Here is a 57,671-nt window from a genome sequence, read left to right on the forward strand (position 1 = left end):
GGAGTAGGGATAGGTGTACCGGAGGTACTGCTCGGTGAGGTTCTCCGCCGGCCCCGGCATCGCGAATTGGCGCTGCACCTCGTTGAAGACGACCCTTGCCCCCGCCTTTTCGAAGAATGCATGGAGGCCGGTCACGATCGGGGGCACACCCACGAAGGCAAGCGGCAGCAGATCTTTCCGCGAAGGGCGGGACTTCGCTTTATGGAGAAACGCCCGGACGCGCCTCTCGTACCGGCCCGGGTCTCCCTCGAAATCGGAACAGTTGACCAGCCACAGGTGGTTCTCCTCCCCCGTCACCTTTCCCTCCTCCCAGGTGAGCCGGTCGATTTCGAAAGCGAGCCTGCGGATGCCGTCCAGCTTCTTTTTCCATTGTTCGGCGGCGCCGATGGTCGTGCCGAACCGCCCGGCCATCTTGTGCAGTTCCCGGGAGAGGAACTCGGAATCGCGGTCGAACGGGAAAGCGAAGGGGGTGACGCGCACGCCCCGGTAAGAGAGGACCTCCATCAGCGCCTGAGTGAAGCTGCAGTCCCCCTGCGTGACCGCGATGACGTCCTTGTGCCGGTGCTTCCGCACGATCCCGTAGATTCCCTTGATCCAGCTGCAGCTGTTCCGGGGGAATCCGTCGGATTCCGCGGCGCGGATGTACTCCTCCGGTTTGGGGGCGGTGATGAAGCGGTTGTTGAGGTCGATGGGGATGTGGCCCCCGGCGAACAGGATCTCCACCGGGATGGTGGTGGTGAACCCGACGCGCAGAGTCAATCCCCCTTGATGAAGAGGAAATAGATCAGGACGACGGCGACCGCCAGGACCCCGCCGATGAAAACCAACATTTGCTGGTCGCCGGGGCCTCCTCCCGCGCCCGGATTCGTGTAGCGCACGACCACAAGGATCGCCCCCAGGCCGAAGAGGAACAGGAGGACGAATTTCCAGCGCAGCAGGACCGCGATGACGAAAACCACCGCGGTTACGAAGAGCACCCGGGGATCGGTGGCCAGTTCCATGATTCTCGCGCTCGTCAGGAAGTCGATGATTTCCTTCATCGGGGCTCCTTTTTCGGGGTGCTTTTATTGACAAGAATACCATAGCGTCATAAGTTAGGAAAATCAAAGCGTTAGGAGAATGCGTGGATCAGCCCATCGGAGTGTTTGATTCGGGTGTCGGCGGACTGACCGTATTGAGGGAGCTCACGCGGACGCTTCCCGGGGAAAGATTCTTCTATCTCGGGGACACCGCCCGGGTGCCGTACGGCACCAAGTCGAGGGAGACCGTCACCCGCTACTCCATCGAAATCGCCAATTACCTCATCGCGCGGCACGACATCAAGATGCTGGTCGTGGCTTGCAACACGGCGTCCTCGCTGGCTCTCCCGGCGCTCCGGAAAATCTACAGGATCCCGGTCGTGGGAATGGTCGACCCTTGCGTGCGGCGCGTCGCCTCCCTTCCGAGGCGGGACGCGATCGGGGTGATCGGGACGTCGGGGACGATACGGTCGGGGGCCTACGAGCAGGCGCTGCGCGCGGCGCTGCCTGCGGCGCGTGTTTTTTGCCAGCCGTGCCCGCTGCTCGTCTCGCTGGCGGAGGAAGGGTGGATGGAGAAGCCGGTCACCCGCGCCGTGATTGCCGAGTACCTGGCGCCGTTTCGGGAGGCCCCGCCGGACGCCATGATCCTCGGATGCACGCATTATCCGGTTCTGAAGAAACCCATCCGGGAGATCCTGGGAGGCGGCACGGTCCTCGTCGACTCCGGGGAGGAAGCGGCGCGGGTCGTCGACACGCTGGTCTCCGAGAGCGGAATGAAGCGGGAAAGGGGCGAAGCGGAAGTGCGCTTCCTGGTCACCGACGATCCCGAGCGCTTCGCGCGCGTGGGGGAAGCGTTCTTCGGCCGTGCACTTACGAGCGTGGAAGGGGTGGCCCTGTGAGACAATATCGGGAGAAGGGCTAAGGGGAACCGACCATGACGACGCGGGTCCGGATGCTGTCCGGGTTCAATCACAACCTCAAACACAAGGGGAAAATCTATCACATCCAGACCGAGGACGGGGGGAAGGACAACCCGCAGATCATCACCCACGCGTTTCTGGGCGGGGTGATCCTCGACACCGTCCGCCAGCCCTATGGCGACCTTCTGTTGAAACCGAACTGGCAGGATGCCCTCCGCGACCGAATGAAAGCGCAGCACCTCGAGGAGATCCGCAAGCTCTTTTCGGGAGCGTTCGACGCGCAGACGGAGACGTCGTCGGAAGATGATTGAGGCGTTTCGCGTCGGGGCGGTTTCGCGCAACGGGACGCTCTGGGACGGGCTGGACCTGGCCGTAGGCGATGGCGAGGTTTGCGTCGTCACCGGCCCGCCCGCGAGCGGGAAAACCCTCCTTCTGCGGATCCTGCGGGGGGATCGCCGGCCGGACGCCGGCGATGTCGTGGTCGGGGGGGAATCGCTCTACCGAGGGAACCCGGGGGCCGTCAGGGCCTTCCAGGCCACGTCGGGCGTGATCCCCGAATCGTTTCCTGCCTGCGGAGGGCGCGCGATCGGTGATCTGTTCCGGATTTCCTCCGTGGCAGGGGCGGGGATCTCCGCGAGGGAACGAAAGGAGCGGGAGGAAGAGCTGCTCTCGTTGCTGGGCCTGCACGGCGCGCAGGACGCGGGGTTTTCGTCTCTGTCGGTCTCCGAAAGGGCACGGGTCTCGCTGGCCGTGGAGCTGTTCCGCGGCCCGAAGGTTCTCTTTGCGGACATGCTGCTCCACAACGCAGGAAGGGAATGGATGGAGATGCTGGGGGGGCTGTTCCGGGGGCTGGCGAGAGAAGGGAAGACGGTCCTCCTTGCGGAGAGGACGATTCCCGAGAAGTGGAAGGCCATGGAAAGCAGGGAAGGGATCGTCAAGGGACCGTTTCGCCTGTTCCGGTACACAGCAAAGGGGGAAGTCCCGTGATGACCGGCTCCTCCCTCCGGTGGATCGACTGGAAGCTCGCGCCAAAAGCGATGTTGCGGGAGACCGCGGGGCGGTTCTGCCTTCTCTTTCTGCTCGGTTCGTTCCTCTTGTCGATGCTGCTCTCCGGAGGAATGAACCGGTTTCTCTCCGAGCAGTGGGCCGTCACCGCGATCCTGCGCCTGTCGGTCTCGCCGGCGGAAGGACAGGGGATCGCGGGGAAGGCCGCGGGACTTCCGGCCGTGCGCTCGGCGGTCTACAAGGACGCGGAGGAGTCCTGGAAGGAGTTTCTTGCGGCGTATCCGGGGCTTTCGACCCTCCGGGGAGCGGGAGGGAATCCGCTTTCCGGCTATGTCGAAATCCGGATGCGTCCCCGCCGTTTCACGGAAGCGGACATCCAGGCGGTGGAGGCCGGCCTCCGCCCCCTCCCCCAGGTGGAAAGGATCCTGTCCGGGGGGGAAGTCCTGCCCCGCCTGCTCCGGGTCAGGGAGTGGGTGAACGCCTTCCTCTGGGCGGGGTTCGCCCTCCTTTGCACGGTGTCCTTCCTGGTTTTCCTCCTGCAGGAAAAGGCGCGATCCTCCTTTCTGGCGGCGGATTTCAATTTCCTGAGAGAGAGAGGGGTTTCGGTTCGAAGCATCATCGTCTCCCGGGCTTCGGGATCCCTGCTGACCGGCCTCCTCCTCTCTCTGGCGGCCACGGGAACCGCGGCTTTCCTGCTCTTCATTCTGGAAACCCGCCTGCCCCTTCTCGGCCGTGTGATCGGTCCCGCGCGGGAAATCCCGACACTGCCCATCCTCATCCCCGCCTTGCTGTTTCTTTTCGCATCTGCGCTTGTTTCCGGCGCGGCATCCTCGCTGGGGTGGCGCGCGGCGCAGTCCCGCCCGGAATGATGTTTCCCGGACGACTTGCGTGGATCGCGGCCTGCCTCGCGACGGGGTTGGCTCTCGCCTCCTTCGCCCCCGCCGCGGATTCCCTGGATAAGCTCCGGCAGGAAAAGGCGCGGTTGACGGAGATGAAGAAGGGAGCCGAGAGGGCGGCGGCGGAGCTCGCGGAAACCCTCCGGCGGGAGAAAATGACCCGAAGCCGGGTGGACGACCTCCAGACGCGCCTGGCGAAGCAGCGGCGGTTGATTGCCCGAATCGATCGGAGGCTTTCGGAGCTTGGCGGACAGATGGGCCAGGCGGAGCGGGAGGTCCGCTCGCTCGAGGAGGAACGGGGCAAGTCGCAGCGCGGCCTGTCGGCGGCGACGGCGGAGGTTTTTGCATTCGAGCGGGGAAGACCCGGTGCGCTGTTGGAACCCTCCGACGGGGAGCGCCAGCGCTACTTCGCCCGCCGGATCTTGGTTGAGGAGCTCTCCCGTTACGGCCGCCTGACGGCCGACCAGGCGGAAAAGGAGAGGATCCTTTCCGGCATCGAACGCAGGCTCGAGGACTCGGAGCGGCGGATGGCGACGCAGAGGAAGGTGGGGGAGAAGCTGGCCTCCCAGCAGGAGGCCGAGCGCCAGAGGCTGGCGGAGATCGAGAAGAAGAAAAAGGAGAAGGCCAGGGAGCTTCGGACCCTTCGCGCGCGCATCGCAAGGATGGAAGCGTTGGTTTCGAGGATCGAGCGGCAGGTGCGGCAGAGGGAACCGCGGAAGCAGGGTCCCAGGCAGTTTTCCGGCGTTCCCGGAGGGCTGGTCCTTCCGCTGGCGGGGAAGGTGGTAGGGCGATTCGGGAAGCAGCGGGACCCCGTTTTCGACGTGGACGTGGAGAACCGGGGAGTGGAGATCGAAGCTGCCTCCGGTGCGGTCATCCACGCAATGGGCGGCGGGGAGGTGGTTTTTGTGGGAAGCGTATCGGGTTTCGGCAAGGTGCTCATCCTTCAGCACGGGAGCGGGCTTTTCTCGGTTTACGGGAAGGCCGATACCTTTTCCGTGAAGCAGGGACAGGCGGTCGCCGCCGGGGAGGCCGTCGGAAAGCTGCCCGTGAACCCGGAAGGAAAATCGGTGCTATACTTGGAGCTCAGGGCCGCGGGGACTGCCTTGGATCCGACGACGGTGATCCCGCTTTCCCGTTGACGCATCACGCATGGATCAGAATCGCCCGAGGAGGCGTCCCATGAAAGGCAAAAAATGGTTGGGCCCCGCGATGGTCGTCGTTATCTTCTTCATGGGGTTCCTCTCCGGAGACATCACCGCCTCCCGGCACGCTGCCCAGGCCAACGTCGCATTCGGCAAGCTGAAGGCGTTCGGCGACGTCCTCTCCACGGTCCAGGCAAGCTATGTGGAAGAACCCAACGTCGATGAGCTGGTCAACGGGGCGATCCGGGGAATGCTCCAGACGCTGGACCCGCACAGCTCCTATCTCACGCAGGACATGCTGAAGCAGGTGGAAGTCGAGACCAAAGGCAGCTTCGGGGGACTGGGGATCGAGATCGGGGTCAAGGACAGCGTCCTGACGATCATCGCTCCGATCGAAGACACCCCTGCATACCGCGCCGGGCTCCAGGCGGGAGACAAGATCGTCCGGATCGAGAACGAGCCGACGCGGGATATGAACGTCATGGACGCGGTGAAACGCCTGCGCGGCGAGCCGGGAACGAAAGTGACGATCTGGATCGCGCGGGAAGGGCTGTCCGAGCCCCGGGCCTATACCATCACCCGGGACATCATCAAGATCCGGAGCGTCAAGTCGAAGCCCATGGGCGAAGGAATCGGGTATGTCAAGCTGACCCAGTTCCAGCAGGACACCGACAGCGAACTGGAGAAGGCTCTCCAGGTCCTGACCAAGGAGAAGGGCGGCCTGAAAGGGCTGGTGCTGGACCTTCGGAACAATCCGGGAGGGCTCCTCGACCAGGCGGTGAAGGTGTCCGACAAGTTCATCGATTCGGGTCTCGTCGTCTACACGGACGGCCGGATTGAAAACCAGAAGTTCAAGTACTTCGCACGGAAGGAAGGAACCTACTTGGGGTTCCCGATGGTGGTGCTGGTGAATGCCGGCTCCGCCTCCGCGTCGGAGATTGTCGCGGGAGCGCTTCAGGACCATGGACGGGCGATCCTGCTGGGGGCGCAGACGTTCGGCAAGGGCTCCGTTCAGACGATCATCCCGATGGAGGACGGGTCGGCGATCCGGCTGACCACGGCTCGCTATTTCACTCCGAACGGGAGGTCCATCCAGGCGAAGGGGATCGAGCCGGACCTCATCGTCAGCGACGGCAAGGAAAGCCCCGAGGGACACCCGGTACCGCTCCGGGAGAAAGACATCGAGCGGCACTTGAAGGGAGAAGGAGAAGGGAAGGAATCTCCCGCTCCGGGGAAGGCGATGCCGCCCTCTTCGAAGGAGAAGAAGGAGGAACCCTCGGGAAAGAGGAACGGGAAGAAGGATTCGGCCTCCCTGGAAGAGGGGCGGAAAGAGGAGGGGAAAGATCCCCAGCTCGAGCGGGCGGTGGAACTCCTGAAGGGGTGGGAGATCTTCAAATTGCGGTTCATCGACAAGGGCAAGACTTCCTAGGGGTTTCCCCGTTAGGGAAGGATGAGACGAGAGTCAACCGGGGGGCGCGAGGGCCGCGGACGTTCGCGGCAGCTGGGAATGCTGATGTTCGGAGCGTTCCTCGCCGGCCTTCTGGTCGTGGGCGTAGCGTTCCTCCTGTCGGGCCAGGGGAAGGCCCCCTCGCCCCTTGCCTCGTCGCCCGTAGCGCAGGCGCCGTCGGCCCGGCCGGCACAGGCACTCCCTCCTCCTCCATCTCCGCCTCTCCCCCGTCTGGCCATCGTCGTGGACGGCCTCGGCTACGATCCGTCCCGGGATGCCGAATGGCTGAAGTTCCCCGTGAGGATCACCGTGGCCGTACTTCCCTTCGGCCCCTCCTCCCGCAAGATCGCGGAGTCGGCCCGGGCACGGGGATGGGGGGTGATTCTGCACGTCCCCATGGAGCCGGAAACTGCGACCTCCGACCGCACGGAGCGTTTCCGGATCCGCCGGGGGATGACGGCCGATGAGATGGAATCCCTCCTGGCCCGCATGACCGAGGACCTTCCCCAGGCGTCTGGGGCCAGCAACCACATGGGCTCCGCCGTGACCGCCGACCCGGAGGCGATGGCGACGTACACCTCCGCCCTCGGGAAAAAGGGGTTCTTTCTTCTGGACAGCGTGACGACGTCGAAGTCCGTCGCGCTGGAGGCCGCGCAGCGGGCCGGCATCCCTGCTGCCAGGAGGGACGTCTTCCTCGACGCCGACATGAATTCCGAGGAGATGCGGCGCCAGTGGGATCGGGTGTTGTCGATCGCCAGGGAGAAAGGAGCGGCGGTCCTGATCTGCCACGGGAGAATGGAGGCCCTGCGGATGGTGATGGAGTTACTTCCCGGACTCGGGGACGAGAAAGTCCAGGCGGTGACCCTGGAGGAGCTTCTCCGGGGAAAAGGGACACAAGGATAAGGGATGGGCGGGGTTCTGACCGTAACCGAACTGACTGCGCGCATCAAGGCGTCCCTGGAAGGAGCCTTCCGCTCCGTTCGCGTGGAGGGGGAGATTTCCAACTACAAGCTTTATCCCTCCGGACACCGGTACTTCACGCTCAAGGATGAAGGAGCCCAGGTCAGGGTGGTGCTGTTCCGCGGGAGGGAGCGGTTCATCATCGGGGAGATCCGGGACGGGCAGACGGTCATCGTCTCGGGATCCCTTGGCGTGTACGAGAAGAAGGGGGAGTACCAGATCTACGCCCAGTCGGTGGAGGTTCGCGGCCTGGGCAGTCTCCTTCTGGAACTGGAAAAGCGAAAAGTGCGGCTTGCCGCGGAAGGTCTTTTCGATCCGGAGAGGAAGCGGCCGCTTCCCCCCTTCCCGGAGCGGATCGGCATCGTCACCTCCCGGCAGGGCGCGGCCCTCCGGGACATGATCCGGGTCGCGCGGAACCGGTGGCCGGCCATCGGCATCACGCTGGCTCCCGCGCAGGTACAGGGGGAGAGTGCCGCGGAGGACATCGCGGCGGCGCTCTCCGCAATGGTTTCGCAGGGCAAGGTCGACCTGATCATCGTGGGCCGCGGGGGGGGCTCGGTGGAGGATCTCTGGGCGTTCAACGAGGAGGTGGTGGTGCGGGCGATCGCTTCCTCGTCCGTCCCGACGATCAGCGCGGTGGGGCACGAGACCGACTTTACCCTTTCCGACCTCGCGGCGGACCACCGTGCCCCTACGCCGACCGCGGCTGCGCAGATGGCTGTTCCGGATCGCGCGGAGGTGGTCGAGCGCATCTCCGGGCTTGTCCTGCGGGCGCGGCGGGCGGAGCGGCACCACCGGGAAACGCTCCGAAGGGAATTCCGGATCCTCGCCGGCGCGCTCGTCGATCCCAGGCCCCTCCTCCAGGCCCGCCGGTATGCCCTGGCGAAGTCGACGGACGCCCTGGCGGAGAGGATGCAGGAGATCTCCCGGCGATCCCGGGAACGGGTGTCGGACCTCACGACGGCTCTCCGCCTCGGCGCGCCCGGAGCGTGGGTTTCCCGGAAGCGAGGGGAGATCGCGGTTCTCCTGGAGCGCGCGGTACGGCGGATGGACGCAGGGCGTGCGGGGTGTCGGGGGAGACTCGAGATCTGCGGCGGGAAGCTTGCGGCCCTCGACCCGACGGCCGTCCTGTCGAGGGGATACGCCATTGCGACGGTACGATCCTCCGGACGCGCCGTGCGGACCGTGTCGGAAGCCACGCCCGGCGCGGTCCTCGATGTCCGCGTGTCCGACGGGGTGTTCGGCGCGGTCGTGGAAGGGGAGCAAGGTTGAGAAAAGCCGTGTCCATGGCGTGGGGCCTCCTCCTGGTTCCGCTCTTTTTCGCGAGGGGGGAGACGATCTCCGTTTCGGTTTCCAGCCGCTTCCCCGATCAGGGAGACCCGGTTCTCGTGGAGGTTTCCGTCGCTCCCCCTCCCGACAACCTCGCGATGGTCTGGAAGGGGCGTACGTTTCCCTTGATGAAAGCCGGGAACGGCCGGTTCCTTGCGTTGATCGGGATCGACCTGATGGAGCCCCCCGGAAAGGCCCCGCTTTCGGTCGTGGCGGACCGGGACGGTACCACCGCGCGCCTTGACCTGGAGCTCGCGGTCAGGGAGAGGGCGTTTCCCGTCCAGGTGCTTTCCCTGCCGAAAAAAATGGCGGAGTTCGACGCCGGTACCCTCGAGCGGATCCGCAGGGAGGCGCAAGAGCTGGAGGTTCGGCTTGCCGCCGTCTCCGCGCCCGCCTGGGATCTTCCTTTCCTCCCGCCGGTCGAGGATTACCGGCCCGCTGGTTTCGGCGCCCGCAGGGTGATCAATCGAGAACCCCGCAGCCCCCACGCGGGGGTGGACCTCCACCTTCCGGCGGGGACGCCCGTGAGGGCGATCGCGGCGGGCGCCGTGGCGTTCTCCGGCGAGCAGTTTTTCGGGGGACGGTCCGTTGTGCTGGACCACGGGGGCGGCCTGTTCAGCATCTATTACCACCTCCAGGAAACCGTGGTATCGGAGGGACAGAGCGTGGGGAAAGGGGAGAGGATCGGCGCGGTGGGCTCGAGCGGGCGCGCCACGGGTCCGCACCTCCACTTCGGCATTCGTGCAGCCGGCGGCCGGGTCGATCCCTCCCTGCTCTTCGGGCCGTCATTTCATTGACCCTCGCTGTGCAGGGGAGATATATAATTATGGAAACCTCGGCTTGCAGAGGACGGCTCCGGCAATATTTCCCGGAAGGCCCGAATCTCTCGCCGAACGTTCCTGCAGGGATCGGGGGAGGGGTTGGCAAAGGGGAAAGAGCCTTCCTTTGAGGAAGCGCTGAAAGCACTCGAATCCATCGTGGCGAAGCTGGAATCCGGCGAGACGAAGCTGGAGGAGTCCATCCGCCTGTTCGAGGAGGGGATGCGGTTGTCGGCCATCTGCCAGAAGCGGCTGGACGAAGCCGACAGGAAAATCGAAGTTCTCCTTCGGAAGCCGGGAGGCGTGACGCAGGAGACCGAGGACGAAGAAGCCGTTCTCGGCAAAGAGGAGTGAAGTGGCCTCTCCCGCTTCGGAAGAGATCGACCGCCGCCGGGAGACGGTGGAGGACCATCTCCTCCGGTTCCTGGACAGGGACGTGTGCAGGATACCCGGGAGGCTCCGCGAAGCGATGGAGTATTCGTTGACCGCCGGCGGAAAGCGGATCCGGCCGGTGGTGCTGCTCTCCGCGGGAGGCGCCGTCGGCGGGGACGAGGAGGAGCTTCTCCCGTTTGCCTGCGCGGTGGAATATGTCCACACGTATTCCCTGATTCACGACGACCTGCCCGCGATGGACGACGACGATTACCGCAGGGGGAGGCCCTCCAATCACAAGGTGTTCGGCGAGGCCACGGCCATCCTGGCCGGAGATGCGCTCCTCACGGAGGCGTTCCGGGTGATGGGCGAGTCGCCGTTGGCGATGAAGGACCCCCGGCGCGCGCTTGCCGCGGTGGCCGTCCTGGCCCGCGCCGCGGGGGCGGAGGGGATGGTTGGCGGTCAGCAGTTGGACCTTTCCGCGGAAGGATTGCGGGGAGGGAGAACCGAAAAAGAGGAGATCGACCTCCGGAAGACGTCGGCGCTCCTGTCCGCCGCCGCCCGCATGGGGGGCATCCTCGGCTTCGGAACCGGCGCGCAGGTGGAGGACCTTGCGCGGTACGGCCGTGCGCTGGGCCTCCTGTTCCAGGCGACGGACGACATCCTGGATGAAACCGGCAGCTTCGAGGAGATGGGGAAAAATGTGGTGAAGGACAGGGTGCGCGGCAAGCTGACCTATCCCGGCGCGTTCGGCATGGAGGCGGCGGTCGCCCGCGCGGAGGCGTTGAACCGCGAGGCCCTGTCGGCCGTTTCCTCTTTCGGGAAGGAAGCGGAAGGTTTGCGGGGCATCGTCCACCTGGTTGCCGCGAGGAGATCGTAGCGTGCAGTCCACTCCTCTGCTTCCCGGCATCCGCTCCCCGGAAGACCTGAAAAAGATTCAACGGGAGAGACTCCCGCAGGTCGCAGCGGAGTTGCGCGAGCGGATCGTGCAGGGCGTCTCCAGGACCGGCGGGCACCTGGCCTCCAGCCTGGGCGTCGTGGAACTGACGATCGCGCTGCACTACGTTTTCTCCTGCCCCAGGGACCGGATCGTGTGGGACGTCGGGCACCAGGCCTATGCCCACAAGATCCTCACCGGGAGGCAGGAGCTCTTTCCCACCCTGCGCACCTTCGGAGGGATCTCGGGATTTCCGCGCATCTCGGAGAGTCCGTACGACGCCTTCGGGACCGGCCACTCCGGAACCTCGATCTCCGCCGCCCTGGGGATGGCGGTGGCCCGCGACATGCGGAAGGAGAGCCACAAGGTCATCGCGGTGATCGGGGACGGCTCGCTCTCCTCGGGGCTGGCCCTCGAGGGGCTGAACCAGGCGGGCCACCAGAAGCGTGACCTGATCGTGATCCTGAACGACAACGAGTGGTCCATTTCGCAGAACGTCGGCGCGCTCTCCGGATACCTGAACCGGATCATGACAGGAAAGTTCTACACGTCCTTCCGGAAACGCGTCGAGAACCTCCTCAGGTCGATGCCGAGGGGCGATTTCATGGCCCGGATCGGCAAGAAGGCGGAGGAGCTCACCAAGGGGTTCATCGTCCCCGGGCTGCTCTTCGAGGAGCTCGGCTTCACGTACGTCGGCCCCATCTCCGGCCACCACATCGAGGATCTCCTCGCCACCTTCCAGAACCTGTCCAACCTGGATGGGCCCCTGCTGATCCACGTGGTCACCGCGAAGGGGAAGGGGTACCCGCCCGCCGAGGCCAACCCGGAAGACTTCCACGGGGTGGGAGCCTTCGACCCGGTGACGGGGAAGGGAAAGGGGGGCGGATCCCCCCCCACCTATACCGACGTGTTCGCCGACGCGATCGTGGAGATCGGCCGGGAGAACCCCAAGGTGGTGGCGATCACGGCGGCGATGTGCAGCGGCACCGGACTCTCGAAGTTCCGGGACGTCTTCCCGGACCGGTTTTTCGACGTGGGGATCGCCGAGGCTCACGCCGTTACGTTCGCCGCGGGTCTGGCCCGGGAGGGGAAGATCCCGGTGGTCACCATCTATTCCACGTTTCTCCAGCGCGCCTACGACCAGATCATCCATGACGTCTGCCTTCAGAACCTGCCCGTCGTCTTTGCAGTGGACCGGGGGGGGATCGTGGGCGCCGACGGGGCGACCCACCAGGGGCTGTTCGATCTTTCGTTCCTGCGGCACATCCCGAACCTGTCGGTGATGGCTCCGGCGAACGAAGCCGAGCTTCCCGCGATGCTCCGGGCAGCCGTCGCCGCGGGGCGGCCCGCCGCGATCCGGTACCCCAGGGGAAGCGGGACGGGCGCGGGGAAGCAAGGATCGGCGGAGCCCCTGGAATGGGGAAGAGGAGAACTTCTTCTCGATGGGAAGGACCTGCTGATCCTCGCGGTCGGCGCTTCGGTGGCCCCTTCGCTCCGTGCCGCGGAGGAGCTCCGGAAGAGGGGAATCTCCGCCGCCGTCGTCAACGCGAGATTCGTGAAGCCCCTAGACGCCGAACTCATTCTCCCCCTGGCGCGCCGGATCGGCCGGGTCATTACGGTCGAGGAGAACGTGCTGGCGGGGGGATTCGGGAGCGCGGTGCTCGAGTTGTTCGAGGAGCACGGCGAGCATCCCCATCATTTCCGCCGTCTGGGCGTCCGGGACGCGTTCGTGGAGCACGGCTCCCAGGAAGAGCTCCGGGAAACGCACGGCTTGAGCGCCGACGCGATCGTCGCCGAGACGCTGCGGATGTTCGGCCATGCCAGGACCTTCCTCCCGTCGTTATTCAACGGCATCCGGTCCAGGCTCGAAAGGATTGTCTGATCCCTCCCCGAAAAAGGTTCCGCGCAGCCGCTTGGACGCCGCGGTGGTCGCCCGGGGGCTGGCGGAAACGCGTGCGAAGGCCCAGGGGCTGATCCTCTCCGGGCGCGTCCTGCTCGGCGGCACCATCGTCACCAAGTGCGGCGCGCAGGTCCGGGAAGACCAGTCGGTCGCTCTCTCGCCCGCCCCTCGTCCCTTCGTGTCCCGCGGCGGCATCAAGCTCGAGGGAGCGCTGGAAGATTTCGGGCTTTCCTGCGAGGGGAAAGCCGCGCTGGACGTCGGCGCGTCGACGGGGGGATTCACCGACTGCCTGCTCCGAAAGGGTGCAGCGCGGGTCTACGCCGTCGATGTGGGAGAGAAGCTGATCGACGACCGCCTCCGGAGGGACCCGCGGGTCGTTGTCCTCGAGAAGGTGAATTTCCGTTACGCCCCCGTGGAGCTGCTTCCGGAAAAGGTGGCGCTGGCCACCGTCGATGTTTCCTTTATCTCGCTCCGCCACATCCTGCCGCCGCTCCGCCGGTTCTTGCAGACTCGCGGGGATGTGCTCGCGCTCGTCAAGCCGCAGTTCGAGGTGGGGAAAGCGTGGGTCGGCAAGGGAGGCGTTGTCCGGGACGAGGCGAAACGGCGGGAGGCAGTCCGGGCGGTGGCCGATATCGCAGCGGGGCTGGGATTTTCCATTCTGGGTCAGTCGGACAGCCGCGTGAGGGGCCCCGGCGGAAACCGGGAGGTATTCCTGCATCTTCGATGGGAAGGGGGGTCCAGTCGCGCGGAATGGCCTTGACTTTCCCTAATATGAATAGTAGTTTTCTTCATAATGTGCGATATTTAGCATAAATTAGATATAATTAAATACCCCAATGCCGGGGTGGATGCGAGGTGTACAACATGAAAGGACGGGCAGCGGTTCTCATGGTCTTGACGATTATTGCCGTGTACCTTGCTCTTCCCGTAGGGGCATTTGCCCAGGCCAGTTCCCCCGAAGGGGCGGTTTCCTACCCCGAGGGCCTGGTCCACTCGGTCGTGGAGGGGGATACCCTTTGGGACCTCTCCGCGAAACACCTGGATTCCCCGTGGAAGTGGCCGGAGCTCTGGGAACGGAACCGGTTCCTGACCAACCCGCACTATATCTATCCCGGGATCAGGATCGTCATTTTCCCGCCTCCCCCGAAGGAATACGAACTTCCGGCCGCGGAACCTCCCACAGCGATTTCGGCCGCGCCGGCGGAGGCCCCCGCGCCTGCCGAGGCGGAGGTTGCGAAACCGTCGACGCCCCCCGCCGTTCCGAAAGTGCCGACGCTCGACATCCCACCGTCGGAAATGGTCCGGGCAGGCGAGTTTCTGAAAGAGAGGCCGAAAGGGATCGGCAGCATCCGCGCCGCCGAGGAGCCCAAGGTGGCGTTCTCGGAGGGGGACAAGGTATATCTCAAACTGGACAAGAAGATCCCGGCGGGCCAGCTCCTGGGTGTATACCGTGTCCGCGGTCCGATTACGGCCCCGGCCGGCCGGCCGGTTACCGGATACGCAAGGTACCTGGTGGGACTCGTGCAGGTGAAGGGGAGCGAGTCTGGCGAGGTCTTCGGGGTCGTCCGAAAATCTTTTGAAGACCTGAACAGGGAAGACCAGATCCTCGAGGAGATCCCTTCCTACACCCCGGTTCCGCTTTCTCCCGGAGCGGCGGGATTGGAGGCGACCGTCATCTCCGGCCAGGGAGAGAACAAGGAACTCGCCACGGGAAATTTCGTCTTCCTGAACCGGGGATCCGGCGCCGGGATCGCGATGGGCAACGTTTTCCGGCTGATTCAAGGCGGGGGCGATTCGGCCGCGCTTTCCGGATTGGAGCCCGGCATCCGGGTCGATGTCGGCCAGGCGGTCGTCGTCCGCGTGTCGCCCGAATTCTCTACGGCCTACATCGTGAAAAGCTTCCTGTCCTTCCCGGCCGGAGTGACCGCCATCCGGGGGGCGGAAGGGCCCAGGTAGAGGAAACAGGAGCGGGAGCCCGAAATCCCCGGCACGGATTTTGATCGGACAGGTCTCACGAAGGAAGGATTGCGAGACCTGGTCCGAATGACGAGCGAACCCGTACCGATCGATCTCCTGCTGCGGCTCAGCCAGGTGGAAAGGTTTACGGCCCGTCATCTTCACCTCCTGTGCCTGGCGGACCGCACCCCGTCCCTTCCGGGTGCACCGGGGGAGACCCGGCAGGGGATAATCCGGAAAGCCGTCGAAGTCCTGACGTCCAGGGAGGCCGGGGAAAAGGCTTCCCGCACCAGGGAGGCCTGCGGGAGGGCGGGCATTCGCATCCTCCCGCTGGGTTCCGAAGACTACCCGGGGGCGCTGCGCCCCGTCCCGGATGCGCCGCTGGTGCTCTACCTGGCGGGAGATTACGTCCCATGGGAAGATTCCGTCGCAGTCGTCGGAAGTCGCGCCCCCACGCCGCCGGGGAAGGAGTTTGCCGGCGAGCTTGCGTCCGACCTCGCGGCGGCGGGATGGACGGTGGTCAGCGGGATGGCGCGGGGGATCGACGCGGCAGCCCATGACGGGGCGATGCGAGGCGGTGGAAAAACGGTGGCGGTCCTGGGTTGCGGCGTGGACGTCGTGTATCCCCCCGAGGCGGGCCGGCTGCGGGGGCGGATCCTCGAGCAGGGGGCGCTTCTTTCCGAATATCCTCCCGGAAGCCTTCCGCTTCCGCGGCATTTTCCAGCGAGGAACCGCATTATCAGCGGGATCTCGCGGGGCGTCGTCGTCGTGGAAGCTCCTTCCCGCAGCGGCGCCCTGATCACCGCCCGGCTTGCCCTGGACCAGGGAAGGGAGGTAATGGCCGTCCCCGGGAACCCCCTCTTCCCCCACACGGCCGGCAGCAACCGGCTGATCCGGGAAGGCGCGGAACCGGTGACAGGCGCCGAGGACGTGATCGCCGCCCTGGGGTGGACCTGCCGCAGGACGCCGGAGGAGAGCAGGGAACGCCGGATCCTGGAATTCCTCTCGATGCCGCGCCACGTCGGCGAAATTGCGGATGCTCTCGACATCCCCCCGCAGGAGCTGCTTCCCGCCCTCCTGGAAATGGAGTTCAGGAAATTGCTTGAAAGAAGGGCGGGGGACTATTATAAAAAAATGTCCAAACCCTAGGGGGTCGGCCCCCGTTTGCGTTCCGGAGGAAGGATGGTCAAGTCGCTAGTCGTCGTCGAGTCTCCTGCCAAGGCGAAGACGATACAGAAGATTCTCGGGAAGGGGTACCAGGTTCTCTCTTCCATGGGGCACGTCAAGGATCTCCCCAAGAGCCGCCTGGGCGTGGACGTCGAAAACGGGTTTGCCCCCACCTACGTCGTCATCAAGGAACGGAAGAAGGTGCTCGGGGAGATCGTCGAGGCGGCGCGCGCCTCGAAAGCCGTATACCTCGCCCCCGACCCCGACCGCGAAGGGGAGGCGATCGCCTGGCACATTGCCGATGCGATTCAGGCCGACAACGGGAAAAAGAAGAAGGGAAAGGTAAAGGGGAAGGTAAAGGTAAAGGCGAAGGCGGAGCCGAAGCCGCATCCGGAAATCCGCCGCGTTCTCTTCCACGAAATCACCCGGAAAGGGATCACGCAAGGGATGGCGGATCCCCGTCCCCTCGACAGGAGCAAGTTCGATTCCCAGCAGGCCCGGCGCATCCTCGACCGGCTCGTGGGATACACGCTGAGCCCGCTTCTGTGGTCCAAGGTCCGGCGCGGCCTTTCGGCGGGAAGGGTGCAGTCGGTGGCCGTGAAGATCGTGTGTGTCCGGGAGCGGGGAATCGGGTCTTTTGTCCCGGAGGAGTACTGGTCGTTATCCGCCCGCCTGACGGGGAGCGTTCTGCCGTCCTTCCTTGCGAAACTGGTGGAAGCCGGCGGTGAAAAGGTGCGGCTCCGTACGGAGCAGGAGACGCTTGTCCTGCGGAAGGCCGTGGAAAGCGGACCCTTCGTGGTGCGGGAGATCCGGAAAAAACTGCGGCGCCGGTCGGCACCGGCCCCGTTCACCACCTCCAAGCTCCAGCAGGAGGCGGCAAGAGCCCTCCGGATGCCCCCGTACAAGACGATGATGGTGGCCCAGTCCCTTTACGAGGGGGTCGACCTACCGGGGGCCGGCCTCGTCGGTCTCATCACGTACATGCGGACCGACTCCGTGCGCGTGGCGGAAGAGGCTCTTGAAGCCGTGAGGGCCCATATCCGGGCAACCCACGGGGAGGCCTACCTTCCCGAGGCGCCCAACGCCTACCGGAACCGGAAGACCTCCCAGGACGCCCATGAGGCGATCCGGCCCACATCGGTGGAGCTTTCTCCCGGGAAGCTCAAGCCGATCCTGTCCCGGGACCAGTACCGGCTCTACTCCCTCATCTGGAACCGTTTCGTGGCCTCCCAGATGGCGCCGGCGGAATTCGAGCAGACGACGATCGATATCCTCTGCGATCCTTCCGGGGGACCTGCGGAAGGGTACCTGTTCCGCGCCACGGGATCGGTGCCCCGATTCCCGGGATACCTCGAGGTGTACCAGGATGGGGGCAACGGCAACGCACGGCAGAACGGTTCCGGGTCCACCGGGAGGGATGCCTCCGGCGACAAAGGAGGCGAGAACGGGGACGCGGCGGAAGCGAAGGAGGACGGGAACCTCCTTCCTCTCCTTGCGGAAGGGGAACGGCTGGAGCAAAACGAGCTGGTCGGGGCCCAGCACTTCACCCAGCCCCCCCCGCGCTTCTCGGAGAGCTCGCTGATCAAGGAGCTGGAGGAGCAGGGGATCGGACGGCCTTCCACGTACGCGGCGATCGTCAAGACGATCAAGGATCGCGGATATGTCCGGCTCGAAGAGGGAAAGTTTCAGCCGACGGAGCTCGGCCGGGTCGTGACCGGTCTCCTGGAGGAGAGCTTTCCCAAGGTCATGGATGTGGCATTCACCGCGCAGATGGAGGAGGAACTCGACCAGATCGAGGAAGGCGAGCGCGAGTTTTCCCTGGCGCTGGAGGGTTTCTACCAGCCGTTTTCGGAGGAACTCGAGCGCGCCAAGCTCTCGATGCCCAAGGTGAAGGACGAGCTGATCGCCACGGGAATCGCCTGTTCCGCGTGCGGCGGGGAGATGGTCATCCGGTTCGGGCGCGCGGGGAGGTTCCTTGCCTGCCGGAACTACCCGGAATGCCGCAACACCGCCAACTTCCGGGAGACCGCGGAGGGGAAGGTCGAGCTGCTCCCCGACGAGGAGGCGGGAGCCGCGTGCGACAAGTGCGGGAAGCCGATGGTGGTCCGGAAATGGAAGGGGGCCCGATACATCGCCTGCTCGGGGTATCCCGAGTGCCGGAACAGCCGGCCGTACGCCATCGGGATGACGTGCCCGGAGTGCCGGGAAGGAGAGATCGTCGAGCGGACATCCCGGATGGGGAAATTCTTCTACAGCTGCTCCCGCTTTCCCGAATGCCGGTTCGCCTCGTGGAGCCGTCTTCTCCCCGAGACGTGCCCGGCGTGCGGCTACACCGCGATGGCGGAGAAGGTGCGAAAGGGAGGAAAGACCGAAATCGTTTGCGCGCGCAAGGGGTGCAAGGGGAAGAAGCCGGAGGACGCATGGAACGCGGCGGGGTAAACGGTTGAAAGCCTGCATCCTCGTTGTCGATGACGAGCAGAGCCTCCGGCAATTCTTAAAGATCTTCCTGCAAAAGGAAGGATACAGGGTGGACGTGGCCGCCTCCCTTGCGGATGCCGAGAAGGCCATCGGCGAAAACGTCTTCGATCTCGTCCTCACGGACATGCGGATGACTGCGCCGGACGACGGCCTCAAGGTCATCCGCGCGGCGATCCAGAGGACACCTTCCACGCAAGTGATCGTGATGACCGCCTACGCCACGATCGAGGGGGCGGTCGAAGCCATCAAGCAGGGCGCCTACAACTACATCGTCAAGCCGTTCGGCAATCAGGACCTGCGCAACCTCATCCAGGGAGCGCTGGCCACCAAGGATGTTGCCGTGGAGCGGCGAAGGGCCCTTCGAGAGGAGGTCCAGGGGAAGTCCTCCTTCGAGGGGATCGTCGGCCGCAGCGAGGCGATGCTCAAGGTCTACGAGCTGGTCGACCGGGTCGCCCCCACCAACGCCAACGTGATGATCCTGGGGGAGAGCGGAACCGGGAAGGAGCTGATCGCCTCCGCGCTGCACTCCCGGAGCGAACGGAAGGACGCCCCGTTCGTCGCGATCAACTGCGCGGCGATACCCGAAACGCTGATGGAGAGCGAGCTGTTCGGGCACATGCGGGGGGCGTTCACCGGCGCGGTCCAGACGAAGCGGGGGCTTTTCGAGGCCGCTCACCGGGGGACGCTGTTCCTGGACGAAGTAGGCGAGATCCCGTCGAGCATGCAGAGCAAGCTGCTGCGCGCGATCCAGGAGCGGTCGTTCCGGAGGATCGGCGGAAACGAGGACCTCTCCATCGACGTGCGGATCGTGTGCGCCTCCAAGCGGGATCTCGAGGAGGAGATGAAGGCCGGGCGTTTCCGGGACGACCTCTACTTCCGGCTTCACGTCATCCAGATCGTCGTCCCCCCCCTGCGGGAGCGGAGGGAGGACATCCTCCCCCTGGCGATGCACTTCCTCGGAAAATTCGCAAAACAGATGGAGAAGACGATCTCGCGGATCGACGGCGAGGCGATGCGGGCGCTTCTGGCCTACGACTACCCGGGGAACGTGCGGGAGCTGGAAAACATTATGGAGCGGGCGACAATTATAGAGACAAAAGACGTCATATCCGTGGCATCCCTCCCCCCAAATGTGACAAAAATTGACAGTTCCCGCGAGGGGATCGTCCCCCTCTACCCGGAAATTTTCGACGTTGAAGGGACATCCCTGGATGCCCTGGTCGACCGGTTGGAAAAAGAGCTCCTCCTGAAAGCGCTTGAGCGCGCCGGGGGGAACAGGACCGAGGCCGCAAAACTCCTGAATATTTCCTTCCGTTCCATGCGTTACCGCCTCGACAAGCACGGAATCGAGTAAAGGCACGGATTCTGCTAGACTTTTTCCCCGTAAATCGCCGGAATCCCGAAGGGTCGGTAGAATCATGAAGGAAAACAGTGGGTTCACGCTGATCGAGTTGATGCTCGTCGTGGCCGTCGTTGCCCTCCTGGCGGCGATCGCGATCCCCAATTACCTGAAATTCGTCGGCAAGACCCGCCGTGCCGAGGTGAAATACAACCTTGAGGCAATCTTCAAGGCCGAGGTCTCATGGTGCGGCGAAAGGAACGTTTTCAATAGTGATTTCAATTCGATACGCTGGAAACCCGTTGGCGCGATTTATTACTATACCTTCTCGCTGGGGGCGGGGACCGAAGGCTTGTCCGTCGCCGCGAATCCGATGCCGGCCGCCGCGGTTCCGTTCGCAAATGACAACGCGTTCGCCGCCTACGGGTGGGGCAATATCGATTCCGACGCAACGGTCGACGTCTGGCACATCGACGAACGGAATAACCTGGTTAACGACGTCGACGACCTCGCTTCGTGAGTGTGGCACGAGAGTTGCTTTTGTTGAGGTTAGAAAAATTATAACCCGCAAGGGAAAGGAGAAAACCATGTTGAAAGGAAAAAAGGGATTCACCCTGATCGAGCTGATGATCGTCGTCGCGATCATCGGTATCCTCGCGGCTATCGCCATCCCGAACTTCCTCAAGTTCCAGGCGAAGTCGAAACAGTCGGAGGCCAAGACGAACCTCGGTGCGATCTTTACCGGAGAGCTGGCCTACTTCGGCGAGCAAAACATGTACGGCAATTTCCCACAGATCAATTGGTCGCCCTCGGGCACTCCCAGGTATCACTTTTCGGTGGGCACCTGGGTTCTCGCCGGAGACAACGTGAATGTGGGAGCCGCGACCGCGGGATACACGGAAGCTTCGTGGGCCGCAAACCTGAACAACGCAATGGACAACGGGGTGCTGATCAGTGGGACGCCAACTATAGGATATACAGTTACGTCTCCCTTCACCTTCACCGCCGGCGCCAGCGGGAAAATCAGTAACAGCGCGACAATGGATGGCTGGTATATCAACGAGAAGCGGATCCTTGTCTGGTCGGCTGACGGAACCTAATCGGAACACAGGAACGAATCCCCGGGTATGGGGAAACAGGGGGCGCTTCGGCGCCCCTTGGTGTTTTTCCGGGACGATCTTGCGAATCGCGGGAAGCCACTGTATCGTATCCCCGGGGCGGACGCCGCAGGGCGATTCCGCGAAAAGGACCGGGTGAGGATCGATGACAGGGCATGCCCGGGACACGGAGGGAGAGGTTTCTGAAGGATTGAGCGTGTCCACTAGGGGAGTGTGGGGCGGGGCGGCCGTTCTCGCCCTCCTGGTTTCCATGGGTTTCTCCTGGAGGTTGCTTCTGGAGCGTCCTTTGTCGGAGACCGGCAGGGAGGGGCGGGAGAGGCCGGGCCTGCTCGCGGCGGTCAGCAAACGACCGTCCTTCTCCTTCGGGTTCCAAAATTTTCTGGCCGACGTTGTCTGGCTGGAGGCGGTCCAGGTGTCGGGGAACCTGAAGATGACCCCGGCGGATTACGACCGGCTTTATCAACTTCTGAACGTCGTGGCGAACTTCGACCCGAAATTCGAAATTCCCTATCTCCTGGGCGGACTGGTCCTGGGGGAATCGCCGCTCCACGCGGGAGAGGCGTTGCGGGTTTTCGATCGCGGAAAGACGCACCACCCTGCCGACTGGCGTTTTCCCTTCTACATGGGGTTCACCCACTACTTTTCCGTTGGCGACCCGGAAAAGGCGGGAGCGGCAATGGCGGAGGCGGCGCGGTTGCCCGGGAGCCCGGCCTACCTGCCGGGACTCGCGTCCCGGATGCTGTCGGAGGCGAGGAAACCGGAGACTGCGATGGCCCTGCTGGAGACGATCGCCCGGCAGGAGAACGACCCCGCGCGGCGGTCGGTGCTGGAGCGAAGGATCCGGGAAGTCGCCGTCGAGCGGGATCTTCAGATCCTGGAGAGCGCCGTGGAACGATATCGCCGGAAGACGGGAACCGTACCGGAAAATCTGGCCGATCTCGTCCGGGAGGGAATCCTCGCGGCGGTCCCTGCGGAACCCAACGGCGGAAGATACCTGCTGGAGAGGGGAGGAAAGGTGCGCAGCGACCGGGTTGCGCAGCGGTTGCGGGTGTTTCGGACGCGATGAAGGGCGATCGCCGGATCCTCGCCATCGAGGGGCTCACGAAGTCCTACCCGACGGGCTTCTGGAGAAAGCCCGTCCGTGTGCTGTCGGACCTCTCCTGCGAAGTCCACGAGAACGAGATCGTGGGATTCCTGGGTCCCAACGGCGCCGGGAAGACCACCACGTTCAAGATCCTGAACCGGCTGGCCTTCCCGGACGCGGGGAAAGTGACCCTGTTCGGGGAGGACATCCAGGGTAGGAAAGAGTTCCGCCGCCGCATCGGCTTCATGCCGGAGCAGCCCTACTTCTACGAGTACCTCACGGGCGGAGAGTTCCTGCACCTGTGCGGGCAGCTGTGCGGGATGCCGCGCGGGGAGACGGAGTCCCGCTCTTCGGAGCTCCTCTCCCGGGTCGGGCTTTCGGGGGCCCGGGAAACCGCAATCCGGAAATACTCGAAGGGGATGATGCAGCGGCTGGGGCTGGCCCAGGCGCTGCTGCACGACCCGGAACTCGTGATCCTCGACGAGCCGATGTCCGGGCTGGACCCCATGGGCAGGATGGAAGTGCGCGGCCTCATCCGGGAGCTCAAGGCGGCGGGAAAAACCGTGTTCTTCAGCTCCCACATCCTTTCCGACGTGGAGGCGCTTTGCGACCGGGTCATCATGCTGCACAAGGGGAGGAAGGTGGCGGAGGGCCGGGTGGAGGAACTGATCGGGGCGGAGACTCTCTACATCGAGCTGGTCGTCTCGCCGGCCCTGGCAAAGGACCGTCTCGCGGCGGCGGGGATTCCCCCGGACGCCGGGTACGCGCAGGGGGATCTTCTCGTGCTGCGGGCGCCCGGCAGCGAGAAGGCCAACCTTTGGATGGGGAGCCTCCTCCGGGAGGGATGCGCGGTGCTCTCCTGCGTCCCCGTGAAGAAGGGACTCGAGGAGATTTTCCTGGAGCGGGTGGGGGATGCCGACGCGGAAGGGAAAGAGGCCTGACGTGGTCCGCAGGGTCCTCTCCATCGCCGCCAACACCTTCCGGGAGACGATCCGGAACAAGATCCTCTACGCGATCCTGGCCTTCGCTCTCTTCGTCATCGGCACGACCTTCTTCCTCGCCGACCTCTCCATCGGAGATTTCACCCGGATCATCGCCGACATGGGGCTGGCCAGCATCCACGTGTTCGGTGTCATCATGGCGGTCTTCCTCGGGATCACGCTGGTCAGCAACGAGGTGGACCGCAAGACCATCTACCTCATCCTCTCCAAGCCGGTGCGGCGCTTCGAGTTCATCTTGGGCAAGACGCTCGGCCTGAACTTCACGCTGGCCCTCACGACGCTTGCGATGGCGACGGTCCTGTTCCTCGTGCACCTGGCGTACCGGTACGGGGGGAGGGTGGAGCCCGGCATCTTCGTCGCCTCCGCGGGGATCTTCATGGAGCTGGTTCTGCTGACGTGCCTGGCCACTCTCTTTTCAACCTTCACCACCCCGGTCCTGAGCGCCATTTTCACCATCTCCCTGTTCCTCGTCGGGCACGTGACGAACTACCTCTATGTCCTGGGGGACCGGTCGCATGCGGCGGCGGTGCGGTGGGGCAGCCGGGCCCTGTTCTACCTCCTGCCGAACCTGGAGAATTTCAACTGGAAGAACGAGGTCGTCTACGGCGGGGCGCGATCGTTCGCCGTTCCGGGACTCGCCGCCGGCTACCTCGTCCTTTACAGCGCCGGGGTGCTCATCCTGGCGTGCCTTCTCTTTTCCCGCAAGGACTTCAAGTGATGTCGGGAAGCGGGATTCCCGGCGGGGCCACCCTACTCGCCGGGGCATTCCTTTTCGGGGCATGCATGGGCAGCTTCTTCAACGTGCTCATCCATCGCCTTCCCCGGGGTGAGTCGATCGTGCGCCCCGGTTCGCGCTGCCCTTCCTGCGGACGGCCCATCCCCCCGTGGGAGAACATCCCCCTCCTGAGTTTTTTCTTTCTTGGGGGAAGGTGCAACGGGTGCGGCGGCAGGATCTCGCTGCGGTATCCGGGTGTGGAGGCGTTGACCGGGGCCGGGTATGCGATCTTCACCGGGTTGGACGGTGTCGGGATTCCTCTCCTCCGGGACCTGGTTTTTTTTTCCTTCCTGGTCCCGATCACCTCCATCGACATCGATCACCGGATCATTCCCGATGAACTGTCCATCGTGGGTCTGGCGGCCGGGCTTCTTCTCTCGTTCCTCCCGGGGGGAGACTGGAAGGGGAGCCTCATTGGCGCCGTCTTGGGGGGAGGAGTGCTCTACGGGACTGCAGCCGCCTACGAAAAGATCACGGGGAGGGAGGGGATGGGGGGGGGCGACGTCAAGCTGATCGCCATGATCGGCGCCTTCCTCGGCTGGAAAGGCGCGCTGCTCACCATCTTCTGGGGATCGATCCTGGGGGTCGCGGGAGGCCTGTTCGCCATGCGGAAAGGCAAGGAAGGGTTGAAGACCGCGATTCCCTTCGGGCCCTATCTCTGCGCCGCCGCGTTGATCGCCCGCTTCCTCGGGGAGGCCTTCTGGAGCTTTTCTACATGAAAAAGGATATCTCGGTTCGTGCCGGAGTCGTCATCCAGCTGACGTTGATCGCCGTAGCCTCCCTTTCCCTCCTGGCGGTTTTTGCCCTGAAAGCCATCGGAATAAGTATGGAACGACGCCAGGCAGAGGCGGCCGTCTCGGTGGCATACGCCGTCCGCAGCGCGGTGGAGAGGGGAGAGGATCCACGCTCCTTCCCCTACATCCAGGGCGTGACGCTGCTCCCCGAGGCCCCCTCCGCGGATCAGCCGCTGGTGGAGCCCGCGGGGGAAAAATCGGGCGGCGTCCTGTCCTTCCATCCGGCCGTCGATGTGACGCTGCCGCTTTCCGGGAGCGTGGAAGGATCCAAGGGGATCCGGGTCCGGTTTTTCTCTCCCGGGATCGAGAAGGAAGCCCGGCATCTTGTCCAGGTGGCCGGCATTCTGGTGGGGACGGACGTCATCGTCATGGTCCTGTTCGGAGCTTTCCTGATGGACCGGTCGGTTGCACGCCCCATCCGGCGCCTGGCGGCCGTCTCCGAAAAAATCGCGGAGGGAGACTATCTCCTGCGGGCGGACGAGTCTCCCGGAAACGAGCTGGGACAGCTCGGCGCTTCGTTCAACCGGATGGTCGCCGCGATGCTATCGGCCCAGGAGAAGGTGCGGCAGGCCGAGCAGGATACGTTCCGGTCGGAAAAGCTTGCCACCGTCGGGCGCCTGGCTGCAGGAGTTGCGCACGAGGTGGGGAACCCGCTGATGGCCATCCGCGGGTACGCGGAGTACCTCCGGAAAACGGCTTCCTCCCGCGCGGAGCAGGACGAGTGCCTGGACAAGATCGTGGAGGAGACCCGGAAGATCGAGAACATCGTTCGCGGGCTGTTGTCCGTGGCGGCGCCGGCGGGCAGGGAGGGGGAAGACGCCGATGTCAACGCCGTCGTCCGCGAAACCGTGGAGCTGCTCTCCTTCCGGAGGATGTTCCGCGAGATCGAAGTTCTCGTCGAGTACGGGGAGGCAGGAAGAGCCCGCCTCGCGGGAGGCCGGCTCCAGCAGGTGCTGCTGAACCTGTTGATCAATTCCGTGGATGCCATGGAAACCAGCGGGTCGATCCGTGTCCGAACCTGCCTGGCGGATCCCTGGGTCCCGCCGCCGGCGCGGTTTGTCCGGAGGCGGGCGTCCGATCCGCCGTGGGTGGACGTCGTCCCGCTCCGTGGAGGAAAAGGAAAGATCCCGACGAGGGGGGTGGCGATTTCCATTTCGGACACGGGCCGCGGGATCCGGCCGGAGGACCTGAAGAACATCTTCGACCCCTTCTTCACAACCAAGGAGCCCGGGAAGGGGACCGGTCTCGGTCTGTCGGTTTCCCGGGCCATCGTGGAGGGAGCTGGCGGAGAGATCCTGGCCGAAAGCGAGGAGGGGAAGGGATCGATCTTCACGGTGATCCTTCCCGCCTGCCGGGAGATTCCGCAGGTCGACGCAGGGGAGGAGGGGCCGAATGGCTGAACGGATCCTGGTGGTCGATGACGAGGCAGGCATGCGCGACGTGCTCGGGAAGATCCTTTCCGCGGAAGGGTACATCGTGGCGCAGGCCGGGAACGGCAGGGAAGCGCTCAAGGCGCTCGATAAGGGTCGGTACGACTTCATCCTGTGCGACATCCGGATGCCGGAGATGGGCGGGCTCGATCTGCTCCGGGAGATGACGGCGCGGAAGATCCCGGGGACCGTCATCATGATGTCGGCCTTCGGCACGGTGGAGACCGCCGTCGAGGCGATGAAGCTGGGGGCGTACGACTACATCTCCAAACCGTTCATGAGCGACGAGATCCTGCTGACCCTCCGGAAAGGCCAGGAGCGCGAAACCCTCAGGAAGGAGAACGAGTACCTCCGCAGCGAGGTCGAGAAGGCGTTCCGGCCCGAGGACCTCCTGTTCGCGAGCCCCGCCATGGAAGGGGTCGTCCGGATGGTGGAAAAGGTGAAGGATTACGATTCGACGGTCCTGGTCACCGGTGAGAGCGGCACGGGCAAGGAGCTGGTGGCCCGCATGCTCCATTACGGAGGGCGGCGCAAGGGGAAGCCGTTCGTCGCCATCAACTGCGGTGCGATCCCCGAAACCCTGCTGGAGAGCGAGCTGTTCGGATACAAGAAGGGGGCGTTCACGGAGGCGAAGTCGGACCGGGCCGGGCTGCTCGAGGAGGCGGGAGGAGGCACGTTGTTTCTGGACGAGATCGGGGAACTTCCGGTTCTGGTGCAGACGAAGCTGCTCCGCTTCCTTCAGGAAGGGGAATTTCGCCGGCTGGGGGACACCGAGACCCGGCGCGTCATCGTCCGGATCGTCGCCGCCACGGCGAGGGAGCTGGAGGAGGAGGTGGCGGGCGGAAGGTTCCGCGAGGACCTGTTTTACCGGTTGAACGTCATCCGGATCCACGTGCCTCCCCTCCGGGATCGGCGGGAGGACATTCCCTTGCTTTCCCAGCATTTTCTGGACGGTTTCTGCAGGAAATTCCGGAAACCGGAGATGCGCCTGCCGCCTTCCGCGCAGGAGGTCCTCATGGCGCACGACTGGCGGGGGAACGTCCGGGAGCTGGAAAACTTGATCGAACGTTGCGTCCTCCTCGGGGAAGGGCGGGAGATATCCCGGGAAGAACTGCTTTCCGCATGGAAGCGGGGCACGGCGGGAGACGAGGGGAGAGGGGGGAGGGATGCCCCCCGGCTTCTGGTCCGGATCCCCGTTTCCCCGGACCGGCCGGACCTCAAGGAAGCCGTGAGGGAGGTGGAAAAGCAGATGATCCGGATCGCCTTGGAGCGGACCGGCGGGAGCCGGCCGAAGGCGGCGGAACTGCTCGGAATCAGTCATCCCGCACTCCTGTACAAGGCGAAAGCGTACGGCCTGAATTGATGATAATTTAGTATAATTATGTACCTTTAATGTTCAGTTAAAAATAGCTTGACATAAATTTATGGGACGGTATGATTTGCTCCAGGTACAGTATTGCGGGTGATATTACTTGGTGTTTCGGGTGGGGGATTCTGTGGTAATGACGAAGGAGCGGAAGACGACGAAGATTAAAGTCGAAGGCAATAATGTCCGAAAGATCCGGGAAGGGCTCTTGATGAGCAAAGCGGAACTGGCGCGGCGGGCGGGGCTGTCGGTCCTGACCATCGACCGCGTGGAGAAGGGGATGACGTGCCGGATGGACACGAAACGGAAAATCATCCTTTCTCTCGGGCTTCAACTTTCCGATCGGGACAAGGTGTTCCTCAAAGACGACTAAAAAGGCCGGGTGCGGCGATGGGACTCTTCGGATCGAAAGAGCTGATCGGCCTCGACATCGGGTCCAGTTCGATCAAGCTCGCGTATGTCAAGACATCGGGGGGCGAGTACGGCGTCAAGAAGTTCGGGGTCTTCCCCCTTCCGCCGGACGCCATCGTGGACGGGGCCATCATGGACCATGCCTCGGTGATCGATGGAATCAAGACGGCCCTCCGGGAGCTGAAAGTCCGGGAAAAGGAGGTGGCCACCTCCCTCTCCGGCCATTCGGTGATCATCAAGAAGGTCGTCCTCCCCACGACGACTCCGGAGGAGCTGGAAGAGTCGATCCAGTGGGAGGTCGAGCAGTACATCCCCTTCGACATCAAGGACGTGAAGATCGATTTCCAGGTGATCGGACCGCTCAAGGAAGATCCCGCAAAGATGGACGTCCTCCTGGTGGCGGTGAAGACCGACCTGGTGAACGACTACATCTCCGTCGTCAAGGATGCCGGCCTCTCGCCGGCGATCGTCGACATCGATTCCATCGCGGCGGGGAACGCCTTCGAGTTTTGCCATCCCGTTTCCGACGAGCAGGTTCCCATGGTGATCAACGTGGGGGCCTCCTTCATGAACGTCAATATCCTCCACACCGGGGTGCCGCTCTTCACCCGCGACGTGCCGATGGGAGGGGGGATGTACACCTCGGAGATCCAGAAGCAGCTTGCCGTCAGCTTCGAAACGGCGGAATCGCTCAAGGTGGGCGCGAAGGACGCCGGCGACCGCGCCGAGAAGCTCACCGAGGTCATGAAGACCGTTTCCAGCATTCTCGCCACGGAGGCCCAGCGCTCCTACAATTTCTTCTCGGCCACGTACCCGGACCGGCTCGTCACGAAGGTGTACCTCACTGGAGGCGCCGCAAAATCCATGTTCCTGAAGGAAATGATGGGAGAGAAGATTGGCGTCGAGGTGGAGCTCTTCAACCCCTTCGAGGGTCTTTCGGTGGATGAACACGCGGTGGACCCGACGGTGGTTTCCCAATACACCACGGCCGCGACGGTTGCCATCGGTCTCGCGCTGCGGAACCTGGAGGACCGCCGATGATCCGGATTAACCTGATCCGCGGCAAGAGAAAGAAGCGCAAGGAGCTGAACCTCAATTTTCTCTTTCTTCTCATCCCCCTGTTGGTCCTCGCGGTGGTGTTTGCGTATCACCGGATGCTCTCCAACCGGATCGAGACGCTCCAGTCGAACATCCAGAAGGCTACCACCGAAATCGCGCGGTTGAAAAAAGAGATCGGAGAAGTCGAGAAGTTCAAGCTGCGGAAGGCGGAGCTGCAGCAAAAAGTGGACATCATCTCGAACCTTCAGAACGGTCGGACGCTCCCCGTGAAGGTGTTCGAGGGAATTTCGGCCTCCATCCCCGATAAGTGCTGGATCGATCAGCTGGCCGTCAGGAGCGACAGGATCTCCCTCTCCGGGGTGGCCTTGAACAACCATACCATCGCCAATTTCATGACCGCGCTGGGCCAGAGCGGGCGCTTCCAGAGAGTGGAACTGGGATCGGCGGAGCAGACGACGGTGATGGGCGTCAAGCTGATGAAGTTCAACTTGACGTTCCAGACAATCCCCGACGGACGGGGCGCGTGAGCGAGGTGACGGGATGGCGCTGAAACTGGGAGATCTGGGCCGGGTCCCGCCGAAACAGAAGGCCTTCCTGGTGGTGCTGATGTGCCTCCTGGTGGTCGTCGGATATTACTATCTTTATTACAACGCAACCGCGGTGCAGATTGCCAGTCTGGAGAAGAAGCTTGGGGAACTGGAGCATGAGATCAAGACGCAGGCCGCGATCGCCCAGAACCTGCCCGCCTTCAAGGCGGAGGTCCGCCGGCTGGAGGAGCAGCTGAACCTCCTGCTCGAGCAGCTTCCCGATTCCGCGGAAATCCCCAGCCTGTTGAAGAACATCACGGAGCTGGGGAAGGAGTCCGGCCTGGAATTCCTGAAATTCGCCCCCGGGGCGGAGGGCCGGAAGGATTTCTACGCGCAGATTCCGGTTTCGATCGCCGTCAACGGGGATTATCACAGTTTCGTTCTCTTCGCCGACAAGGTCAGCCAACTCCCGCGCATCGTGAACCTCTCGGACATCGCGTTTTCCAACCCGAAGGCGGGAGGCGAAAACCGCATGCAGGTCAACGTCAGCTGCACCGCAACCACGTACCGGTTCCTGGAGCAAACGAAACAGGAAGCCGCCGGGGCCGAAAAAGGAAAGTCGAAATGACGCGGACGATCGAGCGGTACTTGCTGATCCTGCTCCTGGCGATTGCCCCGCTGGCGGGAGGGATCGCCGGCTGCTCGAAGGTGGAGCCCCCTCCCCAGCCGGTGGTGAAGAAAGTCGTACCGAAGGAACAGGCCAAAACCGCGGAAGGCATGAAACCGGGGGATGCCCAGGCGGCAAAGCCGTCGGCAACGGTTTTCTACAACCCGGCGGGGAAACGGGATCCCTTTGTTCCCTTCCTGAAGGTCGAGCAGAAATCGGTCGGCGTCGGGATCGACGGCGTTCCTCCCCTGCAGCGTTACGATCTCGGAGAGCTGAAGTTCGTCGGGGTGATCTGGGGGCCGAAGGGGGCCTACGCCCTCGTCGAGGACGCAGAGGGGAAGGGGTACACGGTGACCGTGGGGACGAAGATCGGGCGCGGTGGGGGCACCGTCACGCGTGTAACGGACGGTGAAATCCTCGTGAAGGAAGACTTCAATGACTACACGGGCGGGAAGGTCGTGCGGGAAAGTTCCATGAAGCTACAGAATGCGGGAGGAAAATGACGATGAACCTGTTCCGGGGGATGCGGGCACACAAGCGATACCCGGCCTGGCCGGCCGCCCTGCTCCTGCTGGTGATAGCGGCGGCGGCCCCGTCCTTGCTTCCGGCCGCCGAAAAGGAGGCACCGGTCATCCCCGGCGGGAGCGTCAAGGAGGTGACCGTCTCCAAGACGCCGTACTACACCAATATAGAAGCCAGCGTCGAGGGGAAGATCGAGAGTTACAATTCCTTCAAGCTCAACGACCCGTTCCGCATCGTCGTCGACGTGTGGGGGGTATCGCAGGGCGCGGTTGCGTCGGAGTTTCCCGTCAACACGCCCCAGGTGAAGACGGTGAAGCTGTCGCAGCAGGAAAACAAGCTCCGGATCCTGGTGGAAACCCCGGAGGACCGCCCGCTGCCGTTCCTCGTGACCGCGGAGGGTGGGAAGCTCGTGCTTTCCGTTGGAGGCGGGCAGGAAGAGAAAGTGACCAGCATGGACCGCGTTGAGGAGGGGAGGCCTGCCGCGAAGGGAGCGGCCGTCGTGGGGATCGACCTGGAGGATCTGCCCGACGTCTCCAACGTGGTGATTACGACCTCCGGCGGGGTGGTGAATCCCCAGGTCGAGAAGAAGACGGGAAGCGTTGCGCTGGTTTTCCCAGGGGCCTCGGCGGAGAAGGGGCTGCTGAGGGCGATCGACGCCCGGAAACTCGGCATCCCGGTGACCCGGATCGCTCCTGCGGCGGGCAAGAAAGGCGTAACCGTTGCCGTGGCGTTCGCGGCGGGTTCGCAATACACGATCGAAAATCGCGGGGATGCCGTCGTGGTCTCCTTCCCGAAGAAGGTGTCCGGTGAGGCGCAAGGCCAGGTAGTGGCCAAGATAACGGAGGCGAAGGCAGCTCCGGCGGCCGAGCCGGCGAGCGGCGAGAAGTTGAACGGCCCGTCCGGAAGCGCACAGCAGCTGGGGTTCCTGATGGGCAGCTCGGAGACCCAGCGGAAATATATCGGGCAGAGAATCTCCCTGGACTTCAAGGATGCGGATCTCCAGAATATTTTCCGCATCCTTGCGGAGGTGAGCAATCTCAACATCATCACCTCGGACGACGTCAAGGGGAAGGTCACCCTGCGACTGATCAACGTCCCCTGGGACCAGGCGCTGGATCTCGTCCTGCAGGCGAAGTCGCTCGGAGCCAAGCAGGAAGGCAACGTAATCCGGATCGCCCCCCTCGCCTCGTTGCGGTCGGAGGAGAGAGCCCGGCTGGACTCACAGAAAGAGGTGGAAAAGCTCAAGGCATCGCTGGAAGCGGTGACGGTAACCCTGCCTGTAAGCTATACCAAGGCCTCGGACCTTCAGTCGAAAATCAAGGACCTGCTGTCCGAGGGCGGAAAGGTCCAGATCGACGAACGGACCAACACGATCGTGATCCGGGACCTTCACCGGAATGTCGAGGAAGCCAGGGCGCTGATCGCCAAGCTCGATACCGCAACCCCGCAAGTCCTGATCGAGGCCAGGATCGTCGAAGTCGACACGTCGTTCTCCCGGGAACTGGGTGTGCAGTGGGGAGGGTCGTATAGCGGCACTTCCGGCAGATCGAAGCTCGGGGTTTCCGGGATCCAGGATTCCAGCGGTGCATCCCTGCCGGGGAATCCGGTGGCCAACACGGGCCTGGTACCGTTCACGTCCACGTCGCCTGTCCCCAACTTTGCCGTGAACCTTCCGGCCAAGGTCGGGCTGGGCGCCGGCGGAGGGATCAGTTTCGGCATCCTCAGGGATAACCTGCGGCTGGACCTGTCGCTATCGGCGTTGGAGGCGTCCAACAAGGGGAGGGTGATCTCCTCCCCCAAGGTGATCACCATCGACAACAAGGAAGCCACGATCGAGCAGGGGACCCAGATCCCCTACTCCACGGTTTCGGCCTCCGGCACGAACACCCAGTTCATCGACGCCACCCTGAGCCTGAAGGTGACGCCTCACATCACGCCCGACGGAGGCGTGATCATGAAACTGGAGGCGAAGAACGACTCGCAGGGCGACGTCGGGGCGTCCGGCCAGCCCGCGATCAACAAGAAGAAAGCCACCACGGAAGTGCTGGTCCGGGACGGCGAAACCGCAGTCATCGGCGGGATCCTCCAGATCAGCCGCAAGGAAACCGAGTCGGGCATCCCCTGGCTTTCCAAGATACCGATCCTGGGATATTTGTTCCGCAGCGACGCAAGCCAGTCGACCAACAGGGAGCTGCTGATCTTCATCACTCCGAAGATCCTGAGACAGGAGGCCGCGCAGGCCAAGGCATCCTGAACCGTTCATAACCGGATTTCCACCGGAGCACCTGGTCGCAGGGGACCGGGTGCTCCTTATTTTTGGAGGAGGGCGACCCCATCGGAAGGCTGAATTTCCATACCGCGGGCGAGACCCACGGGCCGGCGCTTCTGGTCATCGTGGAAGGGCTTCCCGCCGGCGTGAGCGTGTGCGCGGAGGACGTCAACAGGGAACTCGCGCGGCGCCAGTTGGGATACGGGCGCGGGGACCGGATGAAGATCGAGAGGGACGAGGCGGAGATCCTGTCCGGCGTGCGGTTCGGAAAAACGCTGGGGGGGCCCGTCGCCCTGCTGATCCGAAACCGGGACTGGGTGAACTGGCGGGAAAAAATGGCTCAGGAGGGGACGGGGGCAGGGGTTCCGCCGCTGACGACCACCCGGCCGGGGCACGCCGATCTCGCGGGCGTACTGAAATACGGACACAGGGACGTCCGCAACGTGCTGGAGCGGGCAAGCGCGAGGGAGACCGCGGCACGCGTTGCGGCGGCCGCTCTGGCGCGCCTTTTCCTGCGCGACGTGGGAATCGCCGTTGCGGGACACGTTCTCTCCATCGGGAAGGTCTGCGTCCCCGTGGATGTCGAGGGGAGCTGGGAATGCGCGGTTCGGGCCGAAAAGAGCGGACTTCGGATGGGCGATCCCTTTGCCTCGGCGCGCGCGGTGCGGCTGATCGACCGGGCAAGGAAGGCGGGGACCTCCGCCGGAGGGATCGTGGAGGCGATCGCGAAGGGGGTTCCTCCGGGGTTGGGATCGTTCGTTTCCTGGGACCGCAGGCTGGACGCCCGCCTGGCTTATGCCGTGATGAGCATCCCGGCGATCAAGGGGGTGGAAATCGGGGGGGGGATTGCGCTCTCCGCCCTTCCGGGCAACCGGGTCCACGACGAAATATTTCCCGGAAGAAGGCGCGGCAACCCCCTGCTGGGAAAGGTCTGCCTCCCGTTCCACCGGAGAACGAACCGGGCGGGAGGCGTGGAGGGGGGGATGAGCGACGGGGAGCTCGTCCTCGTGCGCGCCGCGATGAAGCCCATTCCGACACAGTCCCGGCCCTTGCGCACGGTTGCCATCGGGACCTGGAAGAAGGCGGTGGCTCATCGCGAGCGCAGCGACGTCTGCGCGGTTCCGGCGTGCTCGGTCGTTCTGGAGGCGATGGTGGGGATCGTCCTCGCGGACGCCTTCCTGGAGAAATTCAGTGGCGATTCGATGCGGGAAATCCAATATAATTATGTCCATTACCTGCGCAGCATCGGCGCCCGATGAAATGGGACGGCAAGCGTTTGCGACAGGCAGTGCTCGTGGGATTCATGGGGGCGGGAAAGAGTTCCGTCGGGAAGATCCTGGCGGAACGTCTCGGGGCGGAATTCGTCGACGTGGACGCGCGGATCGAGGAGACCGCCGGTAAGGGCATAGGGGAGATCTTCACTTCTTGCGGAGAGGGGAGGTTCCGCGAAATGGAGAGGGCGGCGATCCGGAATGCGGTATCCGCGCCGGGGCGTGTGGTGGCGGCCGGAGGGGGGGCTTTCGTCGATGAAGCGAACCGGCAGGCGCTCAAGGCGTACGCTCCGGTCGTTTTTCTCGACGTCTCCGTCGAATCGGTCTTGGAACGGCTCTCGGGGGACCGCTCCCGACCGTTGTTCCCCGTGGAGAAGGAAGCGGAGAAATTGCGGGAATTGATGGAAAGGCGCCGACCGGCGTACCAGGAGGCCGATTTCACCGTGTCAACGGACGGCCGCACCGTCCCGGAAATCGCGGATCGCATCCTTGCCCTGCTCGCACGGCGCCCCGTTCCGCGACGGGAAGGAGGGCGCGGATGACCTCCGACATGCTCACCGTCCCACTGGGCGAGCGGACGTACGACATCTTTTTCGGGGAAGACATCTATTCCCTGTTCCAGGAATGGATTTGCCGCTTCTTCCCGGACGGCTCGGTGTTCGTGATCACGGACCGGAACGTCGCCTCGATCTACGGGGAGGACATCCGCCGGTGGCTTACCGGGATCCCCCATTACGTCCACATGATCGAGCCGGGGGAGGAGTCGAAAGACTGGGAAACGGTGCGCGGGATCTACGCCTTTCTCGCGCGAGGGAAAGCGGACCGCGATGCATTGGTGGTTGCCTTCGGCGGCGGGGTGGTCGGGGACCTCGCCGGCTTCGCCGCCGCAACCTACCTGCGGGGCCTCCCCTACATTCAGATTCCGACCACGCTGATCTCCCAGGTGGACAGCAGCGTGGGGGGCAAGACCGGGTTCAACCTCCCGGAAGGGAAGAACCTCGTGGGGGCGTTCCATCAGCCGCGGGCGGTTTTCATCGACCACAACTTTCTCCGAACGCTGGACGACCGGAATCTGCGCGCCGGGATGGCCGAAGTGGTCAAGTGCGGTCTCGCGGGCGACGCGGTCCTCTGGAAGACGCTCTGCTCCAATGGCGCGGGGTGGAAGTCGGTGTCCGGGCGGGAGTGGCACGACGTTATCCGGCGGTCCGTTGCTTTCAAGGCGTCGATCGTGGCGAAGGACGAAAGGGAATCGTCCATCCGCCGCATCCTGAACCTGGGTCACACCATCGGGCACGCCCTGGAGCAGTCCTCCGGCTACGGCGCCCTTCTCCACGGGGAAGCGGTGGCGATGGGGCTCGCCTGGGAGGTGATGTTTTCCCGACGGCTGGGAATTACCCCTCCGGAAGTGGAGGAGCGTCTCTTTTCCCTGTTGCGGGAAATGGGGTTTGCCCTCGACGATCCCGGTCTCGCGCTTTCCTCGATCGCCTCGGCAGTCGGGTTGGACAAGAAACGGGTCGCGTCGGACGTGGACCTCCCGATGGTGACCGCTCCCGGCGCCTGTGCCCTGAAGCGGGTGCCTCTTGCGCTCCTGCGGAAGGAGCTGCCAGCGATTCGCGCCGAGATTCTGCGAAGGAGCCGCGAGGCGGGCATCGATCCGGCAGAGGGAAGGGAACTCCAGGAGCGGATCGAGCGAGGCAGCCACGAGGAGGCGGTAGCGATCCTCGAAAGGCGGGTGGAGTCCAATCCGAGCGATCTCAGGGCCATGGTGCTCCTTTCGGATGCCTATCGCCGCTCCGGGAAGCATACCGCCGCGTGGGAAATGATCAAGGAGGTCCTCCAGCAGTCCCCAGCGGATGCAGGGGTGCAACGCGTGGCCCGCGAAATCGAAGAGGAACTCCGCCGGTCCCCTCCCCGGGAAGTCGTTGCGCCTCCCGAACCGCTGGAGGATGTGATCCTCCTCCCGGAAGGGGCCTTCGAGATCCGTCCGGCCGACCTTTTGCCGGGCACTCCGGAGAGCCCCGTTCCCGTCGCGGGTGTCCCGCCGCCTGGCCCGCCGATACGAACGATCACGATGGCCAACGTCTACTGGGAGCAGGGAGAGAAGGAAACGGCCCTGCGGATCGTCGACGAGATCCTGATGCGCGACCCGGGGGATCACCGGGCACTGGAATGGAAGAAAGCGCACGAGGAGGAAAGGAGGGCCGTCGCGGCCCTCGCAGCTTTCCTCGACACGATCGCAAAGGAGTATGGATATGACCTTTCGAAACCTCATTGAAGGATTGCACCAGAAGGATGCCTCCGTTCACGGAGGTGCGCTGGCGGGGGTTGACGGGCTGGTCGTCGAGGAGTGGCAGATCTCCCCGGAAGGCCGCGATCTTGCCGCCCTATGCGCCGAAATGGCGCAGTTTTTCAAGGAGTCCGGCCGGATCGCAGGAGAATACGGTCTCGGCCCCGCCTCGGAGTTGCTCCTGGCCGGCGAGCAAGGGATCGTCCTGGTGCGCAAGGTGACGGAGGACTACATCCTCCTGCTGGTCGCGGACCCGGGGGCCGTCCCCGGGAAGTGCCGCTTCTACCTTCGCCTCGGGGCGCGGCGCGCAAAGGAGATGCTGTGAAGCGACAGGTCCGTCCCCGCATCCTGTTCATCGACGGCCCGAACCTCAACGTTCTGGGAAAGCGGGAGCCGGAGGTCTACGGGAAAAGGACCCTCGACGAGATCCGGCGCGAGGTTGCCCGGGCCGCCCGCCGGGAAAGGGCCGCCGTGGAGTTCTTCCAGTCGAACCACGAGGGGGAGATCATCGGCAGGCTTCAGGAAGTTCGGGGGAGTTTCGACGGCCTGGTGATCAATCCTGGCGGGTATACGCACACCAGCGTCGCGATCCGCGACGCCCTGGTCTACGCGGGAGTGCCCGCCGTCGAGCTCCATCTGAGCAACCCGGGGAAGCGCGAGCCGTTCCGTCGGACCTCCCTCATCGAGGACGTTGCCATGGGCCGGATCGCCGGCTTTGGAGGATACGGATACGTCCTCGCCCTTTCGGCTCTGGTAAACCATTTACGGGAAGCGGGCGGACTTGCCGGCAGGTGATCCTCGCATCCGGCGGCTGGTTTCCCTCCTGTCCCGCCGCAAGATCGACCTGTTCCTCAGCGTTCGGTTGACGAACATCCGCTACCTTTGCGGGTTCGGTGGCAGCGACGCCGTCCTCCTGGTATCGGCCGAAGGGGCGATGCTGGTGACCGACGGACGGTATGCCGAGCGGTCGCGGCAGGAGGTCCGCGGCGTGGACGTCACCATCACCGACCGCAAATGGAGGGAGGTGACTCGGCGGATCCGGCACGCACGCCCCGCACGGATCGGATTCGAGTCCCGCCACCTGTCCGTGGAGTTGTTCCGGCTCCTCTCCCGCGGCTCCGAGAGGAAGTGGGTGGCGCTCCCGGATCCCGTAGAGGGGCTCCGGATGCGAAAGGAAGAGGGGGAAGTCCGCGCGATGGAGGAAGCCGCGGTCGCCGCGTCGTGCGCTCTTCTTGCCGTGCTCTCCAGGGGCTACCGGGGACGCACCGAATCGGAGGTGGCCGCAGACCTCGAGCGGGAGATGAAAGTCCTGGGCGCGGAGGAGACCTCCTTCCGGCCCATCGTCGCCTCCGGCCCCCGTGCCGCGATGCCCCATGCCGTCCCCAGCTCCTGCAGGATCGGCGACGCGGATTCCGTGATCATCGATTTCGGAGCACGGAAGGGAGGCTACTGCTCGGACGAAACGGTGACGCTGCTCCCCGGGCGGCCTTCCGGGTCCTTTCGGAAGGCGTACGACGCCGTTCGTCGGGCGCAGGAGGCGGGCATCCGGGCGATACGGCCAGGGATCCTCTGCCGGGAGGTCGACGCCCGCGTACGGGAATCTCTGGACCGCTCGGGATATTTAAAGTATTTTGTTCACTCTACCGGCCATGGAGTAGGCCTGGACATCCACGAGCGCCCCTCGCTCTCTCACCGGTCGAAGGACCGGCTTTCCGAGGGGATGGTGGTCACCGTGGAGCCCGGGGTCTACCTTCCCGGAAGGGGAGGGGTGAGGCTCGAGGACATGGTACGGGTCGCCGGGACTCGGGGGGAGCGGATCACCTATCTCCCGAAAGCGGTTCCGCCGCTGGGCTGAGGGGGAAAGAGGTTCGTGTATACAACAGCGGATTTTCGCAACGGGCTGAAGATCGAGTTCGAAGGGGACCCGTACATCATCGTCTATTTCCAGCATGTCAAGCCCGGGAAGGGGGGAGCGTTCGTCCGGACGAAGCTGAAGAACCTCAAGACGGGCGCCGTGCTCGAGCACACCTTCCGGAGCGGGGACAAGGTCGACAAACCGGATCTTGAAGACCGGGACATGCAGTTCATGTACAGGATGGAGAATGCGTACCACTTCATGGACACGGCGACCTACGAGCAGATTTACCTCGACGGGGACCACGTCGGCGACGCCGGGAACTACCTGATCGAGAACCTGCCCGTCAAGATCCTCTTTTACCGGGGAGAACCGATCGGGATCGACCTTCCCATCTTCATCGAGCTCCGGATCGTCGAGTCGGAGCCGGGAGTGAGGGGAGATACCGTGAGCGGGGGCAGCAAGCCGGCGAAACTGGAGTCCGGCGCCGTCGTGCAGGTTCCCCTGTTCCTCAACGTTGGGGACAAGATCAAGGTGGACACCCGAACGGGAACCTACATCGAGCGAGCGTAGTAGGGACACTGGAGGGGAACGACATGAATCTCAAAGAGATAAAGGAAATCCTGGAACTTCTGAAGGGGTCCGACGTTTCGGAGCTCGAGGTGGCCCGGGGGGAAAATGTGTTGAAGGTGCGCCGCGGGCCGTCGGGGGGGGAATTCCGCCAGGCCGCGGCCGTTCCCGCCCCGCCTCCGCTGGCGCCTGCCGGGGAGCCTTCCCGTGCGGAGACGGCGCCTGCACCCAAGACCAACGTCAAGGAGATCGTCTCCCCGATCGTCGGTACGTTTTACCGGGCCCCCGCACCGGACGCCTCTCCGTTCGTCGAGGTCGGCACGCGCGTCACGAAGGGGCAGGTGCTCTGCATCGTCGAGGCGATGAAGATCATGAACCAGATCGAATCCGACGCCGGCGGCACGGTGGCGGCGGTCCTCGTCGAGAACGGGCAGCCGGTGGCCTACGGGCAGCCGCTGTTCCACATCACGCTGGACTGAAGGGGACGGCATGATCCACAAGGTGCTGATCGCCAACCGGGGAGAGATCGCCGTCCGCATCATCCGAAGCTGCCGCGAGATGGGGATCAAGACCGTCGCGATCTATTCCACGATCGACAAGGACGCCATGCACGTCCGGATGGCCGACCAGTCGGTCTGCGTCGGCCCGCCCGAAAGCTCGGAGAGCTACCTGAACGTCCCCTCCATCCTGAGCGCCATCGAGATCACCGACGCCGACTCGGTCCACCCGGGATACGGCTTCCTGGCCGAGAATCCGGCGTTCGCGGAAATCTGCGAAAACTACGGCGTGAAGTTCATCGGACCTTCCTCCGAGGCGATCCGCCTGATGGGGGACAAGATCGAGGCGCGGCGGGCGGTCCAGAAGGTGAGGGTTCCCGTCGTCCCGGGGAGCGACAGCGCGATCACGGAGGAGGAAGAGGGGCTCAAGATCTCCAAGGATATCGGGTTCCCCGTGATCATCAAGGCGGCGGCCGGAGGAGGCGGAAGGGGGATGAAGATTGTCCACAGCCCGGCCTCCTTCATCAACGCATTCCTCACGGCGCAGTCGGAGGCCCTTTCGGCGTTCGGCGTCCCGGACGTCTACATCGAGAAATACTTCGAGCAGTCCCGGCACGTCGAAGTCCAGATCATGGGGGACAGCTTCGGCAGCGTGATCCATCTGGGGGACCGCGACTGCTCGATCCAGCGGCGCCACCAGAAGCTGATCGAGGAGGCGCCCGCGCCGTTCATCCCCGCGCGGATCCGCAACCGTCTCTGGAAGGCGGCCGTGGACGCGGCGACGGCGGTGGGTTATAACAATGTTGGGACCATCGAATTCCTGTATGTGCCCGACGGGGAGTTCTACTTCCTGGAGATGAATACCCGCATCCAGGTGGAGCATCCCGTCACCGAAGCGATCACGGGGGTCGACATCGTGCGGGAGCAGTTCCGCATCGCGGACGGGAAGAAGCTCCGGTTCGAGCAGAAGGACATCCATTTCCGGGGGCACGGCATCGAGTGCCGCATCAACGCCGAGGACTCCGGGAACTTCGTCCCGTCCCCGGGAACGATCCGTTCCTGCCTCTTCCCGGGGGGATTCGGCGTGCGCGTGGACACCGCGATCTATCCCGGGTACGTCATCCCTCCCACTTACGATTCGCTCCTCGGGAAGCTGATCGTTCACGGAGAGGACCGGAACGAGGCGATCAGCCGGATGCGTCGGGCGCTCGACGAGCTCCAGATCGAAGGCGTGAAGACCACGACGGATTTCCACAAGAAAATGATGAACAATACCGATTTCACCGAGGGACGGCTCTGGACGAACTTCCTGGAGAAGGCCAGGGGCTGAACGCACGGAAGGCCCCGTTGCGACCGCCGGCCGCGGCGCGTTGAGGAGCGAATAACCAGTGGATTTTATCGATTCCATCAAGAAGATCTTCTCCACCCGGGAGGCGGAGGACCGGGTGTCCCTGTCGCGACGCGTGCAGGCTGCCCCCCAGGATCCCCAGGCCCGGCAGAAGCTCGGCATCTTCCTCCTCCGCCAGGGGGAGGTGGTCGAGGGGCTTGACCAGCTGGCCCGGGCCGCCGTGATGTACGAAAAGGACGGTTTCGCGGGGAAGGCCGTGGCCGTCCTGCGCCAGATGCTCAAGCACGACCCGTCCAACATCGATTTCCTGCGGTGGCTCATTCGGTTGCTTGCGCAGGAAGGGCTCACGGGGGACGCACATGGGGAGATGGAAAGCGTGGCCGCCCGCCAGGGCCTGTTCGTTTCGGACGATCAAAAAATAGAGTTCTTCCGGCAGGCGGGCGAGAGTCTCCCGAGGTCTCCGCTGCCGTCGTTGTTCATCGCGGATCTCCTGCGTTCCCAGCGGAAATTCTACGAAGCGATCAACGAACTGGTGAAGGCCGCGCGCCAGGTCGTCCCCTCGGGGATGGTCCCGGAGTTTGTCGAACGGTTGACCGCGATGGTCCTGTCGGCGGGGGATGACGAGGAGATCCTCGAGTCATGCGGGTTCCTGTGGCTGAGGGTCGGAAGGAATTCCGAGGGCAACTCGCTCCTTTTACGGGTCATCAAGAAGGCCCGGGAAGAGGGGCGCATCGAGGACGCCGGAGAGATGAAGCGGGTCCTCGACGCGATCCTGGAAGGGTGGGACGTGGCGGCTTCGGACGCCTTCTCCTTCGCCGACGCGGCGCGGAAAATGGCCGAGCCGAAAGCATCTTCCCCCACCCCTTCGGAAACCGCCGCTCCCGAACCGATGGAACCTCCGCCGTCCGATGCGGGTTACCAAGAGGAGGCCAATATCGTCCGCGATGCGGTGTCGCGGCTCCAGGCGAAGGTACAGGAAGAAATCGGCGAATCCGATCCCGACGCGCGGTACAACCTCGGAATCGCCTACAAGGAGATGGGGCTGCTGGACGAGGCGGTCGGAGAATTCACCCGTGCACGGCAGAGGCCGGAGCTGTTCCTGGGCGCTTCCTCCCTGCTCGCCGACACGCTTGCCGCAAAGGGGGAATTCGCCTCGGCCGTCGCGACGCTCGACGAGGTCCTTTCCTCGGAGTCCTTGACGGAGTCGGAAATCCGGGACCTGCGATACCACAAGGCGGTGCTGCTGTCGCGCGACGGGAAGGACGAGGAATCGAAAGAGATCTTCCGATCGATTTTCGAGGAGGCGCCCCAATACCGGGACGTCGCCTCGCGCGTGGAGCACGACCTCCCGTAGGCGGCAAAGTTCCTCCGTCGCGACAGGGTTGCATTTCCCTTCGTTCCCGTGATAAAAAACGGTGAACAGGCGGGCGTAATTCAGGGGTAGAATGCAAGCTTCCCAAGCTTGACGTCGCCGGTTCGAATCCGGTCGCCCGCTCCATTCGATGATTCCCGGGAACGCGTCCCGGTGAAACGAAGAGCCTCTTCTCCAGCGGGGAAGGGGCTCTTCGCTTTTCGACGATTTCCTCTATAATTGGTAGTCATGTCGAGGCGATGGGCGTGGTGGACGGCAGGAGGCCTCCTCCTCGTCGTCCTCCTGGCGTTTGGGGCATGGCGGCTTTCCCGCGAGATCCCCGACCAACTGCGCAAGGCAGAGGAGGCGATCCGGGAGGAGGCCGCAAGGAACGGGCTACGGGTTTCGTACCGGAACCTCCGCTTCCATCTTTTGTACCCGCGAGTCTCGCTGGACAACCTGGTTGTCGTGGACGAGCGGCCGGGGATTGAGCTCCTGCGGGCCGAAAGCGTCGACGTCTCCCTTTCTCCCGGACGCCTGGTCTCCGGCGATTCCCCGGTTTCCCGCATCCGACTCCGGAAGTTCACCCTGCACGCCGAGGAAGCGGATCGGCCGGTGATCGACCGGCTGCGTGCCGGCAAGCGGACGGGGCCGATGCCGGAAATCCTTCTCCTCGGGGGAAACGTCCGCATCGGACCGTTCGGACCCCTGAAACGGTGGGAAGCAAGGGTCCCGGAACTGCGCCTCCGCGAGGTGAAATTCCTCGGGACAAGACTTTTCCTCAAGGCGGAAGAGGTTTCGGGGGAGATCGTCCTCCCCGACGCGGGAGCGGGGCAATGGCCGTTCGCCTCCCTGGAGGCGGACCTGATCGACCAGGAAGGCGTGCTCCGCATCCGGAAAATCCGGGCCTCGGGACCGTCCGCCACCGTGAGGATCTCGGGCTTCGTGGAACCTTCCCGGAAGTCCGGCGACGTGAAACTGTCGGGCGACGTCGACCTGGCCCGCTGGATTTCCGCGGGTGCCCCCTATGCTCGCTGGATCGGTAAACTCGCAGAAAATGGGAACGTCGATTACTCCGCCGAACTGGCGGGGAACCTGGAGGATCCCACAGGCTCGGGGAGGCTGATCCTCCACAACGGCCGGTTCCGCGGCAACACAGCGGTGGAGGCGGAGCTTGCCGCGACGGTGTCGAAGAGGAAAATCCGGATGGAATCCCTGAAGGGGAAACTCTTGGGAGGGACCCTTTCGGGCAGCGGATCCTATGACCTGGCCTCCGGCCAGGGAGAAGGGAAACTGTCCCTTGCGCGCGCGTCTTTCGGCACGGCTCCATGGAAGGAGTGGGGATTCGCTTGGCGTCCCGCCGGCGCGGGGGACGCGGAAATCGCTCTCTCCGGGAACCGCAGGGAGAGGGTTCATGCGGCATTCTCCTGGATGAATCCGGCGGGGCTGGAACGCACGGACGGAGACAAGGGGACCGGTGCGGATCTCCGGCTTTTGCTTGCCGCAACCGGAACGGCGGACCTTTTTCCCGACGGCCGGATTGCGGTTTCGGTGCTTCAGCTTCGCGCGGGGAAATCGACGCTGTCGGGGGCGGGAGAAGTCTTCCTGCAGGAAAGAAGCGGCCGGCTGGCGGGGGAGTTTTCCATTCCCAGGGGGATGGCATCGGATTACGGGTGGGACGCCCGCCTGTCCTGGGCAAACCTCGCCGGCAGGTGGGAGGTCGGCGGGCAGGTTGCCCGGCCGCGCGTTTCCGTGCGGGTGGAGGCGAAGTCCCTCGCGGTCCGAGCGCTCCCACCCGTTCCGTTGGTGGTCAAACTGGAGGGGGACCTCGCCGATGCCGTCCATTTCGTTGCGGACATCCCGGCCCCGATCGCCAAGGCGACGGCCACCGGAACGTTCACCGGCCCCCTGTCCACCGAGCCCCTCGCGGTCGAGGCGGCCGTTGCGGTGCGCGACATCGATTTCTCCGAGGGCAACCGCTGGGTCACGGCCGCACTGAGCTCCCCGGGGAGGGAACCGCCGGAGGCGGCGCGGGTTCTTGCGGGGCTGGCCGGATCGGGATCCGGCGACCTGCAGATCTCCATCGCCAGGGAGGCCGATTCCTTCACGGGCTCGTTGCATTCCCCCGAGCTTCGGCTCAAGGGGATCAAAGTCCGCGAGGTTTCCCTGGAGGGGGGATGGAGCCGCTCAGGGTCCGGAGAAGGTTGGAAGGCGACCGTCGACGGGAAGATGGAGGAGGGGGCGCTCCGGGTGGGGGGGGAAGGGAAAAACGGTTTGGCGGAAATTTCGGGAACGATCGAACGGCTCGACCTCGGCCAGGCGATCTCCCTCTTCGCGCGCGGAAAAGAACCGTCCCTCCAAGGGAAGGCAAGCATCCGTTTTTCGGCGAGGGGCTACGATCGGGTGTGGGAACTGGACCATCTATCCGCCTCCGCCTCCCGGCTGTCGATCGACAATGCGGTGCTGGAGGGGGTATCCGCGGAGGGATCCCTCGGCGCCTCCGCAGGCCGTTTCCGCATCGAAGCGCAATCCCCCGCGATGCGAATGACGGCGGACGTGCGCCGGGGGGGCGAGTGGCCGGTGAACTTCACCTGCGCTGCCAGCGGGGTCCCCACGGACTTCCTCCTCTCCGCGGCGGGGCGGTCGGGTCTTGCATCGGCAGGAAAGTGGAGCGCCGAGGCGGAGGGGACCGTTTTAACGGGCAAGTTTCTCTCGGAGAATCCCTTCCCGCCGGAAGCGGTTTCCGTGCTCCGGTTCTCCCTGTCGGGCGATGCTCCGTCGGTTTCGGGAGTGGCGTTCGAGGAACTGCGCGTGAGCGGGAAAAAGAACGGGGATGCCATCGCGGGGGAGATCTGGACCCGCAGACCCGACACCCGCCTCGCGTTCTCCGTCAACCTCAGGGAACCTTTCGGATTCCGGGTGGAAGGCCCCTTCGGCTTCGGGACCGCGGGAAACGGGATGGGGAAGGAGGAAAGGAAAGCCCGGTTCGCCCTGTCCGGCGGAGTGGAAATCGGCGGGTCGCTACGGGCCCTCTCGAACACCACGGGATCTTTCGAAGTCCGCCAGTTCACCTACAGGGACGGGGGATTCGAACTCTCCGGAAAAGGGATCTCGGCGCAGCTGTCCACGGAGGGGATCCGCTGGGCGGGGGGCGCCCTCACGGCAGCGGGCCACCCGTTGAACGTGTCGGGAAAGGTTTCCTGGAAAGGGGATCTCGACGTCCACATGGAGGGAAAGCTGCCGGCTGCCGCAATCCGCCTCGTCACCGACGTCTTCGACCGGCTGGACGGCACGATGCAGCTCGACCTGAGGCTAACGGGAAAGTGGGACGACCCCTCGATCGTGGGGACCGGTCGCCTCGACAGCGGGGTCTTCTCCTTCCGCGGGTATGCCCAGTTGTTCGAGGAGATGCGGGCGGATGCGGTCATCAGCCGCGAAAAGCTCATCTTCGAGCATTTCGAGGGAAGGAGCGGCGGGGGATACCTCGACGGAAGAGGAGAGCTTCCGCTCCGCTTCAACGCTCACCAGAGGCTGTTTTTTTCCGTGGATTTTTTCGACATGCGGTTTCCTTACCCCGAGGATTTCCGTCCCGTCCTGCAGGGGCACGTGGAGCTCCTGGGCCCCTACGACGATTTCCTCGTGACGGGGGACGTCGAAGTGCAATCCGCGCGGTACACCAAGACGCTCCGCCCGGAAAAGGTGCTCGTCGACTTCCGTAAGCGCCTTGCGGATGTGACGGCGCGCCGGGAAACGTCCGAATTCCGGGTCCGGCTGGATGTCAACGTGATTACGGACGGGACGATCAAAATAAAAAACAATCTCGCCGACGCGGACGCGAAGGGAGAGTTCAAGGTCGTCGGGGACATCTACCGGGTCATCGTTCTCGGGGCTTTCGAGGTCACCGAGGGAACCGTCGAATACCAGGGGAACCGATACGACCTGAAGCGGGTCAGCGTGGAGTTCCAGGATCCTCGGCGGAACAATCCGAGGCTGGACGCCCGCGCGGAAACGAAGAAGGGGAACGTGACGGTCACCGTGAGTGTGACCGGGACACTCGAAAAGTATGAAGTGGACTTTACGTCGGACCCCCCGCTCAGCAAGAACGACATCGTGAGCCTCCTGTCCCTGGGGGTGACCTCGCATGCGCTGGCCGGGTCCGAGGGGGCCGTCGGGGCGGGGGTAGCCTCCACTCTTGTTCTCGGCCCTTACAAGGGGAGAGTCGAGGAGGGGATCCAAGGGATCGTGAGGCTGGACAAGTTCGCGATCGAGCCGGGGTTTTCCGCCTCCAGCAAGTCCTTCGAGCCGAAGTTCATCGTCGGCAAGTCCTTCGGGGACCGGTTTTCGGTTTCGGTTTCCACGGGCTTGGGGACTACCTCCGAGAGCAGCGCGACCGCCGAGTACAAGCTTCTGGAGAACGTGTTTCTCTCGGGCGCCTGGGAAGGCGCGACCACGACCACGGAAGGCGACCTTGGCGCCGATGTCAAGATCCGCTACCGCTATCGACAGTTCAAGGATTTCCTGAGTGGCCGTGATTAGGCGACTCCTGGCAGCAGTGGCGGCGGGGATCCTCCTCGCGGCTTCCTTGGCCCCGGGTGAAAGCGTCGCTGCCGAAGGCAAGAGGGCTCCCGTCGTCGGTTCGGTGCGTTTCCAGGTTTCCTCTCCCTATCTCATTTCCTACGCCGAGCTTGCCGGCCTCGTTACGATCCGCCCGGGGGTTCCCCTGACGGAAGAGGCGGTGCGGGATTCCATCCGCGGCCTGTACGCCAAGTCCATCTTCCGGGAGGTTGTCGCCTATGCACGGGAGGAGGGGGGGAAGACGGACGTTCTTTTCTACCTCCATCCCTCGCCGGCGATCAGCGAAATCGAGGTTGCGGGGGCCAGGAAGGTGCCCTCCGCCCAGGTGTTGGCGGCATCCCGCATCCGGCGCGGAACTTCCCTGGAAGAGCGCGACTTCCGGGAGGCCGAGGAGTCGGTGAAGAAGATTTTGCGGCGGAAGGGGTTCACTTCTGCCGCCGTCTCCGTTTCCGCCACCTGCAATCTGGAAAACGGCGCCGGAAAGGTGCGGATCGACGTGCGGGAGGGGCCTCCCGCCGTGGTGCGCAGTGTCAGCCTCCCCGGGGCCGTTTTCTTTACGCAGGACAAACTGCGCGAAATGCTCGAGGCATCCCGCGGATCCCCCTTCGATTATAAACGTTGGGAGGACGGGATCCGGAAGCTGCGGGTCGCTTATAAGAAATCGGGCTTCCTCACCGTGCACATTTCCGAGGCGGATGTCGTCTGCGAGGACGGCGAGGGTTTCTGCCTTTCCGCCCGTGTCGAAGAGGGGCCGAGGTACAGCGTGCTGTGGGAAGGGCCAAAGCGAATCTCGGTCTCAAGACTGGAAGATGCGTGCGGGATCTACGGGGACGAGGAAACGACCGAGGGTGGGCTGGTGCACGACTTGCGCGACCGTCTGCTTGCTTTCTACCGGGAGCGTGCGTTCTTGCGGGCGGAGGTGGAGGTCGACGTCACGGAAGGAGGCGATGGCTTTCGCCAGCTGAAGATCACGGTGCGGGAAGACTTGACAGGCTACCTGAAGAAGATCCGGTTCGCAGGGAATGCGAACCTGTCCGACCAGCAGCTTCGGAAGCAGATGACGTCCGAGGAGAAGGGGATCTTTTCCTTCCTCACGGGCTCGGGGAAACTCCGCGAGGAGGAGTGGAACGACGACCTGAACGCCCTGGTCGGGCTCTACCAGAAGGAGGGGTTCGTCCGCGCCCGTATCAACGCCGTCGACAACCAATGGGATGAAAGCGGCGGCATCACCGAGACGATCCGCATCGAGGAAGGCGCCCGCTACCTCCTCCGGGAGATCCGTTTCCGCGGAAACGACCATTTCCTGCGGAACGAGCTGATGGCTCACGTCGACAACCGGGAGGGGAAATTCGTCGACTACGTGGGTCTCGAGAAGGATCAGGAGGGCATCGCGGCACATTACCGGGATTCGGGATACCTGGATGTCCGGATTACGACGCAGCTCCTCTTCGACGAGGGGAAGGATACGACGGTGGCCCAGTTCGGCATCGAAGAGGGGCCGCGGTACCGGCTGGGGAAGGTCGTGGTCCAGGGGAACCTGCTGACCGACCCGGTGGTGGTCTTTCGTGAAGTCGGCATCGCCGAGGGGTCACCTGCCGGAGAGAAGGACCTGCTGAAATTCCAGCGGGCGGTCTTCGGGACGGGATTGTACAAGAGCGTACGGATCCAGAAGGTAAAGCGGCCGGCCGAGGGGATCCTGGATCTGGTCGTCGAAGTGGAGGAGACGTTCTTTTTCGAAATCGAGTTCGGGGCGGGGTATGGAACCGATACGGGGGTGAGGGGATTCGTCGGCGCCAAAAACCGGAACCTCGACGGGAAGGGGCGGTCGTTCTCGTCCCGAGTTTCCGCCAGCCAGAAGGAGCAGAAGTACATCGGGGACCTGCGGGAGCCCTGGATCTTCGGAAACCGGTGGAAATGGGAGGGTGGCCTCACCGCCTACTACCAGGAGGCGGAGCGCATCAGCTTCAGCCTCCGGAAAGCCAGCATCATCGCGAGCATCACCCAGACCTTCTTCGAGCGGTCCTCCCTGTCCTTCCAGTACGAAGTCTCGCGGGACCACGTCTTCAACGTGGCGGCCGGCGCCATCCTGTCGCCGGAAGACCAGGGGAGTGCCAACATCGCGGCGGTGCGTACGCTCGCCGTCCTCGATTTGCGGGACGATCCCTTCAACCCGCGTCACGGATCGTTCAATTCGGGCACCGCCGAGCTGGCCTCCTACTATTTCGGGTCCGAGGTCGATTACTACAAGCTGACGGGACAGTCCAGCTGGTATTTCCCGGTCCTCCGGAAGAACACGTTCGTCGTGTCCGGGCGGGGGGGATACATCCGGCCCCTCCGCGACACCGTGGAAGTCCCGATCCAGAAGAGGTTCTTCCTCGGGGGGCGGACGACGGTCCGCGGGTTCAAGGAGGAATCGCTCGGCCCCCAGGCCGCTGACGGAACGGCCATCGGCGGGAATTACATGGTGAACCTCAACACGGAGTTCCGGCTCCCGCTGCAGTACGGATTCAACGTGGCCCTGTTCGTCGACGCCGGAAGCGTGTGGCTCCACGGAATCCCGAACGCCGGCTTCGACCTCAGGAAAAGCGCGGGTCTCGGCCTCCGGTACGTGACCCCCATTGGGCCGATCGCCCTGGACAATGGATGGAAGCTCGACCGCCGGGATGGAGAATCGGAATCCGAATGGCACTTTACGATCGGAGCCGTTTTCTGACGGCGGCCCGGGTTTACGCCCGCGCGGGCACCGCTTCCTTCTGTTTTCCGCCTTCCTCGTCATGCGGAAATCATGGTAACTTGCACCTGACGCGGGCAAAGCACAGGGGAGAAGGAACCGTCCACTGGATTCAATGATTCGTTGGAGATTTCCGTTCGTGGCCATGGTGCTGGGGGTGATCGCCTGCACCCTCCTGGCCGGCCGTTTCCTTTCCGCGGGAGCGTTTTCTGCGGGATCCGGGCTGTTGCCGGCCGTCCTGGGGGAACTGCTCATGGGCGGCGGTCTGTACCTGTTCCTGGAGTACAGGGTCTTCCGGCCCGCGGAACGCTGGAGGGAAAAAGTTTCCACTGCGGGAATGAATCCGATTCCCCTCGAGGCGGGCATTCTCAGTCCTCTCGCCGCGGTTGCGGCGGAGAGATACGGCCGGGCGCTCGTGGAGCTGGAACGGGGGATCGGCGAAAGGGAGGAAAAGCTTCGCCAGGTGGAGATGCTCCGGCGCGACCTGGAAGAGACCAAGGTCCATCTCGAGTCCAAGATCCAGGACCTGCACACCATCTACGACGTGTCCACCGCCATCGCAGGGACGCTCGACGCCGAGGAGCTCTTCCGGATCCTTCCTGAACGGGTCATGCGGACCCTGGGGCTCAACGACTTCGCCATCCTTCTCTACAACCCCGACACCCGGATGCTGACCTGCCGGGCGGGGGCAGGGATGGCCTCGGACCTTGCCGGAGAGTTCGAGATCGCCACCGGCGAAGGCGTTTCGGGAAGGGTGTTCGAGACGGGGGAGCCGATTTACCTCCCCGATGTCCGCTCCTCTTCCGAGTTCCTCTATTACGGAGGCAGGAGGATGGACGTGCGCTCCTTCATGTGCGTGCCGCTCCTGTCCAAGGGGAGGGCGATCGGTGTACTGAACGTACACCAGCCGTTGCCGAACGCATTTGACGCCGAATCGCTTGCGACGATGCGCGTACTCGCTTCCTACCTGGCGATCGCCATCGAGAACGCCGACCTGTTCCACTTCGTCAAGACGCTTGCCGAGAAGGACTCCCTCACCCTGCTGTACAACCACGGAGCATTCCATGAAAAAATCCAGATCGAGCTGGAAAGGGCAGCGCGGTACGGGCGTGCGCTTTCCGTCATCATGCTCGACCTGGACGGCTTCAAGGGGATCAACGATGCCTACGGGCATGTGGTGGGGGACCGGATCCTCCTGATGACGGCGGGGGTGCTCTGCGCGCACCTGCGGAAAAGCGACATCGCGGCGCGGTACGGGGGGGACGAGTTTGCCGTGATCCTCCCGGAGACGGACCTGGTGGCGGCCACCACCATCGCAGGCCGGATCGCGGCGGGGATTTCCGAGGTCCGGATGGACACCGGGAAGGGGAGCGCGATCACGTTCACCGCGAGCATCGGATATGCGGCCTGCCTGCCCGATTCCTCCGGGCGCGAGAACATTTTGAACGTCGCGGACCGGCTGATGTACGAGTCGAAACGCCGGGGGCCCGGGGGAGTGCTGGGCGAGCAGCTGTGATCCCGACGGGAGAAAACCATGGATAGGAACAAGGTGGAAAACTATCGCCTCTCGCTCTTCGGGCGGATGGTGATGGGAGTTTCGCACGAGGTCGACAACTACCTGAGCGTCATCCTCGGCTTCTCTGAACTGATCCAGATCTCGGGCGGAGGCGAGAAGAAGACGCTGGACAGTGTCGGCAAGATCCTCAACGCGGGGGAAAAGATCAACAGCCTCATCCGGTATTTCTCCCAATACGTCCGTCCCCACGATCCCGTCCGAGAGCGGTTCTCACCCGCGGAGGCGCTGCGGGAAAGTCTCGTTTTCTCCCGCTACGACCTGGGGCGGAACAACGTGGCCCTGGCCTTGCCGGAAAATTTCCCCCGGGGTCTTATAACCGCCGACCGCAGGGATTTTGCCCTTGCCTTGCTCGCCCTGATGTTCAACGGGTCGGAGGCGATGGCGCCTGGAGGGGGGACTCTCCGACTGGAGGTTTCCCTGCGGGATGGGGGGTGGGAATTCGCCGTGACCGATGAGGGGCCGGGAATTCCCCCCGAGATCGCCCAGCGGATCTTCGAGGAGGGTTTCACGACGAAGAAAGGGTCTCTACACGCCGGCATGGGTCTCCCCCTTGCGCGGTACCTGGCGGCGGAAATGGGAGGGACGGTCTCCGTGGCCAATCCGCCGACGGGCGGCTGCGAGGCCGTTCTCAGGATCCCCGGGAACTGAAACCCCCGGGAGAAAAGAAGGGAGCGACCGTTGTTCTGGTCATGCATCCCGCGGCGACGGGAGAATCCCTGGAATGCGGCTGCTGCAGACGGAGGTATACCGTGAAGAAAATCGGCATGCAGATCCGCGACAAGGTGCTCCTCTACGGAACCATCTGCCCGGAGTGCGTCCTTCGGGGTCCGAAAGGAGCTGCCAAAAGACTGAACGATCGGCTCCTGGCCCGGATGGACGAACCGTCGGGCGCGTTGCGGCGAAGCGGCTGGAAGAAGATCGGCAGACTTCAAGTGCTGACGGCCCTGAAAGTGGCGGCCCTGGAGGAGACCGATTCGTTTCCGCTGGAGGCCAGGCAGGCCGCCGTAAGGGAGTTGAGGGAAAAGAGATAGACCGAAGAGGAAATTTCCCGTAAGTATCCCAATCGATAACCGATCGGTCACTTCCTGGTCGAGGACTTTACCCTGGGGGTGATTCTCTGCCACCCGGATTGCAATTCATGGAGAGAAAGGCTTGCGATGAATCGACTCCTCCGAGTATTTCTTGGCCTGGTCCTGTTGTCCTTCCCCCTCGGACAGCAATGTCTCGCGGATGAAGTCTCGTCGATTTCCCGGGCGCTCGAAACCGTTAAAACGGACATCGGGAATTTTTATCTGGATCGCACGAACCTGATCGTGCTGGGGATCGGACTCGGAGGCGCAGCGATCGTCGCCAATACGGCGATCGATCGGGAGATCCGCGACAAGTACCAGGAAAACATTCGAAGCAAAGGAACGGACGATGCGGGGAAAATTTTCAAGGTGCCTGGAACCGCGCTTGTTGCCGTACCGGTCTACATCGGCACCTATGGAACCGGCTTGTTGCTTCGAAATCCGACGGTGGAGGAATGGGCTCAAAAATCGTTCAGGGCGACAGTTGTTGGCGCCCCTGCTCTCTTGTTCTTCCAGGAGGCAACAGGGGCAGACCGGCCGACAGAGGGAGATTCCCATTGGAGGCCGTTTCGCAATTCGCATGGGGCCAGCGGTCACGCGTTCATTGGCGGTATCCCATTTATCACTGCCGCGAAGATGAGCGAAAACACCTATAGGAAGGGGGTCTTTTACGGGCTGTCGACTTTGGCGGGGATGTCCCGGATCAACGACGACGAGCACTATTTTTCCCAGGCGGCATTGGGGTGGTATCTTGCATATTTGAGCAGCGCCGCTGTCGAAAAGGGAGATGATCGGCGGGAAGGAAAGATACATGTCGGGATTATTCCCGTCTCGAAGGGCGTGGCGTTCACTGCTCAAAAAAACTGGTAAATCGAAAACCCCGGAATCCTTGGTGCCGAAGGGGGGATTTGCCCGATGAGCCTCGTGCGATCTCGCACTTACCCCTCCGGAGATAGCGAGCGGGGTACCCCAGGGAGCGCACTTCGTCCGGGAGTGGGGCTGGCCTCACGGCAGCTCGCGTTCAAATCCCCAGTAATGGCAATGGTTGTGGGATAAAGCCTGGTTGTGGTGCCGAAGGGGGGATTTGAACCCCCACGTGGTTGCCCACACTAGACCCTGAATCTAGCGCGTCTGCCAGTTCCGCCACTTCGGCACTCGAACCGCGGACATAGGATTATAGCAAATCGCTATCCGTGTTTACCGGCAAAATGTAGGATGAAAGGGATGCAATTGAAGAATAAGGAATACTGGGAGGAATGGCTCCGGCGGAACGCCGAAGCCCTTCGCGCCACGGTTTCCAACGTCCATGACTGGTACAGGCTTGCGGGTGTTTCCAAGGGGGAGCGCCGGCTGTTCCGGGGCGCGCTGAAAAGCGTGGGCGAAGGGTACGGCCGGCGGGGGAAGGGGAAGTTCCGGCGCAGCCCCGCGCCGGAAGACTCCGGGCGGCCTGAAACCCCGTACCGCGCCCCTTCCCGCCCGGGGGAAAAGGAGCACGCCGGGCCCGTCCGGGAGGGACGCCTGCGATTTACGCGCGAGGGGAGACCCCTCGTCATTCCCGATGCTCCCGACGAGCCGGCGATCCGCATCCCCGGTCATGCACTCTCGGGCGCCTGGCCCAAGGACCGTGTCCGTGTCCGGCTGGAGCGTCGAAGGGGCGGCGCCCCCCCCTACGGGCGGATCGTACAGGTCCTGGAGCGAGGGATCCGCGCCTTCGTGGGAAGGTACTCCCCGATCGGCGAGCGGGCGTTCATCCGGTTCAGGGACCGCGAGGCAGACCTTCACCTTCCCGTGACGATTCCCCATGCCTTGAAACCTGGGCCGGGGGATCTGGTCCTCGCGGAAATCGACCGGTACCCGGGCAGAGGGGACGAGGGGCGGGCCCGGATCCTCCGTGTCCTCGGGAAGGACCACACCATGGAGACGATCTTTCTCGCCGTCTCTTGTGCGCGGGACCTGCCCGTGGAGTTCTCGGACGGGGCGCTTCGGGGAGCGGAGGAGATCCCGCAGACGGTCCGGTTCCCCGGCGAGCGCCAGGGGGAAGGCGGGAGGTGGGACGGCCTCCAGCGGATCGACCAGCGGGCCCTTCCTTACGTTACCATCGACGGTGAAGATGCGCGCGACTTCGACGACGCCGTCTGTCTCGTGGAGGAGCGCGGGCGTACTCGTCTTCTCGTGGCCATCGCGGACGTCTCCCATTACGTAACGATCGGGTCGAAGATCGACCGTGACGCCTACGCGCGTGGCACCAGCGTCTATTTCCCGGATCGAGCCGTCCCGATGCTTCCCACCGCGCTCTCGGAGGGGGTTTGCAGCCTGAAACCGGGGGTCAACCGCTTCACGATGACCGTGGAGATACCTCTCGATCCGCAGTGCCGTCCCGGCCGGGCTTCCTTCTATCCCTCCGTCATCCGGAGCCGCGCAAGGCTAACCTACGAAGAGGTCCACGCATTTTTCGGCGGTTCTTCGCCACGCCTCGGGAGGGGGAAGATCTCCCCGGACGTCGGGGAGATGCTTCGGCGGATGGAGATCGCGGCCGGCCGGCTGACCCTCGCCCGCATGGACCGCGGGGCGCTCGACTTCGACCTTCCCGAGGCAAAGGTCGTGGTGGACGGCGGCCTTCCCGTGAAGGTGGAGGCGGTCCCCCGCCGGGAGTCCCACCGGCTCATCGAAGAGTTCATGCTGGTTGCGAACGCCGCAGTGGCGGAGTTCCTCTCGGAGAAGGGACTCACGTTCCTGTCCCGAATCCACGAGCCTCCGACCGAAGATCGGATGGAAGAGTTCGAGGAGACCGCCGCACGGTTGCTTCGGCGGGTGAAGGCCGTCGAACGTCGCGACGTCTCTTCCCGTCTGCAGGGCTGGGCAGAGGCTGCCCGCGGGGGAAAATACGAGAAAACCATCAACCTTTTGATGCTGCGCAGCTTGATGCTGGCGCGATACGACCCCGAGCAGCTGGGTCATTTCGGGCTGGCGCTGTCCCGGTATACGCATTTTACCTCTCCCATCCGCCGGTACCCCGACCTGATCGTCCACCGGGTGCTCAGGGCCGCGCTGGGAGAGAAGAGCCTGTCTGCCTACGCCGCGGCGCTCAAGGAAAAGGGGGACGAGATCGGCCGGCACATGAGCGCCCGGGAGCGGGCAGCAATGGACGCGGAGCGCGATGTCGAGCAACGCGCCAAGGCGCTCTATCTTTCGACGAGGGTGGGGGAAACCTTCACCGGAGTGATCTCCTCCATCCTGGCCTTCGGGTTCTTCGTCGAACTCGTCGAATGCTATGCGGAGGGATTCATCCATATCTCCACGCTTCGGGATGACGATTACCGGTATTCCGGGGATCGCGGGGAGTGGGTTGGCGCTCTCCGGAAAACCCGGTTTTCCCTTGGGGACCGGCTCCGGGTGAGGGTCCGGCGCGCCGACGTGGACCGAGGCGAAATCGACCTTGTTTTCATTGAAAAACTGCCGGATTCCTCCTAGAATGGTGGGCAATTCGGAGGGCCCATGGGGAAAAGGATACTTCTTGCCGAAGACAGCCTGACGATCCGGAAGGTGTTCGAGCTGACCTTTGCGCAATCGGACATCTCCCTGACGACGATCGACAACGGCAACGACGCCGTCCGGCTCGCGGAGGAGACCGCTCCCGATCTCGTTGTGGTCGACGTGACCCTGCCCGGCAAGGACGGATTTCGGGTGGCGCAGGAGCTAAGGGCTTCCGAAAAAACCAGGGCGTGCCCCGTCCTCATCCTTTGCGGGATGCTCTCTCCCTTCGACGAGGGGAGGTACAAAGAGAGCGGCGCAGGGGGGGTTCTCTTCAAGCCGTTCGAATCCCGGGAACTGATCGACAAGGTGCAGGAACTTTTTAGGAGCACGGAAGAGACCGCCCGGAAGGAAAAGGGGGAGGCCGCTCCTGCTGCCGAGGAACCATGGGACTTCAGCGACGTCCTGGAGGAGGTGGAACAGGTGAGCGGGAAGGAGGTCTCGACTGCCGCGGCGAAGCAGGGCGAGGATCTCCTGCCTGGCGTCTCCGTGACGGCGGGGAAGACGGAAGGAGGCCTGTCCCTGGGGGAATTCGACGTCTCCCTGGAAGAGCTCGAGGAAACTCCAAAAGAACCCCCCCAGGAGGCCTTCCTGGAAGCTCCCCCGGAGCCGGCGCCGACGGTTGCGCACATCGAGGGGGAACCATTCACCGACGCCCCGGGGGCCGTGACCGACCTGTCTCAGGCGATCGAGTCGGTCGAGGAACTAGAGGAACTCGAGGACCTGGAGGAGGTGGAGCAGTTGCAGAAGGAATCCGAGCGCCCCATCACGTCAGAAGTTGTCGCATCCCCCATCGGTCCCTCCGCAGCGGCCGGAATGGAGAGCGCGTTGCGGGAGCAGTTCTCCGCCCGTGCGCAGGAAATCTTTGAAAAAGTGGCTGCGGAAACCGTGGAAAAGGTCCTTTGGGAACAGATGGACCGCATCGTGGCGGAATTTTCCGCGAAGATCCGGGAGTCCGTCGAGGCGGTGGCGTGGGAAGTCATTCCCTCGACCGCGGAGATGCTGATCCGCGAGGAGATCTCCCGGATCCGCGAGCAGACCGAAAAAAAACCCCCCGGATGACAGGTCAGGAACCGGATAAGGCCTACGACCCGAAAGGGATCGAGGAGAAGTGGTACGCCTACTGGTTGAACAGGAGGTTATTCCACGCCGACCCGGCCCGTCCGGGTGAATCGTATTCGATCGTCATTCCCCCGCCCAACATCACCGGTTCCCTGCACATGGGACACGCGCTGAACGTCACGCTCCAGGACGTGCTCATCCGCTATCATCTCATGCTGGGTCACAACGCCCTCTGGCTGCCGGGAACCGACCATGCCGGGATCGCCACGCAGAACGTGGTCGAGCAGTTGCTTGCCAAGGAGGGAATCCTCCGCCAGGACCTGGGGCGGGGGAAGTTCGTCGAACGGGTTTGGAAGTGGAAGGAGGAGAGTGGCGGCGTCATCCTGCGGCAGTTGAAGCGCCTGGGTGCATCCTGCGACTGGGAGCGGGAGCGGTTTACGATGGACGAAAGACTCTCCCGCGCCGTCCGGGAGGCCTTCGTCCGGTTGTACCGGAAGGGGCTGATCTACCGCGGACGCTACATCATCAACTGGTGCCCCCGCTGCCTCACGGCCCTCTCCGACATCGAGGTGAGCTACGAGGAGACCCGCGGGGCCCTTTACTACATCCGCTATCCGGAGCTGTCCGGCCGCCGCAGCGTGGTCGTGGCGACGACCCGTCCCGAAACGATGCTGGGCGACACCGCCGTTGCCGTGAACCCCGCGGATGAGCGGTTTGCCGGCCGCGTCGGGGCGACGCTGCGTCTTCCGCTCATGAACCGGCCCATCCCCCTCATTTCCGACAAAATGGTCGACCGGGAGTTCGGGACCGGGGCGGTGAAGATCACTCCCGCTCACGACCCGAACGATTTCGAGGTGGCCAGGCGCCACGAGCTCCCTTCCGTGCGGGTCATCGACGAGTCCGGGAGGATGACGGACGAGGCGGGGGCCTTCGCCGGGATGGATCGGCTTGCCTGCCGCGAAGCCGTCGTGGAAAAGCTCAAGGCGGAAGATCTCCTGGTGAAGGAGGAGCCGTACCTCCACAACGTCGGCCACTGCTACCGGTGCCGGACGGTCGTCGAGCCCGCGGAGAGCATCCAGTGGTTCGTCCGTGCGAAGCCCCTGGCGGAGCCGGCGATCCGCGCCGTGAGGGCCGGAGAGACCCGCATCATCCCCCCCCAGTGGGAGAAGACCTATTTCGACTGGATGGAGAACATACGCGACTGGTGCATCTCGCGGCAGATCTGGTGGGGACACCGGA

General features: G+C 64.0%; 51 protein-coding genes, 2 tRNA genes and 1 pseudogene (1 of these 54 running past the window's edge). 51 read left to right on the forward strand and 3 right to left on the reverse strand.

What is annotated here, in order from left to right:
• Together A2Z13_09440 and A2Z13_09445 are read right to left on the reverse strand one after the other, a co-directional pair.
• Nucleotides 1–759 (reverse strand): 2-hydroxyglutaryl-CoA dehydratase (locus tag A2Z13_09440; protein ID OGP80843.1); only part of this gene is annotated, 759 nt, incomplete at its 3' end.
• On the reverse strand, nt 756–1,040 hold the full coding sequence (locus A2Z13_09445) for a hypothetical protein (protein ID OGP80844.1): 285 nt from the start codon (nt 1,038–1,040) through the stop codon (nt 756–758). The genes A2Z13_09445 and A2Z13_09440, both read right to left, overlap by 4 nt.
• Before the next feature lie 83 nt (nt 1,041–1,123).
• Between A2Z13_09445 and A2Z13_09450 the strand changes: the two genes are divergently transcribed.
• The 48 genes and pseudogenes from A2Z13_09450 (at nt 1,124) to A2Z13_09685 (ending at nt 52,709) form a co-directional block, all read left to right on the forward strand.
• Entirely contained in the window at nt 1,124–1,918 is a 795-nt protein-coding gene (locus A2Z13_09450) for a glutamate racemase (protein OGP80845.1), read from the forward strand.
• Between the two features lie 35 nt (nt 1,919–1,953).
• The gene (locus A2Z13_09455) at nt 1,954–2,250 is read left to right on the forward strand and encodes a hypothetical protein (protein ID OGP80846.1); all 297 of its coding nucleotides are present in this window, start codon (nt 1,954–1,956) and stop codon (nt 2,248–2,250) included.
• Complete coding sequence (locus A2Z13_09460; protein OGP80847.1) at nt 2,243–2,926, forward strand: hypothetical protein; 684 nt, start codon at nt 2,243–2,245, stop codon at nt 2,924–2,926. The genes A2Z13_09455 and A2Z13_09460 overlap by 8 nt, the downstream gene beginning before the upstream one ends.
• Nucleotides 2,926–3,813 carry a hypothetical protein gene (locus A2Z13_09465; protein OGP80848.1) on the forward strand — a complete coding sequence of 296 codons (888 nt, stop codon included), beginning with the start codon at nt 2,926–2,928 and terminating at the stop codon, nt 3,811–3,813. The genes A2Z13_09460 and A2Z13_09465 overlap by 1 nt, the downstream gene beginning before the upstream one ends.
• The gene (locus A2Z13_09470; GenBank protein OGP80849.1) at nt 3,810–4,979 is read left to right on the forward strand and encodes a hypothetical protein; all 1,170 of its coding nucleotides are present in this window, start codon (nt 3,810–3,812) and stop codon (nt 4,977–4,979) included. The genes A2Z13_09465 and A2Z13_09470 overlap by 4 nt, the downstream gene beginning before the upstream one ends.
• Nucleotides 4,980–5,019: 40 nt before the next feature.
• Nucleotides 5,020–6,411, forward strand: coding sequence for a hypothetical protein (locus tag A2Z13_09475; protein ID OGP80850.1), 1,392 nt, complete (start codon nt 5,020–5,022; stop codon nt 6,409–6,411).
• A 78-nt stretch (nt 6,412–6,489) separates the two neighbouring features.
• A complete protein-coding gene (locus tag A2Z13_09480; protein ID OGP80851.1) occupies nt 6,490–7,332 on the forward strand; it encodes a hypothetical protein in 843 nt (280 codons plus the stop codon).
• A gap of 3 nt (nt 7,333–7,335) precedes the next feature.
• A complete protein-coding gene (locus A2Z13_09485) occupies nt 7,336–8,661 on the forward strand; it encodes an exodeoxyribonuclease VII large subunit (protein ID OGP80852.1) in 1,326 nt (441 codons plus the stop codon).
• Nucleotides 8,658–9,515: a hypothetical protein gene (locus tag A2Z13_09490; protein ID OGP80853.1), complete on the forward strand. Its 858-nt coding sequence runs from the start codon at nt 8,658–8,660 to the stop codon at nt 9,513–9,515. The genes A2Z13_09485 and A2Z13_09490 overlap by 4 nt, the downstream gene beginning before the upstream one ends.
• 123 nt (nt 9,516–9,638) lie before the next feature.
• Entirely contained in the window at nt 9,639–9,890 is a 252-nt protein-coding gene (locus A2Z13_09495) for an exodeoxyribonuclease VII small subunit (GenBank protein OGP80854.1), read from the forward strand.
• A gap of 1 nt (nt 9,891) precedes the next feature.
• Nucleotides 9,892–10,788 carry a hypothetical protein gene (locus A2Z13_09500; protein ID OGP80855.1) on the forward strand — a complete coding sequence of 299 codons (897 nt, stop codon included), beginning with the start codon at nt 9,892–9,894 and terminating at the stop codon, nt 10,786–10,788.
• Nucleotide 10,789: 1 nt separating this feature from the next.
• Entirely contained in the window at nt 10,790–12,727 is a 1,938-nt protein-coding gene (locus tag A2Z13_09505) for a 1-deoxy-D-xylulose-5-phosphate synthase (protein ID OGP80856.1), read from the forward strand.
• Nucleotides 12,720–13,505, forward strand: coding sequence for a hypothetical protein (locus A2Z13_09510; protein ID OGP80857.1), 786 nt, complete (start codon nt 12,720–12,722; stop codon nt 13,503–13,505). Before A2Z13_09505 ends, A2Z13_09510 begins: the two co-directional genes overlap by 8 nt.
• A 104-nt stretch (nt 13,506–13,609) precedes the next feature.
• Nucleotides 13,610–14,701, forward strand: a complete 1,092-nt coding sequence (locus tag A2Z13_09515; GenBank protein OGP80858.1) for a hypothetical protein — start codon at nt 13,610–13,612, stop codon at nt 14,699–14,701.
• 87 nt (nt 14,702–14,788) lie between these two features.
• The gene (locus tag A2Z13_09520; GenBank protein ID OGP80859.1) at nt 14,789–15,850 is read left to right on the forward strand and encodes a DNA protecting protein DprA; all 1,062 of its coding nucleotides are present in this window, start codon (nt 14,789–14,791) and stop codon (nt 15,848–15,850) included.
• A gap of 33 nt (nt 15,851–15,883) precedes the next feature.
• A complete protein-coding gene (locus A2Z13_09525; protein ID OGP80860.1) occupies nt 15,884–18,307 on the forward strand; it encodes a DNA topoisomerase I in 2,424 nt (807 codons plus the stop codon).
• A 4-nt stretch (nt 18,308–18,311) separates the two neighbouring features.
• On the forward strand, nt 18,312–19,700 hold the full coding sequence (locus A2Z13_09530) for a hypothetical protein (protein ID OGP80861.1): 1,389 nt from the start codon (nt 18,312–18,314) through the stop codon (nt 19,698–19,700).
• A gap of 64 nt (nt 19,701–19,764) precedes the next feature.
• Nucleotides 19,765–20,205: a hypothetical protein gene (locus tag A2Z13_09535; GenBank protein ID OGP80862.1), complete on the forward strand. Its 441-nt coding sequence runs from the start codon at nt 19,765–19,767 to the stop codon at nt 20,203–20,205.
• Between the two features lie 67 nt (nt 20,206–20,272).
• Nucleotides 20,273–20,494: pseudogene (locus A2Z13_09540) on the forward strand (hypothetical protein).
• A gap of 520 nt (nt 20,495–21,014) precedes the next feature.
• Nucleotides 21,015–21,869, forward strand: coding sequence for a hypothetical protein (locus tag A2Z13_09545; protein ID OGP80863.1), 855 nt, complete (start codon nt 21,015–21,017; stop codon nt 21,867–21,869).
• Nucleotides 21,866–22,828, forward strand: coding sequence for a hypothetical protein (locus tag A2Z13_09550; GenBank protein ID OGP80864.1), 963 nt, complete (start codon nt 21,866–21,868; stop codon nt 22,826–22,828). The genes A2Z13_09545 and A2Z13_09550 overlap by 4 nt, the downstream gene beginning before the upstream one ends.
• Complete coding sequence (locus tag A2Z13_09555) at nt 22,800–23,606, forward strand: hypothetical protein (protein OGP80865.1); 807 nt, start codon at nt 22,800–22,802, stop codon at nt 23,604–23,606. Before A2Z13_09550 ends, A2Z13_09555 begins: the two co-directional genes overlap by 29 nt.
• Nucleotides 23,606–24,382, forward strand: a complete 777-nt coding sequence (locus A2Z13_09560) for a hypothetical protein (GenBank protein ID OGP80866.1) — start codon at nt 23,606–23,608, stop codon at nt 24,380–24,382. Before A2Z13_09555 ends, A2Z13_09560 begins: the two co-directional genes overlap by 1 nt.
• Nucleotides 24,379–25,857 carry a hypothetical protein gene (locus tag A2Z13_09565; protein OGP80867.1) on the forward strand — a complete coding sequence of 493 codons (1,479 nt, stop codon included), beginning with the start codon at nt 24,379–24,381 and terminating at the stop codon, nt 25,855–25,857. The genes A2Z13_09560 and A2Z13_09565 overlap by 4 nt, the downstream gene beginning before the upstream one ends.
• Entirely contained in the window at nt 25,850–27,250 is a 1,401-nt protein-coding gene (locus tag A2Z13_09570; protein OGP80868.1) for a histidine kinase, read from the forward strand. The genes A2Z13_09565 and A2Z13_09570 overlap by 8 nt, the downstream gene beginning before the upstream one ends.
• Before the next feature lie 139 nt (nt 27,251–27,389).
• A complete protein-coding gene (locus A2Z13_09575) occupies nt 27,390–27,626 on the forward strand; it encodes a transcriptional regulator (GenBank protein OGP80869.1) in 237 nt (78 codons plus the stop codon).
• A 17-nt stretch (nt 27,627–27,643) separates the two neighbouring features.
• Nucleotides 27,644–28,705 (forward strand): hypothetical protein, encoded by a 1,062-nt coding sequence (locus tag A2Z13_09580; protein OGP80870.1) that lies wholly within the window; start codon nt 27,644–27,646, stop codon nt 28,703–28,705.
• The gene (locus A2Z13_09585) at nt 28,702–29,250 is read left to right on the forward strand and encodes a hypothetical protein (protein OGP80871.1); all 549 of its coding nucleotides are present in this window, start codon (nt 28,702–28,704) and stop codon (nt 29,248–29,250) included. The genes A2Z13_09580 and A2Z13_09585 overlap by 4 nt, the downstream gene beginning before the upstream one ends.
• 13 nt (nt 29,251–29,263) lie before the next feature.
• Nucleotides 29,264–29,878, forward strand: a complete 615-nt coding sequence (locus A2Z13_09590; protein OGP80872.1) for a hypothetical protein — start codon at nt 29,264–29,266, stop codon at nt 29,876–29,878.
• Entirely contained in the window at nt 29,875–30,420 is a 546-nt protein-coding gene (locus A2Z13_09595) for a hypothetical protein (protein OGP80873.1), read from the forward strand. The genes A2Z13_09590 and A2Z13_09595 overlap by 4 nt, the downstream gene beginning before the upstream one ends.
• 2 nt (nt 30,421–30,422) lie before the next feature.
• Nucleotides 30,423–32,693 carry a hypothetical protein gene (locus A2Z13_09600; protein ID OGP80874.1) on the forward strand — a complete coding sequence of 757 codons (2,271 nt, stop codon included), beginning with the start codon at nt 30,423–30,425 and terminating at the stop codon, nt 32,691–32,693.
• 89 nt (nt 32,694–32,782) lie between these two features.
• Complete coding sequence (locus A2Z13_09605; GenBank protein ID OGP80935.1) at nt 32,783–33,967, forward strand: chorismate synthase; 1,185 nt, start codon at nt 32,783–32,785, stop codon at nt 33,965–33,967.
• The gene (locus tag A2Z13_09610) at nt 33,964–34,521 is read left to right on the forward strand and encodes a hypothetical protein (protein ID OGP80875.1); all 558 of its coding nucleotides are present in this window, start codon (nt 33,964–33,966) and stop codon (nt 34,519–34,521) included. Before A2Z13_09605 ends, A2Z13_09610 begins: the two co-directional genes overlap by 4 nt.
• Nucleotides 34,518–36,254, forward strand: a complete 1,737-nt coding sequence (locus A2Z13_09615) for a 3-dehydroquinate synthase (GenBank protein ID OGP80876.1) — start codon at nt 34,518–34,520, stop codon at nt 36,252–36,254. The genes A2Z13_09610 and A2Z13_09615 overlap by 4 nt, the downstream gene beginning before the upstream one ends.
• Nucleotides 36,255–36,258: 4 nt before the next feature.
• Nucleotides 36,259–36,591, forward strand: a complete 333-nt coding sequence (locus A2Z13_09620) for a hypothetical protein (protein ID OGP80877.1) — start codon at nt 36,259–36,261, stop codon at nt 36,589–36,591.
• A gap of 20 nt (nt 36,592–36,611) precedes the next feature.
• Entirely contained in the window at nt 36,612–37,061 is a 450-nt protein-coding gene (locus A2Z13_09625; GenBank protein OGP80936.1) for a type II 3-dehydroquinate dehydratase, read from the forward strand.
• A gap of 7 nt (nt 37,062–37,068) precedes the next feature.
• A complete protein-coding gene (locus A2Z13_09630) occupies nt 37,069–38,121 on the forward strand; it encodes a hypothetical protein (protein ID OGP80937.1) in 1,053 nt (350 codons plus the stop codon).
• Between the two features lie 15 nt (nt 38,122–38,136).
• Nucleotides 38,137–38,694 carry an elongation factor P gene (locus A2Z13_09635; GenBank protein OGP80878.1) on the forward strand — a complete coding sequence of 186 codons (558 nt, stop codon included), beginning with the start codon at nt 38,137–38,139 and terminating at the stop codon, nt 38,692–38,694.
• Nucleotides 38,695–38,717: 23 nt separating this feature from the next.
• Nucleotides 38,718–39,170: an acetyl-CoA carboxylase, biotin carboxyl carrier protein gene (locus A2Z13_09640; GenBank protein ID OGP80879.1), complete on the forward strand. Its 453-nt coding sequence runs from the start codon at nt 38,718–38,720 to the stop codon at nt 39,168–39,170.
• Nucleotides 39,171–39,180: 10 nt separating this feature from the next.
• Nucleotides 39,181–40,518 carry an acetyl-CoA carboxylase biotin carboxylase subunit gene (locus A2Z13_09645; protein ID OGP80880.1) on the forward strand — a complete coding sequence of 446 codons (1,338 nt, stop codon included), beginning with the start codon at nt 39,181–39,183 and terminating at the stop codon, nt 40,516–40,518.
• Nucleotides 40,519–40,576: 58 nt separating this feature from the next.
• Nucleotides 40,577–41,890 (forward strand): hypothetical protein, encoded by a 1,314-nt coding sequence (locus A2Z13_09650; protein OGP80881.1) that lies wholly within the window; start codon nt 40,577–40,579, stop codon nt 41,888–41,890.
• Between the two features lie 69 nt (nt 41,891–41,959).
• Nucleotides 41,960–42,034 (forward strand) — tRNA-Gly (locus A2Z13_09655).
• Between the two features lie 93 nt (nt 42,035–42,127).
• Nucleotides 42,128–46,423 (forward strand): hypothetical protein, encoded by a 4,296-nt coding sequence (locus A2Z13_09660; GenBank protein OGP80882.1) that lies wholly within the window; start codon nt 42,128–42,130, stop codon nt 46,421–46,423.
• Between the two features lie 16 nt (nt 46,424–46,439).
• Nucleotides 46,440–49,175: an outer membrane protein assembly factor BamA gene (locus A2Z13_09665; protein ID OGP80883.1), complete on the forward strand. Its 2,736-nt coding sequence runs from the start codon at nt 46,440–46,442 to the stop codon at nt 49,173–49,175.
• A 163-nt stretch (nt 49,176–49,338) separates the two neighbouring features.
• Nucleotides 49,339–50,709, forward strand: a complete 1,371-nt coding sequence (locus A2Z13_09670) for a hypothetical protein (GenBank protein OGP80884.1) — start codon at nt 49,339–49,341, stop codon at nt 50,707–50,709.
• A gap of 18 nt (nt 50,710–50,727) precedes the next feature.
• Complete coding sequence (locus tag A2Z13_09675; protein OGP80885.1) at nt 50,728–51,417, forward strand: hypothetical protein; 690 nt, start codon at nt 50,728–50,730, stop codon at nt 51,415–51,417.
• Between the two features lie 41 nt (nt 51,418–51,458).
• Nucleotides 51,459–51,800: a hypothetical protein gene (locus A2Z13_09680; GenBank protein OGP80886.1), complete on the forward strand. Its 342-nt coding sequence runs from the start codon at nt 51,459–51,461 to the stop codon at nt 51,798–51,800.
• Between the two features lie 126 nt (nt 51,801–51,926).
• Nucleotides 51,927–52,709: a hypothetical protein gene (locus A2Z13_09685; GenBank protein OGP80887.1), complete on the forward strand. Its 783-nt coding sequence runs from the start codon at nt 51,927–51,929 to the stop codon at nt 52,707–52,709.
• 196 nt (nt 52,710–52,905) lie between these two features.
• Here A2Z13_09685 and A2Z13_09690 read toward each other — a convergent pair.
• A tRNA-Leu gene (locus A2Z13_09690) sits at nt 52,906–52,992 on the reverse strand.
• 71 nt (nt 52,993–53,063) lie between these two features.
• Here A2Z13_09690 and A2Z13_09695 point away from each other — a divergent pair.
• The 3 genes in view from A2Z13_09695 to A2Z13_09705 are tightly spaced (at most 24 nt apart) and all read left to right on the forward strand, a layout consistent with a single transcriptional unit that may run on beyond the window.
• Nucleotides 53,064–55,310 carry a ribonuclease R gene (locus tag A2Z13_09695; GenBank protein OGP80888.1) on the forward strand — a complete coding sequence of 749 codons (2,247 nt, stop codon included), beginning with the start codon at nt 53,064–53,066 and terminating at the stop codon, nt 55,308–55,310.
• 24 nt (nt 55,311–55,334) lie between these two features.
• Entirely contained in the window at nt 55,335–56,432 is a 1,098-nt protein-coding gene (locus tag A2Z13_09700; GenBank protein ID OGP80889.1) for a hypothetical protein, read from the forward strand.
• On the forward strand, nt 56,429–57,671 hold the beginning of the coding sequence (locus A2Z13_09705; GenBank protein ID OGP80890.1) for a valine--tRNA ligase. Its footprint extends 1,406 nt past the window's final position; the window shows 1,243 of its 2,649 coding nt (coding positions 1–1,243); the start codon lies at nt 56,429–56,431; the stop codon falls past the right edge of the window. The genes A2Z13_09700 and A2Z13_09705 overlap by 4 nt, the downstream gene beginning before the upstream one ends.

The sequence above is a fragment of the Deltaproteobacteria bacterium RBG_16_64_85 genome (assembly GCA_001798885.1).
Taxonomy (GTDB): Bacteria; Desulfobacterota; Deferrimicrobia; order Deferrimicrobiales; family Deferrimicrobiaceae; genus FEB-35.

Coding starts and splice junctions, on each gene's coding strand:
- A2Z13_09525 (OGP80860.1), top strand. CDS start 15,884: ATGGTCAAGTCGCTAGTCGTCGTCGAGTCTCCTGCCAAGGCGAAGACG.
- A2Z13_09560 (OGP80866.1), top strand. CDS start 23,606: ATGTCGGGAAGCGGGATTCCCGGCGGGGCCACCCTACTCGCCGGGGCA.
- A2Z13_09445 (OGP80844.1), bottom strand. CDS start 1,040: ATGAAGGAAATCATCGACTTCCTGACGAGCGCGAGAATCATGGAACTG.
- A2Z13_09590 (OGP80872.1), top strand. CDS start 29,264: ATGGCGCTGAAACTGGGAGATCTGGGCCGGGTCCCGCCGAAACAGAAG.
- A2Z13_09585 (OGP80871.1), top strand. CDS start 28,702: ATGATCCGGATTAACCTGATCCGCGGCAAGAGAAAGAAGCGCAAGGAG.
- A2Z13_09675 (OGP80885.1), top strand. CDS start 50,728: ATGGATAGGAACAAGGTGGAAAACTATCGCCTCTCGCTCTTCGGGCGG.
- A2Z13_09475 (OGP80850.1), top strand. CDS start 5,020: ATGAAAGGCAAAAAATGGTTGGGCCCCGCGATGGTCGTCGTTATCTTC.
- A2Z13_09465 (OGP80848.1), top strand. CDS start 2,926: ATGACCGGCTCCTCCCTCCGGTGGATCGACTGGAAGCTCGCGCCAAAA.
- A2Z13_09685 (OGP80887.1), top strand. CDS start 51,927: ATGAATCGACTCCTCCGAGTATTTCTTGGCCTGGTCCTGTTGTCCTTC.
- A2Z13_09670 (OGP80884.1), top strand. CDS start 49,339: ATGGTGCTGGGGGTGATCGCCTGCACCCTCCTGGCCGGCCGTTTCCTT.
- A2Z13_09480 (OGP80851.1), top strand. CDS start 6,490: ATGCTGATGTTCGGAGCGTTCCTCGCCGGCCTTCTGGTCGTGGGCGTA.
- A2Z13_09550 (OGP80864.1), top strand. CDS start 21,866: ATGAAGGGCGATCGCCGGATCCTCGCCATCGAGGGGCTCACGAAGTCC.
- A2Z13_09535 (OGP80862.1), top strand. CDS start 19,765: ATGAAGGAAAACAGTGGGTTCACGCTGATCGAGTTGATGCTCGTCGTG.
- A2Z13_09640 (OGP80879.1), top strand. CDS start 38,718: ATGAATCTCAAAGAGATAAAGGAAATCCTGGAACTTCTGAAGGGGTCC.
- A2Z13_09555 (OGP80865.1), top strand. CDS start 22,800: ATGCCGACGCGGAAGGGAAAGAGGCCTGACGTGGTCCGCAGGGTCCTC.
- A2Z13_09470 (OGP80849.1), top strand. CDS start 3,810: ATGATGTTTCCCGGACGACTTGCGTGGATCGCGGCCTGCCTCGCGACG.
- A2Z13_09455 (OGP80846.1), top strand. CDS start 1,954: ATGACGACGCGGGTCCGGATGCTGTCCGGGTTCAATCACAACCTCAAA.
- A2Z13_09615 (OGP80876.1), top strand. CDS start 34,518: ATGACCTCCGACATGCTCACCGTCCCACTGGGCGAGCGGACGTACGAC.
- A2Z13_09515 (OGP80858.1), top strand. CDS start 13,610: ATGAAAGGACGGGCAGCGGTTCTCATGGTCTTGACGATTATTGCCGTG.
- A2Z13_09570 (OGP80868.1), top strand. CDS start 25,850: ATGGCTGAACGGATCCTGGTGGTCGATGACGAGGCAGGCATGCGCGAC.
- A2Z13_09680 (OGP80886.1), top strand. CDS start 51,459: ATGCATCCCGCGGCGACGGGAGAATCCCTGGAATGCGGCTGCTGCAGA.
- A2Z13_09520 (OGP80859.1), top strand. CDS start 14,789: ATGACGAGCGAACCCGTACCGATCGATCTCCTGCTGCGGCTCAGCCAG.
- A2Z13_09575 (OGP80869.1), top strand. CDS start 27,390: ATGACGAAGGAGCGGAAGACGACGAAGATTAAAGTCGAAGGCAATAAT.
- A2Z13_09600 (OGP80874.1), top strand. CDS start 30,423: ATGAACCTGTTCCGGGGGATGCGGGCACACAAGCGATACCCGGCCTGG.
- A2Z13_09645 (OGP80880.1), top strand. CDS start 39,181: ATGATCCACAAGGTGCTGATCGCCAACCGGGGAGAGATCGCCGTCCGC.
- A2Z13_09565 (OGP80867.1), top strand. CDS start 24,379: ATGAAAAAGGATATCTCGGTTCGTGCCGGAGTCGTCATCCAGCTGACG.
- A2Z13_09700 (OGP80889.1), top strand. CDS start 55,335: ATGGGGAAAAGGATACTTCTTGCCGAAGACAGCCTGACGATCCGGAAG.
- A2Z13_09695 (OGP80888.1), top strand. CDS start 53,064: ATGCAATTGAAGAATAAGGAATACTGGGAGGAATGGCTCCGGCGGAAC.
- A2Z13_09460 (OGP80847.1), top strand. CDS start 2,243: ATGATTGAGGCGTTTCGCGTCGGGGCGGTTTCGCGCAACGGGACGCTC.
- A2Z13_09610 (OGP80875.1), top strand. CDS start 33,964: ATGAAATGGGACGGCAAGCGTTTGCGACAGGCAGTGCTCGTGGGATTC.
- A2Z13_09595 (OGP80873.1), top strand. CDS start 29,875: ATGACGCGGACGATCGAGCGGTACTTGCTGATCCTGCTCCTGGCGATT.
- A2Z13_09485 (OGP80852.1), top strand. CDS start 7,336: ATGGGCGGGGTTCTGACCGTAACCGAACTGACTGCGCGCATCAAGGCG.
- A2Z13_09580 (OGP80870.1), top strand. CDS start 27,644: ATGGGACTCTTCGGATCGAAAGAGCTGATCGGCCTCGACATCGGGTCC.